The organism is Poseidonibacter ostreae, assembly GCF_009208075.1.
Taxonomy (GTDB): domain Bacteria; phylum Campylobacterota; class Campylobacteria; order Campylobacterales; family Arcobacteraceae; genus Poseidonibacter; species Poseidonibacter ostreae.
Genome location: NZ_WFKJ01000013.1, coordinates 1 through 57,671, shown reverse-complemented (window position 1 = coordinate 57,671; position 57,671 = coordinate 1). Strand labels below are relative to the sequence as shown.

Below are 57,671 nucleotides of genomic sequence, written 5' to 3'. Positions count from 1 at the left end.
TTGGCATTCTCCTTCCATAAGATTCATTTAGTATATGTGCAACTTTATATCCAATATCAATACCAACTGTATCTGCAAGTGTAAAAGGACCCATTGGCATTCCAAAATCTTTGATTACTTTATCAATATGTTTAATATCAGGATTTTTTTCTAAAATAACAGCTGCTTCATTTAAGTAAGGAAGTAAAATTCTATTTACAATAAACCCAGCACAATCTCCTACAATAATTGGAGTTTTACCACAAGATATTAAAAGCTCCATTGTTTTATTTATAGTTTCTTTTGAAGTTTCTTTTGAAGGTATTACTTCAACTAAAGGCATCATATTTACAGGGTTAAAAAAATGAACACCTATGAAGTTTTCTTTATTTTTAAGTTCACTACTTAGAGTATTTATAGATATTGATGAGGTATTTGTAGCAATAATCGCATGTTTATTTAGTTTTTCTTCTAGTTTTGCATAAGTTTCTTTTTTTGCTTTTTCATCTTCAATAATTGCTTCTATTGCAAATTGTGTTGATTTTAGGCCATCAAAGTGTTGTGTATAAGAAATTTTATTTAGTTTTAAATCAACTTCACTTTGAGTCATTTTTCGCTGTTTTGTTAAAAAGTCATATATTTTTGCCACATCTTTTAATATACCTTGAACTTGTTCAACTTTTCGTACCTTTATTCTTACTTCTTTTGCGTATTTTGAGAATAGCCAAATTATTCCTTTTCCCATAACTCCATTTCCTAGGATTGTTACGTTTGAAATTGGATTTGTAGTTTTCTCATAGTTTTTATTTAATTTTTGGAAAGTAAAAAATAGTTTAATCATATTTTTTGACTCTTTAGTAACTGCAAGCTTAGAAAACTCTCTTCGCTCTACTTTTAATCCTTGAGTAAAATCTCTTTTATATGTATCTTTTATAACTTCAAGTGCTACATAAGGAGCTTTAAAATCTTTATTTACTTTTGTTTCCAAAGTTTTATATGTTTTTGAGAAAATTATCTCTCTTAGTGGCCAAGTTTCTAATATAGAAAAAGTACTTCTTTTTCTAATCTTTTTATTTATAACTCTTTGTATAAAAGATTCAAGTTTAAAATCTTTTTGCCCATCATGAAAAACTTCATCAACAAGTTTTATTCTGTATGCTTTTTTAGCATCAATTGTTTTGCCTGATAGTATTAAATCAAGAGCACTTATTAGTCCTACAATTTTAGGAGCTCTTAGAGTTCCTGCAAAACCTGGGAAAATTCCTAGTTTAATTTCTGGAAAGGCTAGTTTAGTTTTAGGACTTGTACTTGCAACCCTATATGTACAAGCTAAGGCTAGTTCTAGTCCTCCACCCATACAAGCACCATTTATATAAGCAATTGAGGGGAAGGGCAAGTTTTCTAGTTTATTAAAAATTTCATGAACTTTCATAAGTAAAGAGTTTACTTCTTTTTCATTATTAAGTTTTTCAATCTCTTCAATATCCGCACCTGCAATAAATACGCTTTTTGCACTTTGTATTAACAATGCTTTAATTGATAAATTATCTTTTATTTCATTTAATCTCTCATCAAGTTCTTCTAAAACTTTTATCGATAATTTATTTACCTTTTCATTTTCTAAATCAAATGTTAATCTTGCAATATTATCATTTATTTCTAGTTTTAAATTACTCATCTTACACCTCCAATAAAAAAGCTGCACCTTGACCACCACCAATACATAGTGTTGCCAAAGCTTTTTTACCCTTTCTTCTTTTTAATTCTTTAAGAGCTGTTAGTACAATTCTAGAACCACTCATTCCAACTGGATGACCAAGAGCAATTGCTCCACCATTTATATTTAAAATGCTTTCATCTATTTCTCCAATGGCTGAAGAGCCAAAAGTTTTTTTACAAAATGAGTCTGATTTAAAGGCTTCTAGATTTGCAATTACTTGAGCTGCAAAGGCTTCATTTAACTCAATTACATCTATCTCTTCTAGTTTAGTTTTAGTTTTATCAAAGAGTTTCTTCGTAGCATAAATAGGACCTAATCCCATTCTATGAGCATCAAGACCAGCATAAGCATAATCACTTATAAATCCAAGTGGTTCAAGATTTAACTCTTTTGCTTTTGACTCAGTTGTAACTATTAGTGAACAAGCCCCATCTGATACTTGTGATGAGTTTCCTGCAGTTACAGTTCCACTTAATCTATCAAATATTGGACGAAGTTTAAAAAGAGCTTCAATTGTTTGATTAAATCTAACTCCATCATCATCAATAATAGATGAATCTTTAGTCATGATTTCGTGAATTTCATCTTTAAATACACCATCTTCTATTGCTTTTTGTGCTTTTAAGTGTGAATTTAAAGCATATTCATCTTGATGCTCTCTGCTAATTTTAAATTCATTTGCTAAGTTCTCAGCTGTAATTCCCATAATTTTCCCAGAAATTGGATCAGTAAGACCAGAAATTAAACCAATTACTGGTTTTAAAAATGAAGGTCTAAAAGATGATAATAGGTGAAGTTTATCTCCTATATTTCTAGAATAGGTGAGTCTTGTTAGAAAATTTCTAAACTTATCATTATGAAGAAGGGGAATATTACTCATAGATTCAACACCTCCAACTAAATATAAATCACCTTGATTTGAGTGTATTTTTTCAATTGCAGATGATATTGATTGCATACCTGAGGCACAGTTTCTATGAACAGTATAAGCAGGTGTACTTTGTGGAAACCCTGCACGAATAGCAATAACTCTTGCTATATTTGCAGCATTTGCAGGTTGTGCAACATTACCAAGTATGACTTCATCAAATAAACTATAATCTAAACCATTTCTTAAAATCAATTCTTTTGTAATAATCGCACCTAAAGTATCAGCACTTACATTGTTTAATTTTCCACTAGCTTTTGCTATTGGACTTCTTAGTCCATCGATTATTGCTATTCTATCTTTCATCACAGTTCTCCTAATACATAGTATTTATAACATCTTCATATTTCTCTTCAATTTTTGCTCTACAGATTTTCATAGAAGGAGTTAATTCTCCATTTTCTACTGAAATATCTTTGGTAATTAATTTAAATTGAACTATTCTCTCCCATTCATTAAGATTAGAGTTTACATTATCTATATGATTTTGTATCTCTTTTTGTATTTTTTCATCTTTATAATATTCTTCAATTGTTAAGCTTTTATTTAGTACTTGTTTTTCTTGATATTTATCTTTATCAACAAAAAGTAGGGTTGTAGTATACTTTCTATTTTGGGCAATTATTACTGCAAATTCAATATATTGGTTTTTTGATAATTCTTGTTCAATTGAGACAGCATTTACATACTCACCTGTTGAAGTTTTAAATATCTCTTTTTTTCTACTTTTAATTGATAAAAATCCCTCATCATCTAAAAAACCAACATCTCCTGTATGAAGCCACCCCTCAGAATCAATAGTTTTTGCTGTTAACTCTGGATGATTTAAATATCCTTTCATTAAAGAAGGTCCTTTTACTAAAATTTCATTTTCATTAGATATTTTAATTTGGGCACTTGGAATTGCTTTTCCACAAGTTCCTACTTTATTTACTCCTGGATAATTTGTAGAAATAACAGGTGAGAATTCTGTTAAACCATAACCTTGATAAATGTTTACATTTATATTTACAAAAAATAGATATATCTGTTTTGAAAGTGGAGCTCCTCCTGAGATTAACTTAGTTAGTTTTGAACCAAAAATATCTCTTAATTTTGAATAAACTATTTTGTCATATATTTTAAATAAGAATGAATTTTTATTAAATTCATCACTTAAAGCATACTCAAATGCGCAAGTAGCAATTGTTCTTCCTATAAAAGATTTTTTATCTATATTTACTTTTATCTTATAAAATATCTTTTCAAGTAATCTTGGAACTGCTGACATAATTGTAGGATAAACTACTTTTAATAAATTTGCAGTATTTTGAATATCATCAACAAAATAAATACTAACACCACGACTAAGATAATAACTCATAACAGTTCGCTCGAAAATATGAGCTAAGGGAAGAAGTGAAAGTGCAATCTCTTCTTTCTCTAAATTAATAAGTTGATTAATATCATGAAGTTGAGAAATTATATTTTTATGTGTAAGCATCACACCTTTTGGAGTTCCAGTGTTTCCACTTGTATATATGATAGAAAAAACTTCATCTTCTTTTGGAATATGAGGTTCAAATCCATAAGCAAAACAGATATCTTGACCAGTTACTAGTACTTCATCATAATTGTAAAAGTTCTCTTCTTTTATACAAAAATTATGAGTTATAAAAATGAGGCTTTTATTTTCATCTTCAATATCTTGAAGTCTTTCTTCTGAGTCAATAAACATATATTTAATATTTGCATCATTGATTTGAAAGTTTAGATTTGTTGTTGAAATATTTGCAAAGATAGGAACTGAAATAGCTCCTATTTGATGAATTGCAAAATCAAAAATCAACCAAAAAGGTGAAGATTTCGCAAAGATTGCTACAGTATCATTTTTCTTCATTCCTAAACTTCTAAGCGCAAGACTTAAGCAAATAACTTTATTTTTGAAGTCTTCACTTGAAATACTTTTATATTTGTCATTATATAAATAGTTTAAAAATTTTGGATTATTGTAGTTTTCTGTAGTATGTAAGAATAGTTCAGAATATGTTTTAAAATTGTAAGGATTCATAATTTATCCTTTTTATTAAAATAATTATTATAGTTTATCAAGATAAATAAAAAAACCAAGAAGATTTTATTCTAGTTTTAATTATTAAGTTTAGTTTAATAAAAGCTATCAGTAATAATTAATATAGTATCCTTACAGAAATTATTATAAAGATTGCCTATGAAATGCCCACATTGTGATGCAAAAGTTAAATTAGATTCAAAGTTATATTTTAAAAGTTTTTTAGGAAGATATACTTGTCCCTCATGTAATAATAAGTTTAAGTTAAAAAGAGGAATAAAATACTATATTTGGGTATTAATAGCTATTGCAGTAGCTTTCTTAGATTCATATTATGTAATGAATTTTGCTCAAACAACAACTTTTTCAGGTGTAATATTTGCTTCTTGGTTAGTTTTATTATTCTTTGCTTTTTGTTATATTGATAGAAAACTTGAAAATAATATGCCAACAATTAAAGTTGACTAGTGCAAGCAAGAAGAGGAAATATATACGGAGTTCTTACTATTCTATTGTATTCATCACTTGCACTTTTTTCAATATTTACTACAGATATTCCAGCATTTGAATTAACTTCAATGTCTTTTGTTGTAGCATCTATTGTTGGACTTATAATATTCAAAAAACAAAAAGTACATGTAAAAGAATTATTTAAAGTTCCTTCAAAAGCTTGGATTATTGGAATAAGTGGTTTATTCGGATATCACTTTTTTTATTTTTTAGCAATTAAAAATGCTCCTGCTGTTGAGGCAAACTTGATAAACTATTTATGGCCATTATTAATAGTTCTTTTTTCATCTTTTTTACCAAATGAAAGGTTAAGATGGTTTCATATCTTAGGAGCATTATTAGGATTATTTGGTGCCTTTCTTTTAGTTTCAAAAGGTGGAAGTTTTTCTTTTGAAACTCAATACATGTGGGGATATATATTTGCAGTAATTGCAGCTTTAATCTGGTCATCATATTCAGTTATCTCTAGAACATTAGCTCATGTTCCTACTTTTGCCGTTACTGGCTTTTGTATAGCAACGGCTGTATTATCTGGTATTTGTCATTTTATATTTGAAACTACGGTTATTCCAGATGCTACAGAACTTTTCGGAATATTATTACTAGGACTTGGACCTGTTGGTGGGGCATTTTACTTATGGGATTATGCGGTTAAAAATGCAGATATAAAACTACTTGGTTCAATATCATATTTTACGCCATTGTTGTCTACTCTTTTACTTGTAGTCTTAGGATATGCACAGTTTACTACGGCTATTACATTAGCTTGTATCTTTATTATTGTAGGTTCTTTTGTAAGTTCAGCCTCATATTTAAAAGCTATAAAGAAGTTCTTTTTTAGATAGTTCTAAAATAAACTTCTTCTGTAATTATATCTTTTGTAGTTTCTACTCTATCAATGAAAACTAAACCTATTAAATGATCATATTCATGTTGAAAGACTCTTGCTATGAAACCTTTGAAAGTTCGTCTTTCTATTTGTCCTTCTCTTGTTTCATATTGAATTTTGATTTTATTAAATCTTGGAACTTTAGCTCTAATTCCAGGAATACTTAAACATCCTTCCCAATCTTTTGTCATAGCCTTAGATGTTTTGATAATCTTTGGATTTATAATCACAGTATCTTCCATATGTGGAGCATGTGGATATCTTGCATTTGGTTTTGATGAAATAATCATAATTTGTTTAGAAATAAATATTTGAGGTGCAGCTAATCCTACGCCATTTGATTTTTTTACGCAAGTTAACATAGCTGATATTAGTTTTTGCGTTTCTATACTTTGAATATCTTTTATTTTCTTTGCTTTCTTCCTAAGAACCGGCTCTCCTAGTTTTGCAATTTTCATATCATTTTTATTAAACATTTTTTTAGCCTTTATTTGAATGATTGAGTATACTCTTTATATTAAACTTTTGTTATAATCCATTCTTATTAAGAAAAAAGGTTTATATAAATTATGCAAGAGATTACAAATATTAAAGATATTAATGACCCACAAATAAAAGAGTTTATCTCTTTACGAAAATCAGCTCATGATGAAAAGTATGTAGTTGTTGAGAGTACAACAGTTTTTAAAAAACTATTTAGTGCAAATATTAAAATACATAAAGTTTTTATAACTCCTGAGCATTTAGATTTTCTACAACAAAATTGTAAAGATATAAACTTCCCAATACTAACAGCATCAACTGAACTAATGAAAGAAATAGTAGGACATAAAATTCATCAAGGAATGTTAGCTCTTATTGATAAACCGCAGTTTATTAGCTTTGATGAGATCAAAGGAAATATAGTAGTTTTAAACGGACTTACATCTCCTGAAAATGTAGGTTCAATAGTACGTTCTTGTGCTGCTTTTGATATTGGGACTTTAATCATTGATGAAAAAACTTGTTCACCATTTATAAGAAGATGTATTAGAGTTTCTACTGGAAATTTATTTAATGTAAACGTTTATAAGTCAAGTGCTTTAAAAGATGATTTGGTAAAACTGAAAGAGCAGGGGTATACTATATCAACAACTGCAAATGCTGAAAATGCAATTAGTTTAAAAGATTATACTTTCCCTACTAAAGCTGGTATTGTTATTGGAAATGAAGGTTTTGGAGTTGATGAAGAGATTTTTGAATTATCAGATAATATACTAAAAATTGATATTCATGAAGAAGTTACAAGCTTAAATGCAGCTATTGCTACATCTATTATTTTGTTTAAAATGAGTAGTTAATATTTAAAAATAGAAAATAGTTTTCTAACCATGATTAGCTCTTAAAATAAAACAAATTATATTAAATAAAAAATTATTAAATAATTTATTTTAAGTTACATAGGACTATACTTTCCTTTAAATAAAGAGTATTAATCAAAATATTTCAGAGGATAGTTTAAATTATGACAAATAAAGTTGATGATAAATATAAGATTATGATTGCAAGTGCTTGGGAGAAGTACAATAAAAAAGACTTTGTAGGTGCTAAAAAGATTTGTATTCAGATTAATAATGACTTTCCAGATAAACTTGGAGCTAACTATCTACTTGGAATAATTTACCTTGATGAAGATAAGTTTATTGATTCTTCAAAAGAGTTGAAAATTGCTCTTACTAAAGATTATGAAAAAAATGCTGGTGGGTTTATAAATTACACCTTAGGAAGAAATTATGGGAAACAAACATATATAGGAAATGAAAACCCACTGTATGATAAAGATCTCTCTCGAAAATACTTTGAGCAAGCATTAGAATATGAAAAGTATCCTGAGAATACTATAACTGAATTACATTATATATATCAAAATAATTACAAAATTATACAATTATTTAAAGATGCAATTAAAAAGTTTCCAGAAAATTTAGATTTTGTAATTACTCTTTCTGATATATATCTTAAGATTGGGGAAGTTGACAATCAGAAGAAAGTTCTTTTGGCTGTAAAAAATAAATTTAATTCGACTCATCTATTATATAAATTATCTAAAATAGAGTTATCAATAAAGAATTTTGAAAAATCACGTGAATTAATTAATCAAGCAAAAGGTATTAATGTCAATCCTAAATCTGAATTTGCATTACAATTAGAATTAGCAAATATTTATTATTCAGAAGGAAATATAAATAAAGCAAAAGAAATTTTCTTTGATAACTTTAATAAAGAGAAAAATACTGATAACTTCTGGTTTGGATTGATTGGAGTATTAATGTGTGTAGATAATAAAGATTATGATGATTTTACAATTCTTCTAAGTAAAATGGAAATTACTAAACAATTTATCATTGATGATTGGTTTGGTGATATGCCAATCTATTTTGATTCTTCAATATGTGTTGGAATATATTTACTTGAAAATGAAAAGGATGTAATTAAAAAATTAAATGTCCTTAAGAAAAGACAAACTGATAAAGATATTTTAGGAAAAATTGAACTATTGAAATATTCTCTTTATAAAAATATTGGAGAAGAAACCTTATGTTTAAATACAATTAAAAAATCAATTAAATATCTCAATACATATCACTATGACTTCTTATTTATTGAGTTAAGGGAGGCATATCATAGTGTATTTTATAATCTTATTGAATCAGATAAAAGTATTGATGATTTAATCATAGACTTAAGTGCAATATTAAAAGAAGAATATTCATTTCGAAAAGTTTTCTTATCAAGTTTAGAGTTTATTATTCAAGAACTTCACAATCAAAAAGAATATGAATTAATTATCGAACTTTATGAGAACTTTTCAACGGAAGAAGTTGATAAACTAGATATTTGGTTTGAGGTTGCTTATGCTTTTAATAAGTTAGAGAAAGTCGATAAAGCTAAATATGCTTATCATAAGAATCTTAGAATAAAAGGAGAATCAAGTGCTCTCTTAAATAATCTTGCAAATCTTTATGAGAAAGAAGATAAATTTGATGAAGCAATAGATATGTACCAAAAAGCATTGTCTTTGGAAAGTGATGATACTTTAATAAAAACTAATTTAGAAAACACTTTAGATAAGCAAAAAAAAATGATAAATCAAACTCATAAGAAAGATGCACTAAATAAGATTTTTTTAAATGCGGTGGAATTATTAAAATCTGAAAATTTCTTTACTTTAGAATCTCTTTATATCTTTCTATTAAATTGTAGAAAAGAGGATGATTTTGACAATTGGAATTTACCAATTCAAAATGAAATGTTTCCTATTTTAATGAGTACTAATGAGAAAAAAGCAATGGAATTAAAGAATAACTGGATTTCTAAAAATTATATTATTAAAGTAGAAGAAACTGATGAATATGATATTCCATATTTCCAAATAAATCCGTATATTGATAGAGAAGTAACTATATTAAGGGATATGGTATCTGAAATAAATCTACCTCAAGAATGGCTAACAGGGTTAAATAATATTTCAATATTTCAATTAAATGAACTTAATTATACAGAAACTTCTAAAAGAATTATTAAAATTAATAAAAAATATCGCCCTTTGATAAGTCGTGATTACAATGAGTTAATCTTTAATTATCTTGTCGGAAATAAAAAATCTACAATTATCTTATCTGGTTCATTTGTTGAATTAATACTTACTTATTATTGTGAAAGAAAAAAAATCAAAAAAGTTGAGTATAAAAATACATCTGGTAAAATTATAAAGAAAAATCTTTATGATTGTGTTCTATTTGATTTAATTTCATTTATTGATGATAAGAAGTATTTTGGTAATGACTTTTTCCCACTTACAAATTTGTCTAGAGTCTATCGAAATTTTATTCACCCAGGTGTAGAATTAAAAAATCATTTAGATAAAACTAAATCTGATTTATGTTTTATAAGTTCAATAGAGATTCTTAGAAAAATTATTTAAAATTTTAAAATTTCTGAGACACTTTACTTATTAGTCAACTAAGTAAAGTGTTATCTTAATTCTCTTTTAAATTCTTAAAAGGCTTTAAATACTTCTATTGTTTTATCTATATCTTCTTGGCTAATATCTCTATGACATACTAATCGTAGTTTATTATAAGAACCACCTACTAAAATGTCATTTTCTTTTAAATATTTTTTTAGTAAATCTTCATTTTTTACTTTTATAAAAATCATATTTGTATGATGAGATAAAACCTCTATATCTTTTAGTTTATTTAATTCTTTTGATAATAAAGAAGCTTTTAGATGATCTTTTTCTAAACCTTGCATATTATATTTTAAAGCATATATTCCAGCAGCGGCTAAAATACCAGCTTGCCTCATACCTCCACCTAACATTTTTCTATATTTTATAGCTTTTTTTATAAATTTTTTAGAACCTAAAAGTATAGAACCAGCAGGAGTGCCTAAACCTTTTGATAAACATATAGAAATAGAATCAAAATGTTCACATATTTCATCTAATTGTAAATCTTCTTCTATTAAAGCATTAAAGATTCTTGCCCCATCTAAATGTAATAAAAGTTTATTTTCTTTAGCAAAAGCTGATACTTCTTTTATATAGTCTAAACTAAGACTTTGTCCATGGTGAGTGTTTTCCAAACATAAAAGTTTTGTTTTTGCAAAATGTGCATCATCGGGTTTTATTTTTTCTTTTATTTTATTGATATCTAAAGTTGCATTTTCTTCAAACTCTATTGGTTGGGGTTGTATACTTCCTACGACTGCTCCACCACCAGCTTCATATTTATATATATGAGCATCTTGTCCACAAATGTATTCATCACCTCTTTTACAATGCGATAATAAGGCTAATAGATTAGATAAAGTACCAGAGCTTACAAATAAAGCAGCTTCTTTTTTAGCCATCTTTTTCATAGTTTTTTCAAGTTTATTTACACTTGGGTCTTCTTTATATACATCATCACCAAGGGGAGCTTTAAACATAAACTTTTTCATTTTTTTAGAAGGTTTTGTTACCGTATCACTTCTAAAATCTATAATATTCTTCATTTTATTTTCCCTATTTTTAATTATATTTATTTTATGGGAAAACTGGAAAAAAAGCAAGTTGTAATTATTTAAAAAGTTATTAAGTAGAAATAATGAAGACCGAAAATTAATTAATATATAAACAAAAGGTTTAAACCTTTTATTTATATTTGATAATCAGTTGGATTATCTTCCCATTCGAAAATAAAACACATTGGTAATTTATTTTTTCTATTTAAAATAAGTGCTGTTATTGTACCTGAAACCATTATTGAAATAATAGCTAAAGCAGATGCAAAAGCAAGTGTTGAAAGACCTGTAAGCCCTTGTCCTACTGTACAACCAATTGATAAAACACCACCTGTTCCCATAAGTGCTCCACCTATCATATTGTATTTTGTTCTATTGATATTTTGAGCTGCTGTACATCCAAAGCTATATTTTTTATTTATAAATGACATTATAAAAGTACCTAGTAAAACACCACATACTAATGCAATAGGAAATGAAAATTCATTTACTTCATAATACATAAATAGCTCAACAGTTTTAGCAGTTGGATAAACAAAAGTTATTCCATCAAGGGCGATCTCTCTTTCCATACTCTCAGCACCTACAACACCTGAGATATACCATGCTAGTGAAATTAAAATACCGACTACAACACCATCCCAAAGAGTGAATATTCTTTTAACTTTTTTGATTATAAATAATAATATAGCTACTAAAACAGCTAAAACTAAGTATATATTCATAGTGATATTTGGTATATAAGAAGATAATTGAATCAAAGTTTCATTATTTATAATAGGTGACATTACACCATATAATAGTCCTTTAGTCGTTGCATAAGCAAAAATACCAATAAAAATAATAGTGATTAAAGAGTTATTATCCCCTTGTGCAAATTTGATTAATTGTCTATTTCCACAACCATCTGCTAACATCATACCAATACCAAATAATATTCCACCAGCAATAATTACAAAGTAGTTAATATTTTCTTTATAGTATTTTGACTCACTTAAATCAAGTTCAAAAATAGAAGACATAATAGCAGTTGCAATAATTGCAACTATCATTGCCATTATTACAGAAGCTCCTCTTTTTGTTGACTTTGTAAGAATATAATCTTTAATAGAACCAGAAAAACAAAATTGTTGTTTTTGTGCAACCATTCCAAAAATAGTACCAAGTACTAATCCTAAGATATTTACGGTTTCAAATATTTCTAATTCAAACATATTATTTATCTATTCTCATTTCTTCTAAAACTTCTAAGATTTCAACTGCATCTTCATCTTTTAAGTTATTACTTTCAATATCTAGAAGTACTTCATCAAAATATAATTTGATATCTTCCATGTATTTTAATTCGTCTTTATCTTCTTTTGTACTTTTTTTACCATCTACTATATCCATTAATTCATCAATATTTTCATCAATTTCAGGTATCACATCTTCTTTTAATAGTTTTTCAAGTTCTGTTATCTTACTCATAAATTTTCCTAATTTTTTTGAAAGTATATCAAAAAAAATTATACTTTTTATCACAATTTTTTATTATACTTTTAATATCAATTTTAAAAGGCTAGTTATGAAGAGTTTATTTATTCTTTTATTTTTTACACTTTCATTATTTTCTTTGAGCTTAGAAGAATCAAAACATTTGTTAAATCGTACTTCTTTTGGCTTTACTAAAGATGAAATAAAATTATTTCAAAAACTTACAAAGGAAGAAGCAGTTGATTTATTACTGCAAAAAGGAAATTCAAAAGATATTTATAAAAAACCAAAAAATATTAAAGATGTTTCAATTATAAACAAAAAAATAAAAGAAATTTCAAAAGAAAAAAGAAAAAAATTAAGAAAACAGAAGAATAAAAAAATGCAAGAGATAAAATCTTGGTGGTATGAAATGATGATTAATCCTAGATTTTCTTTTCGTGAAAAGATGACACTTTTTTGGCATAACCATTTTGTAAGTGAATATAAAGTTGTAAAGTCTCCATACATGATGTTTGAACAAAATATGTTGTTTAGAGAAAATGCACTTGACAGTTTTTCTACTTTACTTCATAAAAGTTCACATGATTTAGCAATGCTAATATATTTAGATAATAATTCAAATAAAAAATCTCATCCAAATGAAAACTTTGCAAGAGAGCTTTTAGAACTATTTACATTAGGTGAGGGGAATTATAGTGAAGATGATGTAAAAGAAGCAGCAAGAGCTTTTACAGGATATAGAGTAAATAAAAGAAAAGCTACTTTTAAAATATTAAAAAAACATCATGATTATGGAGTTAAAACTTTTTTAAATGAAAAGGGTAATTTTAATGGTTCTTCTATTATTGATATAATTTTAAAGCAAAAACAAACTGCTATTTTTATTACTACAAAGCTTTATCAAGAGTTTATTAGTGAAGATATTAATAAAAAAGAGGTTCTAGAATTTGCCAAAAAGTTTAGAGATTCAAATTACGATATTTCAGTATTGATGAGAAATATTTTATTAAGTAAAAGTTTTTGGAGAAATAAATCAAATATGATTAAATCTCCGGTTGAATTAATTGTATCTTTTCTTAAAATTAGTGATATAAAATTAAAACCTAAAGAGTATAACTTGATATTAAAATATGGAAAAGATTTAGATCAAGACTTATTTAATCCTCCAAATGTAAATGGATGGAAAAGTGGAAAAGATTGGATTGATACAACATCTTTAATAATAAGAAAAGAGTTAATCAATAAATTAATAAAAAAGAAACTAAATACAAAACAGCAAAATGAATTACAAGTAAAAAATTTTAAAACCTTAGATTATCAAATAAAATAGGACTTAATATGAAAAGAAGAAACTTTATAAAATTATCAATATCAACAGCTCTTTTTATACTTTCTCCTGTAAAAATAATGGCTAAAAGTACAAATAAAAAGACATTGGTCTTAATAGAATTAGATGGAGGAAATGATGGTTTAAATACGGTGATTCCATATAAAAGTAAAAAATATTATGATTTAAGGCCAACAATAGCTTTGAAAAATGATGATATAAATATAATAGATGAAAATTATGCATTAAATAAAAATCTGCTAAATCTGCATACTTTATATAAAGAAAAAAGTGTAGCTATAATAAATGCATTAGGATATGAAAAACCAAATCTATCTCATTTTAAATCAATACAAATAGTTGAAACAGCTGGAAATGGAAAAAGTTTAGGAAAAGAAGGCTGGATATCATCTCATCTACGAAAGTATAAACTAGATGAAAAAACGCCAGCAAATGCCATGCTGATTGGAAAAAGAAAAAAAGGCTATTTGTATGCTCCTGATTTAACGGTTCTTCAATTAAGAAATATAGATAATTTTATTAAAAAATCTTCAAAATTAAAAAGTAGTAGAAAAATAGGAAAGGTAAATGATAATTTGGACTTCTTATTTAAACAAGAAGAATCTATATTAAATGCTTCAAAAAGTTTAGAAAAATATACAAAAAACATATCTATAAAAACAAGTTTTTCAAGTAATGATTTATCAAAGGATTTTAAAGAAGCTGCTAAAATCATCAAATCACCTTTAGATATTCCAGTAATTAAAATTTCACAAAAAGGTTATGATACCCATTCAAATCAAGTTTTAAGACAAAGTGAATTATTAAAAAACTTAGACCTTAGTCTTGGAAGCTTTATAAAAGAATTAAAGCAATCAGATTTATATAATGATGTTTTAATTATGACTTATAGTGAATTTGGGCGTAGGGTAAAAGAAAATGGTAGTAATGGAACAGATCATGGAACAGCAAGTGTTCAGTTTGTTTTAGGAGGAGCTGTTAAAGGTGGAGTTTATGGAGATGTTAATTTAAATGATTTAAAGAAAAACAACTTGAAATATACGCATGATTATAAAGAATTATATAATACAATTTTGAGTAAATGGTTTAAATCAAAAGATAATAGTTTCAAAGCTTATAAAACTATTAACTTCTTATAAAAGTTTTATAAGAATTAGTTATATTGGTAAAGAATCAAATATTCAAGCCTTTGACTTTTTATTTTTTATCATGTAACATTGTCCTAAAAAAGGACATATAATGAAGAAAATATTAACACTTTTATTTGTAGGATTAATTACATTTTTTACTACATTAAATGCAGAAGAAATAAGTGAAAAGAAAATTCATAAAGTTGTAATACAAGTAAGTACAGATGATTTAAGAACTCAAAAGATTGCATTAAACAATGCTGTTAATTTACAAAAACTTTATGGCCTAGATAATGTAGAAATTGAAATAGTTGCTTTTGGGCCAGGTCTTAATTTATTAACAAGTAAGAGTAATCAAAATAAAAGAGTAGAAAGTCTTGCTTTACAAGATATTTCTTTTTCAGCATGCACAAATTCAATCAAAAAGGTTGAAAAGAAAACAGGTTCAAAAGTTGTTTTATTAGAAGGTGTTCAAAAAGTTACAGCAGGTGTTGCTAGAATTATAGAATTACAAGAAGATGGATATTCATATATAAGGCCATAAAAATTAATAAGTAGATTCTCTACTTATTAAAAACTAAAGTTTAATTACATAGGTACCCTTAAAGTCAACACATATTTCATTATCTTCAATTATTTTAGATTCTATTTTTATAGAAGCACTACCTTTTTTATCTATTTTCTCTTTTAGTATTTGTATTTCCTCTTTTGATGGTTTTTTTGTATAACAGTAGATATCTTTTTTTACAGGTTTTAAATAAGAATTTTCATTTTTTATAACTACGATATTTTTACTGTCAATATTAAGCTCTTTTGAAATCAACCAACATAAACTCCATGAAGAAATGATTGTAATTGTACTTAAGCTTCCACCAAAAGCAGTACCTTTATCATTTATATTTATATCTAAAGGTGCAGATGTAATTAATTCATTCTTATTATATGAATTAATCTTTAGTTTCATTAGTTTTGTTAGAGGAATTTCTTCATGTAATTTATTTTCTAATTCTTTTATCAAAGTAATCCTTCTGATTATTAATATTGAAATTATAATAATAAAAGCTTAAAATTATCTCTTTATCTAAATGACAAAAGTTGTACAATTGTAAAATATATGCATTAAAATAACAATTGAAAATAAAAGTGTGTATAAAAGTAGCTATTTTAATTAACACTTTAAAATAGGCTTATCGCCTAAAAATAGAGATTTTTATATACTTTAATACTTAAGAAATAGATATATTGTAACTTTTATTTACAAAAACAAAAACTTGTACAACTGTTTACAATAATTGTACATACTAATTTTATGCTTTATGCTATAATCTTAACAATAAAATTAAATCAAATAGGAGACAATATATGAGTTTATTAGTAGATTATAAAGCACATGCACAAGAAAGAGCTAGCGAAGGTGGATTACCTCCATTAGCATTAACACCAGAGCAAGTTGCTGATTTAGTAGAATTATTAAAAGCTGATACAGTTGCTGAATCTGAGTATGTATTAGATTTATTCAATAACAAAATCAACCCAGGTGTTGATGACGCTGCTTATGTTAAAGCTGCATTTTTAAATGATATTGTTCAAGGGAATGTTTCATGTTCAGTAATTTCAAAAGTTCAAGCTGTTGAAATTTTAGGAACAATGATGGGTGGATTTAATGTTACTCCATTAATTGATGCACTTAAAATTGATGAAGTAGCTGCTGCTGCTGCAACTGAATTAAAAAATACTATCTTAGTATATGATTCATTTAATGATGTTAAAGATTTAATGGATGCTGGAAACTCTTATGCTAAAGAAGTTATCGAATCTTGGGCAAATGCTGAATGGTTTACTAACAAACCTGCATTAGAAGAAGAAATGACTTTAACTGTATATAAAATTCCTGGTGAAACAAATACAGATGATTTATCTCCTGCTACTGTTGCATTTACTAGATCTGATATTCCATTACATGCAACTGCAATGTTACAATCAAGAATGGAAAACCCACTTGAAACAATGGAAGAATTAAAAGCAAAAGGTCACCCTTTAGCATACGTTGGTGATGTTGTTGGTACTGGTTCATCTAGAAAATCTGGAATTAACTCAGTTCAATGGCACATGGGTAGAGATATTCCTGGTGTTCCTAATAAAAGAACTGGTGGTGTTGTAATTGGTTCTATTATTGCTCCAATTTTCTTCAATACTGCAGAAGATTCAGGATGTTTACCAATTGAAGCTTCTGTTGATGCTTTAGAAACTGGTGATGTTATTACTGTTAAACCATATGCTGGTGTAATTGAGAAAAATGGTTCAGTTGTTTCTGAATTTGATTTAGCTCCTAATACATTAACAGATGAAATGAGAGCTGGTGGAAGAATTCCATTAATTATTGGTAAAGGTCTTACTGTTAAAGCTAGAGAAACTTTAGGATTAGATGCAACTACTGCATTTGTTTCTCCTACTCAACCTGCTGATAACGGTAAAGGATTTACTCAAGCACAAAAAATGGTAGGACGTGCTTGTGGTATTGAAGGTGTTAAACCAGGTATGTATGTTGAGCCAATTGCTACAACTGTTGGGTCTCAAGATACAACTGGACCAATGACTAGAGATGAGATTAAAGAACTTGCTGCACTTTCTTTTGGTGCTGATATGGTTATGCAATCATTCTGTCATACTGCTGCTTACCCAAAACCAGCAGATATTAAATTAAGACATACTTTACCTGAGTTCATTTCATCAAGAGGTGGAGTTACATTAAGACCAGGTGATGGTGTTATTCACTCATGGTTAAATAGATTATGTTTACCTGATACTGTTGGTACTGGTGGAGATTCTCATACTAGATTCCCAATTGGTATTTCATTCCCAGCTGGTTCTGGACTAATTGCATTCGCTGGTGTTACTGGTGCTATGCCTTTAACTATGCCTGAGTCTGTTCTTGTTAAATTCAAAGGTGAAATGCAACCTGGAATTACTTTAAGAGATTTAGTTAATGCTATTCCTTACCAAGCTATTCAAGATGGTTTATTAACTGTTGAGAAAAAAGGTAAAAAGAATGTATTCGCTGGAACAATCATTGAAATCGCTGGTTTACCTGACTTAAAAGTTGAGCAAGCATTCGAATTATCAGATTCTGCAGCAGAGAGATCAGCAGCAGCTTGTTCTGTTCAATTAGATAAAGAACCAATCATTGAGTACTTATCTTCAAATATCGCTTTAATTGAAAAGATGATTGAGGAAGGTTACGAAGATGCTAGAACTTTACAAAGAAGAGCAGATAAAATGAGAGAATGGATTGCAAATCCAGAGTTATTAACTCCAGATGCAGATGCAGAATATGCAGCTACAATTGAAATTGATTTAAATACAATTACTGAACCAATCTTAGCTTGTCCAAATGATCCAGATGATGTTGATACATTAACTAATATTTTAGCTGATGACAAAAGAATTAAGAATATTGATGAAGTATTCGTAGGTTCTTGTATGACTAATATCGGATTATTTAGAGCTTTAGGTGAAGTACTTAAAGGTGAGGGTGAAGTTCCAACTAAACTATGGGTTGCACCACCAACAAAAATGGATAAAGAACAATTAACTGAAGAGGGTTACTACTCAATCTTCGCAGCTGCGGGTGCAAGACTTGAAATCCCTGGATGTTCTTTATGTATGGGTAACCAAGCGTCAGTTTCTGAAGGTGCTGCTGTATTCTCAACATCTACAAGAAACTTTGATAATAGATTAGGAAAAGGTTCTCAAGTTTATCTTGGATCTGCTGAAGTTGCTGCAGTTGCTGCACTTTTAGGAAGACTTCCAACTAAAGCTGAGTACATGGAAATTGTACCTAAGAAAATTACTGAAGATAACAAAGAGGGTGTTTATAAATACTTAAACTTCCACCAAGTTACTGGTGATCAATTAACAAACTTAGTTCACTCTTAAGAACTATATATATTAAGTTGGGATTTCCCAACTTAATATTTCTCTTCTTCTTTATACTCAATCCCATACATTCAATTTTTTAGAATTAAAAGAAAAGCAATAATTCGCTAAAATCTCATTTATTATAAGTACTAAAATTGAGGTTATTATGAGAATTTTACATGCATTAGCACAAAGACCAGGAAAGACTGGAAGTGGTGTCTTTTTACAACAATTATTTAAAACTGGACATGAAAAAAAATATGAACAAGCTGTTTTAGCAGGTGTACCTTTTAGTGAACAAAATCCTGATATTGATAACTTAGATATGAATAATTTTTATCCTGTATTATTTGAAACAAATGAATTAAACTTTCCTGTTGTTGGAATGAGTGATGTAATGCCTTATTCAAGTACTAAGTATAGTGATTTAGATGAAGAAATGTTTAAAGTATACGAAAAAGAGTTTAAAAAAGTTATCAAAAAAGCAGTTGATGAGTTTAAACCTGATGTTGTTATTTGTAATCATATTTGGCTTTTATGTGGTTTTATAAAAGATTTATACCCTAATTTAAAAGTCTTAGTTTTATGTCATGGAACGGACTTACGACAACTAGAACGAGCTGTAAGATTAACTCCAATAGTAAAGAATAAAGTACCAAGCTGTGATTACTTTTTTGCTTTAAATTCAGCACAAGCAGAAGAAATATTTCAATTACATGATATAAAAAAAGAACAAGTTATTACCTCAGGAAGTGGTTATAACCCGGATATGTTTTATCCAATCAAAAAAGAGAAAAATAAAAAAGTAAGAGTTGTATATATTGGAAAAATTTGTAACTATAAAGGTGTTCCAAATCTTTTAAATGCAATTGATAAAACAGATAATTATAAAAATATTGAGTTAAATCTAGTTGGTCATGGAAATGTTGAAGAGAGTGATATCATAATTAAAAGTATAAAAAATAGAAAAACTGAAGTTAATTATTTAGGAGCAATATCACAAGATAAATTAGCTGAGTTTTTAAGAACAACAGATATCTTTATTCTTCCATCATTTTTTGAGGGTTTACCTCTTGTTGTAATAGAATCTTTAGCTTCAGGAGCTAAAGTGATTTGTACTGATTTGCCAGGTCTTGATGATTTTTTAGGTGAAAAATTAAAAAGCTTAAATGCAATAAGATATATAAAAATGCCAAGACTTAAAAATGTTGATACTCCATATGAAGAAGATATAGAAGCTTTTGAAAATAGTATTACTAAAAGTATTGATGAAGCTAGTTTAGAGATAATAAACGAAGATGAATATAAAATTAATGAAGTAATTGATTGCTTAAAAGATAAAACTTGGCATGGATTATTTACACGCTTAGAGAGATTTTTTTAGATATAAAATTAAATATTACTAACTTAAAATAGTTCAAAAGAACTTCTATATAAAAGGATTTTAAAACAGTGTATAAAGAAATACATTTAATTACAAATGAGAATGATGAAGAAGTTCTTAATAAGATAATAGATTATATAAAAGAAAAAGAAAATATTCAAACAAAAGTTTCTCTAAATAAGATTTTTAATGATAAAGAGAATGCTAACACTCTTTTTCTTTTATTCTTAGATGATAAAAATGTTAAAGAGTTTTTTAAAAATCATATTAATTCTAATATAAATATTGGAATCTTACCCCATGAAGAGTGTTCAAATATTCTTAATAATTATGGAATTTGTACAGATATTTTTGAGGCTATTGATGATGCATTGAATCCTGAATTATTAACAAAAATAGATTTATTAAAGTGTAATGATATGATTGCAATTAACCGTGTTTCTATTGGTGATATGCATGGAATGAATAGACTTGATTATAATAAAAATAGTAGGTTTCAAAAGTTTAAAATATTTTATAGAAATTTAAAAGATTTAACTTTTAGAAATTATACTTTAACTACATCAAAAGAACACTCGATTCAAACTGTAGCTTCTGGTATCACAATTCTTGAACACTCAAGTAAATTAAATAAAGACTCAGCAATAAGAGATGAATTATCTATTCATGATGGAAAGCTTAATGCTTATATCTTAGCTCCTACTTCACTTCTTTCTTATATTTGGTATCTAATAGCCATATTTTTTTATCAAAAAATATCTTTAGTTTCTTTACCCAAAAGTTTAGGTTTTATAAAAAGTACAAAACTTTCAATTTCTTCAGATGATAATTTAGATTATAAAATAGATAATAAAGTAGTTTTTCAATCACAAAATATTGAACTTGAGGTATTAAAAGATTCTATAAATATACATGTAGGTAGAGTTTTATTAGATATTGTAAATATTGATAGTAATAATATGGAAGAAAAAGATGTTATTAAAGTAAATTTATTACCAAAAGGTGAATTAAAAAACATTTTGATTAATAATAAGATACCATTATTTAAAAAAGCAAGTGATGATGATTTTAAAGATTTATTAACAGCATTAAAAGATAATGCAAAATTTTCATCTACATATTTAATATTAATGATATTAAGTACTTTACTTGCAACTACAGGACTTTTTGCAAACTCGGCACCTGTAATTATAGGTGCAATGATATTAGCACCTTTAATGGCTCCTATTATTTCACTATCAATGGGTGTTATTAGAACAGACAAGTTTTTATTATTTAAAAGTATTAATACTTTAATAATTGGTATTTTTATGGCTTTATTATTCTCTTGCGTTTATACACTATTTATTCCTTTAGAGCAGATAACAAGTGAAATGCAAGGAAGATTACATCCTAATTTATTGGATTTATTAGTAGCAGTTTTTTCAGGAATTGCAGGAGCTTATGCTACATCTAAAGATGAAATTTCAAAATCACTTGCAGGTGTTGCTATTGCTGTTGCTCTTGTACCTCCTTTAAGTGTTACAGGTATTGGCTTAGGTCTTGGAAATATAGATGTTATTTATGGTTCTTTTCTACTATTTATTACAAACTTAGTTGGTATTACATTAAGTGCAGCTTTAACTTTCATTGTTTTAGGTTTTGCACCTGTTATGAAAGCAAAAAAAGGAGTGTTTTATACATCTATAATAATGGCAATTGTTGCTATTCCTTTATTTTTATCTTTTATAAAAGTTGTAGATAGAAATAAGTATTTTGATGAATTAAATAGTTTAAAAGTTTTAATTTTGAATAATGAAAAAGTTGATTTAAATATAAAAACAATAGATAATAAAAAAGATATGATTTTAGTAAATCTTGAAGTAGTGTCAAGTAAACCTTTAAGTCTTCTAGATTATAATCTTATTAAAAACAAGTTAGAAGATACTTGTGATAAAAAAATTGTTTTAAAAGTTAGTCCTGTAATTTTATTAAATTAGAAAAAAAGGTTTTATTTCCTTTTATTTCTGACATCTTTAATCCATAATATATTTAATATAAATACTGATAAAAAAGCCAAAACAGTAGATGTTATAGCAGTTCCTACGTATAAAGATAATGCTATTTCATTTATATTTTCATTCATGGTTTCAAAACTAAACTCTATGGGGTCTTTTACATTTAGAACTAAATTTCCTAATTCATATTCAAAGTAGTATATAAAAGGCATAGTTAAAGGATTTGAGACCCAAACTAATAAAATTGTAATAGGAAGATTAACATTAAAAATAATAGCTAAAAGAGCTACTAAAAGCATTTGAAAGGGCATTGGAATAAAGGCTACAAAAACTCCAATAAAAACACCACCAAGAACTTTTTTTCTTGATAAGCTCCATATCTCTTTTTTATAAAGTAATTTACCAAAAATTTTTAATATCTTTTGATCTTTTATTTTTTCATGTGTTGGTAAGACTTTTCTTAATCTAGCTCTTGGCATTTTCCCTCTTTTTCGCTTGAGTTTAGTATTATAATATTAAATCTATTAAATTTTATAACTATTTTGATTAATCATCTTTTATTAATCAAAAATGTATTATCATAAGAAAAAATATATTTCTAAGGATTCGTTATTTCTACAGCTAAAGAGAGTAAAAAAAACTCTATAATTGAAAACTCACTTAAATTATTTTCTAAAAAAGGTTTTTATAATACAACAATTCCAGATATTGCAAAAGCAATGAAAATGAGTGTTGGTAATATGTATAACTATTTTTCATCAAAAGAAGAACTTGCAAAATATGCAATAAAGTATTCAACAAATGTTTTAGCTCAAGAGTTAAAATCAGTAAATGAGATGGATATAAGTTCAAAAGAAAAAATTTATCTATTTACAAGAAAATATTTTGAAAATGTGTCAAACTCTCCTGAAGTTGTTGAGTACTTTTTAAGAGTATATTTATCTAATAGAGAGGTATTTAATCAAGGTTGTGAGGGTTTTATTTGTGTAGGAGATTTTGTAACAGAAGTTATGATTCTTTTAGATGAAGGAGCTCAAAATAAAGAGTTTAGAGAACAAGATTTTTTCCCTGCATTTGCAATGATTATGGGATGTCTTGGAGGTTTTGCTTTTTTAAGTGGTGAAAATGTACTTGAAAAAGATTTACTTTCATATTCAGATTCGATTGCTGATAATATATATCGTGCATTAAAGTATGACGAATAAAAATAAACCTACGATTGTATGGTTTCAAGCAATTACATGTAATGGTAATACTCACTCTTTATTAAGTGCTAACTCTGCAAGATTAGAACTATTTTTAAATAGTTTCAATCTTATTTATCATCCTTCTTTAACAATTGATAAAAGTTTAGAAGATATATTAAGTCAAAAAGAAAAAATTGATTATTTATTAGTTGAGGGTGCGATATCTTCAAATAGTGATATTTTTGCATTATCAAATGACAATACAAACAATATATTAAATAAACTAGCTTCAAAATCAAATCACATAATAGCTGTTGGTTCTTGTGCTGCTTATGGTGGTATTCATGCAAAGTTTGAACAACATAAAGATGTATCAGGAATAAAAGATAATATAAAACACAAAACTCTCAAAAATTTAAAGCATGAAATTATAAACTTAAACGGCTGTCCAGTTCATCCAGAATGGATACTTCAAACTCTTTTTACTTTAGAGGCTTATGGAAAAATTCAAATTGATGATGAGGGAAGACCTATTGAATTATATAGTACCTTAGCTCATCATGGTTGTACAAGAAATGAATATTTTGAATGGAAAATAGAGGGTGCTTTTGGAGAAAAAGAAGGATGTCTATTTTACGATCAAGGTTGTCGTGGTCCTATGACAAAAAGCTCTTGTAATAAAATATTATGGAATGATGTAAGTTCAAAAACAAGAGCAGGAATGCCCTGTATTGGATGTACGGAAAGTGACTTTCCAAGAAGTAATATGTTAGAAACAAAAAAGAATATTGGTATTCCACTTGAAGTGCCACTTGGGATTTCAAAGCGTGCATACCTTTCTATTACAGGAATTGCAAAGACTTTTAAAATTGATAGATTAAATAAAAAGCTAATGGATAATAAATGAAAACAATAGACTTAGTTGAAAGAATTGAGGGTGAAGCTAAATTAAGCTGTTCATGGAAAAATGGAATTGTAAATGATGCCTCTATTGATTTTTTAAACTTTAGAGGTTTTGAATTTATTTTAGAAAATAAAGAGCCTCTTGACGCTCTTGTATATACACCTAGAATCTGCGGTATTTGTGGACAAGCACATCTTAAAGCTACAGTTGATGCACTAGAAGATGTATATAAAAATATAAATGAACCTTTAACTATAACTCCTAAAGCTTTACTTTTACGAGAAATTGGTTTAAATATTGAGATTATCGATTCTCATATAAAATGGTTTTATATGTTTATTATGCCAGATATTGTGAAACTTGAAACAAATGACTTAGGAATATATCAACCTTTAAGAGGAAGAAGATGGTTAGAAGCTTCTAAAACTGCAAGTGAAACTATAAAAGCACTAGCTTTAATAGGAGGACAGTGGCCACATACATCGTATATGATTCCAGGTGGTGTTATGAGTGATCCTACACTTTTAGAAATCACTTCAATTCAAAATTATATGGATTATGCAATTAGATTCTTTGAAAACTCAATTTCAGGACTTGATTTTGATAAGTACTTATCTTTTAATAATATTAGTGATTTAGAGTTAGTTAAAGGTGATTTAAAATACTTTAAAGATAACTCCTTTACACACTCACTTGAAAAACTAGGTAAGTCACATGATAGATTTATATCTTTAGGTTCTTCATCTTTATTTGAAACGGGAAAAATTAGACAAAGAACAGTTCACAAACTTGACTTAAATAAAATTAAAGAGAGTAGTGAGCATACTTTTTCAATAAATAAAGAAGAGAATACAAGTAAAAAAACAACTTGGTCAAAGAGTGTAAGTTATGATAACTCATTTTTTGAGACAGGTCCTCTTTCACGTGCATTAATTTCTAATAGAAGTTTTATTAAAGATCTTCATAAAACTTATGATGATTCTTGTATGACTAGAGTATTTGCAAGAATGGATGAATTAGCTCATCTACTAGAAAATACTAAATCTTTATTATCTCAAATTGATATCTCTGAAGAATCTTTTATAAAACCAAAGTATTCTTTAAAAGATGTAGAAAAAGCAAGTGGAACTTCAGTAGTTGAAGCTTGTCGTGGTTCTTTGTATCATAAAGTTGATATAGAAAAAGGAAAAATAAAAAAGTATGATGTAATAACACCAACTGTGTGGAACTTAGGTCCTAGAAAAAAAGATGAAAATGGTATAGCTCAAGAAGCAATAATTGGCTCACCAAGTATTGAAATAGCTAAAATAGTTCTTAGAAGTTTTGATGTTTGTTCAGTTTGTACTACTCACTAATATAAATTATATTACTAAAACTGTATATAAAAGTAACAGTTTATAAAATAAAGTAAAAATATTAAATTTTATAAAACTATATTATTTTATTCATATAAATGAATACTTATTCACTTGAAAACCTAAGCTTAGGTAATCCTTAAAACTATAATCTTACATAATAAATAAATGCTATTTTGATGCTATGAATAGTCATTCATCTTTTAAGTATTGCTTAAGTTTAGACTTGTTAACTTTTCTATAGTAAATGAACATTCATTTTTAAAGGAGAGTTGTATATGATAGATTCTGCAGAAATGGTAAAAAAAGTTTTTACCCAAAAATCAGGAAGAGTTGAAACAAATAAAGGTGATAAATTCTATAACGATTTATTTGATCAAGCAAAAAAGAGATTATCAAGTTTAAGAGCACAAGAACCTCTTAAAGATATTGATATGATGGATGTAATTGAGAGTGAGGGTGTAAATAGAAGAGATTTTATGAAGTGGGTTAGTGCTACAACTGCTACACTTATGCTTCCTCCTATGTTTGCTCCACTTGTTGCAGAAGCTACTGAGCTTATGAATAGAGTTCCAGTTATTTGGATTGAGCTTCAAGATTGTGCGGGTAATTCAGAAGCACTTTTAAGGTCAGCCGCTCCTACAGTTGATGATTTATTATTTGATGTATTAAGTTTAGAGTTTCAAGAAACATTACAAGCAGCAGCAGGTCATGATGCTGACAAGCAACTAGAAGAAGCAGTTCATCACTTTAAAGGAAAATATCTTTTATTTGTTGAGGGTGCTATTCCTATGGCTAATAATGGTCAATATGGAACAATTGGTGCAATGGGTGAAACATTCCATGACCACTTAATTAGAATGGCTAAAGATTCAGCTGCAGTTGTAGCAGTTGGAACATGTGCTACTTTTGGTGGAGTTCCAGCGGCTGCTCCAAATCCAACAGGTGCTGTAGGTGTTATGGATTTAGTAAAAGGTAAGCCTATTGTAAATATTCCAGCATGTCCTGCAAACCCTGCAAATATGGTTGGTGTTATTTTACACTTTGTTTTAACTGGACAAATTCCTGAACTTGATTCATTATTAAGACCAAAGTTTGCCTTTGGTTATAGAATCCATGATAACTGTGAAAGAAGAGCACACTTTGATGCTGGAGAATTTGTAGAAGAGTGGGGTGATGAAGGTGCTAAAAATAACTTCTGTTTATATAAAGTAGGATGTAAAGGTCCTATGACTTTTAATAACTGTTCAATTGTACGATATAACGAGGGTACAAACTGGCCTATTGGTGTAGGACGTGGTTGTATTGGTTGTTCTGAACCAGATTTTTGGGATAAATATGCATATGAAAGACCAATGGCAGATGCAAAAATTAAAGCACCAACTGGTGGAGTTGAAAAAACTGTAGATGAGTTTGGTTTAGGATTATTAACAGCAACTACTGTTGGTATTGGTGTTCATGCAATTGCATCTGCAGTTGCTGGTAAAAAATCAGATGAAGGAGAAGAATAAAAATGGCAAAAAAACACTTAGTAGTTGATCCAATTACAAGAATTGAAGGACACTTAAGAATCGAAGCAATCATTGATGAAAACAATGTTGTTACTGATGCTTATGCTTCTTCTACAATGTTTAGAGGAATTGAAGAGATTTTAAAAGGCAGAGATCCACGAGATTGTGGTTTACTTGCTATGAGAATTTGTGGTGTTTGTACAGGAACTCACTATCAAAGAAGTATTGAAGCTGTTGAACATGCTTTTAATGTAACAATTCCTAAAAATGCAAGATTAGTGCGAAACTTAGTTCAAGGGGCACTATATTTACATGACCATATTGTTCACTTCTATCATTTACATGCACTTGATTGGGTTGACATTACAGAGGCTTTAAAAGCTGACCCAAAAGCAACAGTAAAAGAAGCTCAAAAATGGGCAGGATTATCAGGACAGAGACCTTGGAATGCAAGTGAGGATGTTTATGCAGAAGTTCAATCAAGAGTTACAAGATATGTAAAACAAGGAAGACTTGGAATTTTTGGAAATGCATATTGGGGTTCAAAAGGTTTTAAACTTACTCCTGAGCAAAACTTAATTGGTTTATCTCACTATTTAGATGCCCTTGAAGTTCAAAGAGAACTTGGAAAAATGATGGCTATCTTTGGTGGTAAAAACCCACATCCACAGTCTTTTGTTGTAGGTGGTGTAACTTGTGTGCAAGATATAAAAAATCCTGCAAGAATTGCTGAGTTTAAGCAACTACTTAAAAAAGCTACAAAGTTTTGTAAGCAATCATATTTACCTGATGTTTATATGGCTGGAACTATGTATGCGGATGAAGCTTTAGAAGGAATTGGTGGTGGTTTAGGAAACTATATGTCTTATGGTGGATTTAACCAAGATGATTTACCTTTCTATGAATCTTCAAAATTATTTCCATCAGGAATAGTAATGAATAAAGATTTATCAAAAGTCTTTGAAGTTGACCAAACAAAAATTACAGAAGATGTGACACATGCTTGGTACGAGGGTGAAACGAATTTACATCCTTATGAGGGGAAAACAATACCAAACTATACTGGTTTTGGTAAAAAAGAAGACAATATTGCTTATTTAGATACTGAGAATAAATACTCTTGGATTAAATCACCATTATATGATGATGAAAGAATGGAAGTTGGACCACTTGCAAGGATGATTGTAGGAGTTGCTAAAGGTGATGAAAGAATTACTAAGTATGTAACTACATTCTTAAAGCAAGGTAATTTACCAATTAAAGTATTATTTTCAACTGTAGGAAGAACAGCTGCAAGGGCAGTTGAAACTGAAATGATGGCAGATGTTATGATGGAATGGGTTGATGAATTAGCAGCTAATACTGCAAATGGTGATTTATCAACTTGGACTGAATTTGATTTTGATAATGTATCTGCTAATGCTGAAGGTTTTGGAATGGAAGAAGCTCCAAGAGGTGGATTAGGACATTGGATTAAAATTAAAGATGGAAAAGTAGCTAATTATCAAGCAGTAGTTCCTTCAACATGGAATGCAGCTCCAAGAGATTATAAAGGAAGACTTGGTGCTTATGAATCATCTTTAATTGGTACAAAAGTAGCAAATCCAGACCAACCTTTAGAAATCTTAAGAACCGTTCATAGTTTTGATCCTTGTATTGCTTGTGCTGTACATATTATTGATACTAATGGAAAAGAATTAGGTGTTTACAAAGTAGACCCAATAGGAGGAACTAGCCGTGCCTAATAGAAAAAAGGTTGAGCGAATGACTGCCACTATACGAATTATTCATTGGATGAATGCTTTTTGTATGATTGCTGCAGTTGCAACCGGTTTATATATAGGACATCCTTATTATCAATCTTTTATAGCAGATTCTGCTGTTGATAAGTATGTTATGGCTTGGAATAGATGGGGACATTTTATGGTTGCCATTATTTTTGATGTAACAGCAATATTAATTGGATATTTATACTTTTTCTCAAGATTTGAAAAACCTTATAAAAAGTTAATACCAAATAAACAAAATATTGTTGAATTTTTCGAAGTGTTTTTTAACTTAGTTACATTTAATAGAAGAAAAAAGTTTGATTCTACACATAGTGATTCTTATAATATTGTATTTTTTACAATATTCCATTTATTGCTAGTATTTATGCTTTTAACTGGGTTACAGTTATATGTACATGGTTTAGCATCAGGTTTAAGTTCAATTGGAACTTGGTGGCCTACTATGCTACATTTTACAACAGATTGGACTTTAGTTGTATTTGGTGGAAATATGGGTGTTAGAATGGCTCATCATACTGCAATGTATTTCATTATTGTTTGGGTTATGTGCCATGTTTATTATCAAATTTGGAGAACAATTTACTGGCAAGAGGGTGATATTGCTATTGTAATTAGTGGTAGTAAATTTGCAAAAGAAAAAAAAGACGATAAAGAAGACGAAAAGTAAACATATTGATTGAAGCTTTAAAGCTTCAGTCATTTAGGAGATAAAAATGAAAAAAAATATCATAATTGGTGTGGGAAATATGCTTTTTAAAGATGAGGGTGTAGGTATTTATGCTTCAGAGTTTTTAAAACAAAACTATTCATTTGAAGGTGATATTGAGATTATTGATGGTGGAACATTAGGGTTTAAACTAATGACATACTTTCAAGAGTATGAAAATGTTATTATTTTAGATACTGTGTCTATTGAAGATAAACCAGGAGAAATTTATAGGTTACCATCAGAAGTACTTTTAGGACTTGGTAGTTATAGAAAAACTGCACATGAAGTAGAAATAGTAGAAATGTTAGAAATTGTTTCAGCTTTAAATTCTCATGCAAATATAACTATTTTAGGGATAGTTCCAGAAGATATAATGAGTGTAGGTATTGGTTTGACTAAAATTATGGAAGATAGATTTGAAGAGTTTATTGCTCATGCAGTAAAAGAAATAGAATCCTTAGATATAAAAGCTAAAAAAATTGATAATATCTTGATACCTGACATAGTAAAAAGTATGATAGGTAGTTATAATGGTGAACATTTATCAAGAATCCCAAATGAAGAAGATATCAGATATGCAACTAATTTATAAAATTGAATTTAATACAACTAACCCTTATTTTAAACATATAATAGAAGACTTAATAAAAGAAGCAAATATTAATGCAACATGTAAACAATATCGATCCTGTTTAATCCTAAGATTTGATGCTAAAGCAGAAGCAATAGAGAGCTTTTTTGCCCTTTTAGAAAGCAAACTTCCTGTTTCTATCTTTTTGGGAAAATCTTATGTAATAGAAGAGTTTGATGAAACAATTGAAGAACTTGAAGAAAAAGATGTAAAGCAAAACTTATCTTTACTTACTAATGAATCAATAAGAAATATTATTGAAAATAATGATATAGATTTTTTAAATGATATTGTAAAAATATCAAAAGGTGAGGTTTCTAGATTTGAAACTCATAATGGATTAAAAGATCTATTTCTACCAAATAAAGAGATTAGAAAACGTTTTGAAAAAGATGGTTTTGAAGTAAAACTATTAATTACAAATATAGACAAGTTAACAGACTTATTTGATATAAGTAATAAGGACTTACAACTTTTATGCTCAATTGAAAGACCCTTAGTTAAGTTAAAGTTTAAACTATTACAAAATGCACAAAAAGATTTTTCTTCTACAAACTTTATTTATGCAAAGATTCCAGACGATAAAGAGACAGTTTTATTTTCAAAAGCATTAAAAGAGAATAATATAAATTGGGTTTTATATGTAAATGATGAAGTTTATCAAGATGGTTTAAAAACAACATATTTTAATGATAAAAATATAATCATTCATGGAGATAAAGGATTATTTCCAAAGTTTGATTATACAGCAAATAAAAAGTTTAATTCTTCAAAAGAGTATTTTGATGAAAATGGTGGAGTATATAAAGCTACATTGGCACAGTATGCTAAAAGATTAGTTCCTACAATAGGTGTATACTTTTCTTTAAAAAGTAAGAGTAGTACTATATCTATAAATATGCCCTCAACAGGTTTAAAAGAAGTTATTGTAATTCCTAATATTCATAATAGTATTGAAAACTGTATGGATGAAATAGCTACAATTGATGAACATTGCCAACGATTAGTTACTAATTATACAAATAAATTTTGTGAATATTTATCTAAAGATGTAGATAAAAATACTAATGGCTTTGAATCAATTTTAAATATGTGTGCAAAAGTACTTGGATTAAATGATGCAAAAGAGTTTGAAGATATTGCTTTAAGTGTAAATGTAAAAAGTGGAATACAAATAGATATGAAACTACTGGAGATGGATGGAATTAATTATTTAGATTATAGAAGAACTGTTCAATCTTTGATGTCATATAAGATGGCTGATGTAGATACAGGAACTCTAGCATATTCGTTTTATGAAAGTTTGAGTGAATTTGTATGTAATTATGTAAATGAAATATCTACAAAAACAAAATCAAAGGATGTTGTTCTTTGTGGAGATATGTTTTCTAATGCAATTTTACTTTCAAAAGTAAATAAAACTTTATCTAAAAGCTATAAGCTAATGATTCCTAAAGAGTATCCTTTAGACTATTAGTAAATGTTAAGAATGTGTAATAGGAAGTATTACAGTAAAAATTGCACCTGTATAAGTTTCATCTTCATACTTATAAGTAATATTATCAACTTCTAATGAACCTTTTATATGTCTTGAGATTATCTCTTGAGACATATATAAACCAATACCCGTTCCTTGAGCTTTATGTTTTGTAGTAAAATAAGGCTCAAAAACTCTTTGTATAATATCTTTATCAATTCCTTTTGCATTATCTTTAATTTTTATATAAACTAGCTTATCTTCTTTGTATATGTCTATAAAGATATATCTTTTCATATTAGTTGTAGAAAGCAAAGCATCTTGTGCATTGTTAATAATATTCAATAATATTTGTAATAACTCTCTTTCATAACTATTAATAGTAATATCTTCAATATTTTGAATAATATTTATGTTATTTACTTTTAAATTAGAACCAAGAAGTTTTATTGTTTTTTCAATTGCATTTTTTAATTCAAATGTAACCTTCTCTTTATCTGGTCTAAAAAAGTCTTTAAAATCTTCTATTGTATTAGAGAGATGATTTGCAGAATTAGTAATACTATTTATAGAATTATCTAAGAATTCATCACTAAGAGTATTCATCTCTTTTTGTATTTTTATTCCTGAAGAGGATGTTGTAATAACAGATAAAGGTTGTCTCCACTGATGAGCAATATTTTCAATCATTTCTCCCATTGCTGCAAGTTTCGTCTTTTGTGCTAATAAATCATGTTGTTTTTCATTTTCTTTTATTTTTGCTTCTATACTGCTTTTATAGTTTTTAAATTTTATTTCAATAATAGTTGATAAATAAAAAGATAAAATCAACAAAATTATTGTAATTATTATGGTAAAAATAAGTAAATTTTTTAAGTTTTCATTATATTTTATAGTTATCTCATTTTTTCTTTTATTAATAATTTCTGAAATATCATCTTTATAAAAACCTGTACTAATAACCCAACCCCATTTAGGAATTGTTTTTAGGTATATGATTTTTGAAGAAATATCTTTTGATCCTGGTTTATAAAAATCTAAATATACAAAACCTTTTTTATTATTAATTACATTTTGAATTTTTTCTAAAGATTTTAAATCATTCATATCTTTTAATTTTACTAAAGCATTTTTTCCTATTAGTTCTTTGTTAATATGACTTATATAGTTGTTATTTCTATCTGTAACTATAAAATAGCCATTTTCCCCAAATCTAAATTTGTTAATTTGTGATAAAACTTTATTTTGTATATCTTTTGTAAAATCTTCTACATATTCACCAGTACCTAAAAACCAGTCTAATTCATATATATTTTTTACAAAACCAATTTTTTTAAACTCTGTATTATCACCTTTGATTTTTCTCCAGTGCCACTCTTGATAAGACTCTTTCTTGTTTTTTAATAATTCAAGAGACTCTCTTAATACGTAAATACCTTTTGTATCTTGATAGTTAATAAGGTTTTTACCCTCAAGTTTTGGATTTAATGGATGGATAATGTTAATTGCTTTTTTGTCATATACAAAAAAATAGCCTCTATTGTTATTGAATCTAATATCTTTTAATGATGTTTTAACCATTAAAGCTATCTCTTCTTTAGTATGAGTATCTTTATATTGTGTATTAATATTTGTAATTATTGTATGAGCTTCATGAACTCTTTTTATAAGGGAGTTTTTTAAATTTTGTTCTGTATCTTTTTGTTCTTCAATAATATAGTCATAAATATTTTCAATTTGTTCTTTTATAATGTGTTTTTTATTCTCGATAAACTCTTTTTCTACATTATATTTAATTCTTTCAATATCTGAATTATTCTCAAAATAAAGGAAAGTAGATATGATTATTGATAAAAGTAATATTATTATGGGTACAGCAAATCTTATTACTCTTATTAATTGTTTTTCATTTTTAAAGTTCATAATAATAAGTATACTACATTTGTATGAATTTGGTATAATAATGTAAAAATGTTTTATAAATAAAGAGAGTAAATGCTTACGTTTAAAGTAAAAATAAAAGGTATTGTACAAGGTGTTGGATTTCGTCCTTTTGTTTATAATCTAGCCTTAAAATATAAAATAAATGGCTGGGTAAATAATGACGATAGGGGAGTTAATATTCTTCTATATTCAAGTAGTAAAAACTGTGATTTATTCTTAAAAGAACTAGAAGAAAACCCTCCTGTTTTATCAAAAATAAATAGTATTGAAATAAAAGAAATAACGTCATCAAAAATCTATGAAAACTTTGAAATTATTCAAAGTCAAACTTCAAATAAAAAATCTACAATAATCTCAAGCGATATAGCAATTTGTGATGATTGTATTGATGATATCAATGATAAATCAAATCATAGATACAATTATGCTTTAACAAACTGTACAAATTGTGGACCAAGATATTCTATTATTAAAACAGTTCCTTATGATAGAGTAAATACTTCAATGAAAGAGTTTGATTTATGTCCCACTTGTAAAAAAGAGTATGAAGATCCGACAAATAGAAGATATCATGCACAGCCAGTTTCTTGCTCTAAGTGTGGTCCAAATGTAAGTTTGTATAATAATAAAAATGAAAAACTTGCACGCGATATAGAAGCTATTAAAAGTATAGCTAAATATATCAATAATGGTGCTATTGTAGCTATAAAAGGAATAGGTGGTTTTCATCTGATTTGTGATGCAAAAAACACTAAAACTGTAGAAGAATTAAGAATTAGAAAAAGTAGACCAAGCAAACCATTAGCTGTTATGTTTAAAAATATACAGAGCATTAAAGAGTATACAAATATAACAAAAAAAGAAGAAGAGTTTTTAAACTCAAAAGAAAAGCCAATTGTCTTAGTTAAAAGAAAAGAAAATACAAGTTTAAGTCATTTTGTGGCTCCTGATATTTCAAGACTAGGGTGCTTTATAGCTTATACACCTTTACATAATATTCTTTTTAGATACTTAGATAATCCAATTATTGCAACAAGTGCAAATTTAAAAGATGAACCAATTATTAGATTTAAAGATGAAATTATAGAAAAACTTCCTTTAGTAGTTGAATATATTCTAGACTTTAACAGAGATATTATCAACTCATGTGATGATTCTGTTATACAAGTTGTGAATAATGATATCTTAAGTTTGCGAAATGCAAGAGCTTATGCTCCTACTGCTTTAAAACTAGAAAAGTCTTTTGATAAAAAGATTTTAGCCTTAGGTGCAAATCAAAAATCTACAATCTCAATAGCTTTTGAAAATAATTTAATTTTATCACCTCATATTGCTGATTTAAACTCTATAGAATCTATAGAATATTTTAAAAGAACTATTCAAACTTTTAAAGACTTTTATGACTTTGAACCTGATGTGATTATTTGTGATAAACACCCAAATTATGAAAGTACTAAATTTGCTAAAACTTTTGAAACAAAAACAATAGTTCAAATACAACATCACTATGCACATATTTTAAGTTGTATGGCAGAATATAATCTTAAAAAAGAAGTTATAGGTTTTGCATTTGATGGAACTGGCTATGGTGATGATAAAAATATTTGGGGTGGAGAAGTTTTTGTATGTGATAATAAAAAATACAAAAGAGTTAAGCACTTAAAATATTTTAAACTTTTAGGTGGGGAAGTATCGGTTAAAGAGCCAAAAAGAGTCGCCTTATCTTTATTATTTGATATATATAGTTTAGATGAGATAAAAACACTAGATTTAGAGTGTGTAAAAGCTTTTAAAGCAAGTGAAATATCTATGCTTTATACTATGTGGCAAAAAGGTTTAAACTCACCACTTACAAGCTCAATAGGACGTCTATTTGATGCAGTTGCATCATTAGCTGATATTTGCCAAATACAAAGTTATGAGGGAGAAACTGGTCTCTTAATAGAACAAGAGTATGATTCTTCTATAAAAGATAGTTATTCTTATAATATCAATGATGAAGAAATAGATATTTCCTCTATGATTAAAGAAATAGTAAAAGATAAAAATAAGACTCTTATTTGTTCAAAATTTATAAATACTTTAGTAAATATCATCTTAGAAATTTCAAGTAGTTATAAAGATTTACCTTTAGTTTTAAGTGGGGGAGTCTTTCAAAATAAAACACTTTTTGAATTACTAATCTCAAAATTAGACTCTTTAAATAAAGAGTATTACTACTCAAAAAATATTCCTTTAAATGATGGTGGAATTTCTGTCGGACAAATATATTCACAACTTTAATTACACATCTATAAAAGAAATAGGGGAGGGCTTTGAAGTATTTTCAAAGCTTTTTGTATTTTTAATAAAGTTAATCTAAATAAATCTATTGTTCTAATTTTAAATATTATACATAATGATTACATATAAACTATATATAAAATGATTATAATATGTACATAAATATTCTATAAGACCTATTGTATAGGTTCTATAGAATTAATAATTTTTTGAAATAAAAGTAAATAAATAAATTATTTTAAGTATATCAATTTGATATTAAAAATATACATTATGTATAGTCTTTATTTATATAAAAGCATATACAAAAATAAAATAAAAATTTATAATATTTGTACATAAGATAGATAAAATTAGTATATGGTAAAATTACAAAAACATTTAAGGTAAAGAAAATATGATAAAAACTACTCATGAAATATCAAATGAAGATGGATATATTAAGTATAATTTTTTTGAAATACATCCTGATTTAGAATCAATAATTGCAGATGATTATTTTACTTATGCAAGCAAAGACTTTAAAAAGCAAGAGTTATGTGAATCATTATATAAGAAAAATTTTTATGATAAATATGATGAAGCAAGTTATAAAGAGGTATATGAAAAATATATTAATAATGAAAATTTTAAAGCAAAAGCAATGTTTATTTATTCAGTTGTTGATTTTGATAAATATACAAAATTTGTAGAATCAAATGCTGAAATAGCAAATCCAAATGAACTTACTTTAAACTATAGTGTTTTAGATAGCGCAGGTGTAAAAATAGATATTTATAATTTAAGTATTGTAGATATTTCCTTTGTTTTTTAAAAAACTCTTTTTTTAATATTCTATCCTTTACATCTGTTATGCTATAATGCCGCCTATTAAAAATTAAGGCTTATGTATTATGGAAACAACAGAAGTAAAAACACAAAAATTTATAGTAAAATTTTTCCCAGAAATTATGATAAAAGGTCCATCTGCTAAACGGCAGATGATTAATCAACTTTCAAATAATTTAAAAAAACTTTTAAAACAAATTAATGAAGATATTGAATTACAAAAGTTTTCAGATAAAATTGAAATATTATGCCCAATAGATTTTACTACTGAAACAAGACAAATACTTCTTCAAACGCCAGGTGTTGGTATTGTTCAAGAAGCAATACAATTTAATAAAATTGATACTTTAGATCAAATAAAAGTTTTAGTAAATGATGCAATGCATCATGAAATTATTGGAAAAACTTTTGTAGTTCGTGCTAAACGTACAGGAACTCATGATTTTAAATCTACACAAATTGAACAAACTGTTGGTGGATATATGCTTGCACATAATGATACTAAAGGTGTTGATTTAAGAACTGCAGAAGTTACTATCAATATTGAATTAGTTCATAATCAATTATATATAATTACTTTAAAACATAATGGACTTGGTGGTTTCCCTATTGGATGTCAAGGAGAAATATTATCTTTAATGTCCGGTGGCTTTGATTCAACAGTTGCATCATATCTTACGATGAAAAGAGGTATTAAAACTCACTTTATTTTCTTTAATTTAGGTGGAATAGCTCATGAAATCGGTGTTAAACAAGTAGCTTTATATCTTTGGAGTAAATTTGGCTCTTCTCATAATGTTTCATTTATCTCTGTACCTTTTGACGATGTTGTTACTGAAATCTTTAGATCAACAGCAGAAACATATATGGGTGTAACTTTAAAAAGATTAATGTTAAAAGCTTCAGAAAAAATTGCTGATGAGATGGGGATAGATGCCTTATTAACAGGAGAAAGTGTTGCACAAGTATCTAGTCAAACATTAAGAAATCTTGCTTTAATAGACCAAGTTACAAGTAAACTTATATTAAGACCTCTTTCAACTATGCATAAACAAGATATTATGAATATAGCAAATGATATAGGTACAAGAAGATTTGCTGAAACTATGCCAGAGTATTGTGGAGTTATTTCAAAAAACCCTGTTATTCATGGTTCATATAAAAGAATGGAAGTAGAAGCTAAAAAGTTTGATTATTCAGTTTTAGATACAGCTGTTGAAAATGCTGTTAGTATAAAAGTACATGAAATAGTAAATGATATTTCAGATATTGGTCAAATGGAAACTATAAGTGATATTTCAAGTGGAAAATATACTATTATTGATATTAGACAAAGTGATCATTGTATTGAAACTGCTTGTGAAACTATTAAAATTCCATTCTTTAAACTAAAAAGTGAATTTAAAAAGCTTCCTCAGGATAAAGAGTATTTATTTTATTGTGATAAAGGAATATTAAGTCAACTCCATGCACAATACTTACGTGATGCAGAAAACTATACAAATATAAGAGTTTATAGACCATAAACTCTTATTTTCTAAGCTCTTTTTTAAATACTTGGCTTATCTCTTCTATTGTTATAACAGGAGGAGATGGAAGAGCTGGGTATGATTTTTGAACTATATTTGTTACCCATTGAGGATATATTCTAAAGTTTAGTTTTACTTCTGCTTTAAGTGGATAGTTTAGATTCTCTTTTAGATTATATTTATGAACTCTTCTTTCTTTTGCTTTAATTCTTGTATCACTTAATAAAGTTTTATATTTCCAAAATAGTAACCCAACTTCTTTGCCCTTTTCATCACCAAAAACTTTCATAAAAGGTCTTGCATCAATATCTAGATTTCCATCTTCTTTTAACTTCCCAGATGAAAAGACTATATTACCTTGTAGATCTTTTACTGTTATATCAAGCCATAGCTCTCTAAAATCAGCGACTCCAGTTGGTAAGTGATGTCCAGCTCCTATATTTGTAACTGCAACTTCTAAGGCATTGTTTTTAATATCTATATCTAATTTTGCAGCCGTTCTTAGTAATTGTAAAGTTTGATCTTCATGTTTCTTACTTTTAAGTCCTGAAAGAAAATGATTTGAGCCTGAAAAATAGTGTACTTTAACATCATCTTTTAAAACTCCACCGTTTGTTGATGTTCCTTTAAGTGGTGAGAATTTATCATTTTCTAAATTAGTCATATGACAATCTATACATGATTTATGTTTTGTTTTGTCTGCTAAGTTATTATAAGGTGAGTTTTCCCACTCTTTAAAAGTAGAAACTATTTGTTTTCCAGTAATTGGTGATGTTTCATCGTGACATGAAGCACAGTAAGCACTTTTTTTATAAAGTGGTTTCATATAACTATCTTTGTGTACTTTTGGTTTTGCATTTATAAACTTTTCGCCTAAATATGAACCAAGACTTGATTCATCATCTTCAAAAGGATATTTCTTCCTATTTGTTATATCTAATTTATAAGAAGCATTCCCTTGGCTTGTTGCATCAGATATTCTATGACATGTAAGACATGATACACCTTCTTCTAATCTTGAATTACCATGTTGTTTATAATTATCTCTAAGTGTTTTAGCTTGTTTATCAAATAAGGTATTTGCTAATGAATTTTCGTTCATATAGTGTGAGGATTTTGTAAGTCCTGTTGTAACTCCACTTGGATTATGACATGACATACACCATTGTCTAAACTCTTGTCCTTCAACTTCTCCTGCTAGGTTTTCCATAACCATATAATAAGGATTTGAATCAACCATGTTTTTGTGATTTGAGTCTGCCCATTGATTAAATATTTCAGTATGACAAGATTTACATTTTGTTGAATTTGTCCAATCTTCACTATGATACATAGTTTTTCCATCTTCAAGTTCAAAGCCAACTAGTTTTGTTTCATACGAGTATGAATTTGTAGGATTTAATATACTTAATAATACAAAAATACTAGCCATTGATTTAAGTGCATTTTTATGAGGATTTTTAGTGTGATATAGTAAAAAAGCTATTAAAATAAAAGAACTATATAAGTGAATATTAAAAGAGTAAACTCCTAATATATCCCCACCTGTATTTCCTATAAAGAAAAGATAAAAGCCACTTAAAATACAAAGAAGTAAAATAAAACCTAAAGTCCATCCTATTTTACTATTAACTCTTTTTACTACTATATATTTATAAGCGTGTTTATTTACAAAAGGAATGATATAAAATATAGATAATACAATTGAAGCAAAAGCATGGACTATAGATATAGTTGTAAGGTACTTCCATGATATATTTAAAATATCAATTTGTAAAATACCTGTTAAAAATATTATTAGAATTAATACTTTTATATTTAATAGTTTCATCATTTTAGCTCTCCTTTCTCATTTGTATAATCTACAATATCACCTTCAAGTGTTTTTAGAAAAGCTACAATATCATCAATCTGTACATTTGTAAGGTTTATTCCTAATTGATGTCTTCCCATAATCTCAACTGCTTTTCTTATTTTGTCAACTGAACCATTATGAAAATAAGGAGATGTTTTAGTAACGTTTCTTAAAATAGGAACTCTAAAAAAACTAGTTCCTGCTCGTCCCATATATTCACCTTTGTTTTCAAAAGGAAAAGTATTATCAATAATCTTAAATTCAGGTGGTGGTCCTAGATTTGGTCTTAAGTCATGTATTCCTGCAAAATTTCTCAAAGGAAATCTTTGTACACTTTGTCCTCCTACACTCATACCCGTATGACAACCACTACATCCAAAATTCATAAAGTTTACTAATCCTTGTTTTGCATTAGCATTAATAGCATGGTTATCACCTTCTAAGAATCTATCAAAACTACTTCTTGTTAAAAGTGTTTTAATATATACTTCAAGCGAATTTATGATTTCTTCATAATCTTTATCAAACCTTTTTCCTATTTCTTCTTTATTCATATTTAATTTATATGGTGCTTGAATAGATTGTTTTATATGCTCTTTTAAAGTTCTAACTTCACCACTCCATGTTAAAAACTTTGCTAAAGATGAGTTTAAAATAGTCATAGTATTTAAGTGATGTGGATTTAAACTGTTTCCATCGCCAATTGATGAGCTTAGTCTATCTGTGCCACTTTCATCTTTTAAATGACACCTAACACAGTTATTGGTATCCATTAGTTCTTTCTCTTCTTTTGAAGTTGTTTCATTTTTACTAATAGAGTGACAAGTAGCACATGAAGTATTTTTATTTAATGAAAGATTAGGGTTGAAAAATAGCTCTTTTCCTAAAGCTATTTTTTCTTTATTTATTGGATTGTCTTTTGAATCAGATATTTCTAAAAGTTCTTCATATGTATTAGGAATTGCTTTTAAACCCTTAGCTATTGCAGTTGCTCTTAACTGTTCATCTGAATATTTTTTAAAATCTCTATCTTTTAATATTGAGGGAAGTGATAATAAAATAGATATAAATATAAAGGCAAGAATTATACTTTGGACTAATGTGTTCATTTTTATTTTAACTCTCTTTTATCTTTAATTTTTTGTCTTTTATAGTCCAAATGTCTGTTTAACTTTGTTTTCAAAATCTTCATCACTTAGTTCTTTTCTCATTGGAACAAAAGTTTGGGCTTCACCTCCAACAGCAATTGCAATATCTGAATTCTCATCTTCAATTATATTTTGAACAGCATTTGAAATAGGCTCTGGACTTGGACCTTCATTTATAGCTTTTGCAACAATTGGTACAAAATGTGCAACTAAGTCTTTATAAGGTGAATCTTCACTAGTTGTTTGAGCATTTGCTACTAAACCTTTTTTTACAAAGTTAGTACCAAATAAACCAGATTGAATAGAGTGAACTCTGATATTAAAAGGTGCTACTTCAAATCTTAATGAATCCACTATTCCTTCAACAGCGTATTTTGAAGCATTATAATGAGAAAGTAATGGCAATCCCATTTTTCCTAAAAATGAGCTAATATTTATAATAACACCACTTTTTGCTTTTCTCATAAAAGGTAGAACTTCTCTAGTAGTTTTAATAAGTCCAAAAACATTTACATCAAATTGATTAAAGATTTCTTCATCTGTTCCTTCTTCAAGTGTTGCTAATAATCCATATCCAGCATTATTCACAAGAACATCAATTTTCCCTTCATTTTGAATGATAATAGAAACTGCATCTTTTATTGATTGTGTTTTTGTTACATCTAAATAGATATTGTTAATATTTTCTATATTTGATGTAGTATTTTCTATATCTCTAGTTCCTGCATATACAATATAACCTTCACGTGCAAGGTTCTTTGCTGTTAATTCACCCATTCCTGATGTTGCACCTGTTATTAAAACTACTTTAGACATGATATTTCCTTCAAATTTTTTATAAGTATATCAATCCATCTCCTAGGTTTTCAAGAAGCTTTTAGCAATAAAGGAAATAAATTTTAGCAATAAAAGATTTTTTTAATTTTTTAATAAATCTTTTGGATATATACCATAAGTTTCAAAGAACAGTTTTGAAAAGTGACCTTGATGTTTATATCCAACATCTCTTGCTATTTCACCAATATTAAGAACTCTATCTTTTAAAAGTAAGTTTGCTTTTTCTAAGCGTAGTTTTTGAATATAGTTATAAATAGTCATCTTATAAACTTTTTTAAATATCTTTTTTAGTTTAGATTCATTTGTAGCACAAAGATGAGCTAGTATATTTATAGTAGGAGCTTGGACAAAATTTTTAAGAAGATGTTCTTTTGCCCTTTTTGCAATTTGAAGTTCTTCTTCATTTATATTCTCATCAGACATATCAAGAAGAGTAAATCTATGAATAATAAACTCTATTATATTATGTTCATATCTTATACTATTCATATTAGGATATTGTTTTGAATTTATGATTTTATCAATAATATAAAGACTAAAAGCATCAAGAGGTTGTGAATTTATTTGCTCTAAAGATATATCTTCTTGTATTTTCTCATATAAAAAATCAATAGGTTCTGTTTTACTAAAACTTAAATATCTTTTTAAAAAAAAGTCTGCAATAAATAGAATAAATATTTTTGATTCTTTTGATTCTTTTATATTAAGAATAAAATTTTGTTTTGAAGAACAATAAATATTTATATCATCTTTTTTAGAAGAAAAATCTTTATTTTTAACATTATCATGAATTGAAAATTCTCCATCTTGAATTACAGAGATTACAAGCATTCTATCAAGGTTTTTTACAGGAAACTTCATATCTTTATTATTAGTCAAGTTTATATCAAAAAATACAATAGAGTTAGATATATCTACTCTTGTAATATACTCTGTTTTTTTTTCAAAAAGTTTTGTAGTTTTGTATTTTGTATCTGTTAGATTAAAAAAGAAACTATCCATGCTTAACCTAAGTTATCTATTTGGTAATACTCTTTAACCCGTCTTTCAAAGTCTTCATCACTTAACTCTTTTTTCATAGGTAAAAACTTCTTTGCCTTTTCTCCAATAGTAGCCCTTGCTTTAAAGTTTTTATTTTCTATAATTTCTAAGATCATTAAAGCTACTTCTTTTGGGTCATTTCCTTTGTTTATTTGTTCAACTATCATAGGTGCTAAATTTGATACCATTTTTTTATAAGGTGAGTGTTCATCAAAAGTATTCAGATTTGTTACTAAGTTTTCTTTTGCAAATTGTGTATTAAAAAAGCCTGGCATGATTGAGTGAACTCTTATATTAAAAGGAGCTAATTCATATCTTAATGAATCAGTAACTCCTTCAACTGCATATTTACTTGAGTTGTATAAAGTTAGTAGTGGAAGACCAATCTTTCCTAGAAAAGAGGAAATATTTATAATAATACCACTATTTTGTTTTCTCATAAGAGGTATAATTTCTTTTGTTAATCTAAGAAGTCCAAATACATTTATATTAAATTGATTAAACATTTCATCTTCATTAAAATCTTCAATAGTTGATACCAAACCATATCCAGCGTTATTTATTAAAATATCAACACTTGTATGTTCTTTTTTTATTTGCTCTATTGCTGTTTTAATATTTGATTGTTTTGTTATATCTAGGTTTATTGGGATTAAGTTTGTATTCTTGATATCATTTAGTTTCTCAGGAGTTCTTGATCCTGCATAAACAATAAAACCATTCTTTTCTAAAAAAATAGCAGTTTCTCGTCCCATTCCAGCACTAGCACCGCTTATTAAAACTACTTTTTTTGAATTCATTTTTAAACCTATCTTTTATTATGATTTATAATATCAAAAAATATAGATTTAAAAATTGTAAAGAATCAAGTTTTTATTTAGAATAAAAATAAAAATAGGTAAATACATACTCCCATTAGTGAGCTAATAGATAGTCCAAAGAATACTAATTCTCCAATTTGTTTATGATTTGAGTTTATAATAGTATTTATGTTGTTTGCTTTGTAAGCTTTAAAAGAAGAGAAGAATAAATAAATCCAAGCCATTAAAGATATAACAGCAATAACTATATGAATAGTTAGAAAAACAAGCATAAAGTTATATGAAATATCACTTCCCTTTGCATACTCAGTAAATCCCCCAGAAATTCTAAGACCAATTTCAAAGATTATAATTATGATTGAAGTTACAGCTAAAAGAACTGCTTGAGAGATAAAATGATGTTTATATTTTCTTTTTATTGCTAAAAATACACTAAACCCCATTAATAAAGGAAAAACTGTGAAAAAAATCGTTATAAAATCCATATAAAATGGTGCAGATGTTCCTAAAAAACCGGGTTCAAATAACATATTTAGTCTTTATTCTGTTTTTTTATTGCATTTTCAATAATAATAAAACCAAATGGAATTAATGAATATACAAATAATTGAAAGCCAAGACCTTTATCCCATTTGCATTTACTCATTACATGAAATAAAGCCATACAAAACAGTATAAATAATACACCATGACCCATTCCTACGATTTTTACAGGATAAGGGTTATCTCCTAAATATTTTATAGGCATTGCTACAAAAACTAATAATAAATATGAAAGACCTTCTATTATTGAAATAAGTCTAAATCTTCCAAATGCTGTTTTTAACATTTTATTCCTTTTAATTAAAGTCTTGATTATATGAAAATATACTTAATGATTGAATAAATATTTTGCTTTAAATGATATAATTGTAATAAAAGAGTTAATATGGATACAAGTAAGATTGTTTTAGCCTTGTTAGTATTGTATATACTAGCAGATATGGCTAAAACTTATTTTTTTTAAAAAAGAAGAATTAATCTTCTTTTTTATCTAAGTCACACTGTTTTGAAATAATACAAGCTGGACAGAAATTAGCAATTCCTGCAATTAAAGGAATAACACCTAAATAAAACCATGGATTACTAGTAAAGAATCCAACAGCAATTAATACAATACCTAATACAATTCTAAATGGTCTACAAAAAGCTCTCATTTTTTCAAAAAAATTCATAAGTTTTCCTTATTATATAAAGTTTATTTTTATAATTATATCTTATGAAACTTACACTCCATTTAAACTTTAAGACTGTTTATTATTTATTCATACTTTTCTTAAAACTTAAGTTCTTATATACTATAATAATTAATCTAAAACTTTAAAAGTAAATTCATGAAAAAACACTTTCTCGAACAATCAATAATCTTCTTTTCAGTTAGTAAATGGCTTATAATATCAACAGTTATAGGAATAACAATAGGTGCTATAGTAACCTTTTTTGTAAATATTCTAGAGTATGCAGAAGACTCAAGAGACTTACTTGGCTTTAAATATTATTATTTACTTCCTTTTGCCTTGGTATTTACAGTTTGGCTTACTAAAACCTTTGCACCAAATGCAAAGGGTCATGGTACTGAAAAAGTAATTGAAGCAATTCATAAAAAACATGGAAAAATTGATATTTTGGTAATGCCTGTAAAATTAATAGCTACAGTAATTACTATTTTTGCAGGTGGATCTGTAGGAAAAGAAGGTCCAGCTGCACAAATAGGTGCTGGAGCTGCATCTTTTATTGCAGATTTATTTAGATTTTCAAAAGAGCATAGAAAAAAGATAGTGATTTGTGGGATTTCAGCAGGTTTTGCTGCTGTATTTGGAACACCAATTTCAGGTGCTATCTTTGGAGTTGAGGTTTTAATTGTTGGAATTATTATGTATGATGTTTTACTTCCATCTTTTATAGCTGGATTTGCAGCTTTTACAACTGCCCAGTTTTTAGGTTTAAACTATACATATTTTGATATGAGATTTTCACAAGCTATTCCTTTAGATATCACTCTTATTGGACAAGTAGTACTTGCTGGAATATTTTTTGGAATTATTGCAGACTTTTTTATCACCTTTTTAAAAAGATCAGAATTATCAATTAAGTCAATAAAGATGAATGTTTATTTAAAAGCTTTTTTAGGAGGAGCTTTTTTAGTTGCTTTATCTTTTATTTTTGGAGATGCTTATTTTGGTTTAGGATTAGATATGGTTAATGATAGTTTCTTTTCAGATCAAAGTCTTTCCTCAGATATTCCTTGGTATGCATTTCTTTTAAAAACTATATTTACTTCTGTTACTTTAGGAGCTGGTGGAAGTGGAGGAGTTTTAACACCTCTATTTTTTGTGGGGGCTACTAGTGGTAATTTATTTGGTACTTTAATGGGAGATCATATAGCTTTCTTTTCTGCGATTGGATTTGTTAGTTTACTAGCAGGTGCAACAAATGCACCAATTGCAGCTATTATTATGGCTGTAGAGTTATTTGGTTTAGAGATTGCTCCTTATGCTGCTGTATCTGTTGTAATTACCTTTTTAATAACAGGACATAGAAGTGTTTTCCCATCACAAATATTAAATATGAAAAAAAGTGAAATGCTAGATATTAGTATGGGAGAAGATATAGATCACTCATCTATAAATGTAAGAGAACAAGATAAACAAAAGTTTAAAGATTTAAAACAAAGACTTAGATCTAAAAATAAAATAGCCCATAGAAGAGTTCATAAAGATAAAGAAAAAGAAGAGGATTCTAATGTATAATAAATCTAAAAGGAAATTCTAATGGAAAATAATACAGCTAAGATTTTATGGACAAGTGATAATAAAGAAACTGCAATGAACATGATATGTCTATATGCACATAATGCAAAACTATTAGGATGGATGGAAAATGTAACTATTCTTATTTGGGGTGCATCTCAAAAGCTAATTAGTGAAGATGAAGAACTGCAAGAAAAAATAAGACAGATGGTAAAAGATGGTGTAGAAGTAATTGCATGTAAAAAGTGTGCACAAAATCTAGATGTTGTTGATGCTATGGAATCTTGTGATTTACAACTTTATTTTACAGGTGAGCTTTTAAGTTCATGGGTAAAAGAGGGTAATAGTATTATAAGTGTATAAAATAGAAGAAGATACTTCTATTTTATTTTTATATAAAGCAATGAAAAAACTATAATAACGAATAAAGAAATACCTATAGTAAAGAAGAAGCTTTGAACTCCTAAAAAAGAAACAAGAGGATGAAATACTATAGGTGAACTAAACTGACCTAAGAAAATAGCTGAAGTAAAATACCCTGATGTTTTAACTCTTTTTTTAATACTAGTCTTACTTAACATCCAAGCAGTTATATTTGTCATCATAATACCACCACCAAAACCTAAAAGTGGACTAGTTATAAAAAATAGATATGTTTCTTTTATTAGTCCAACTCCTGCAAAGCCAATAGCTATTATAAAAAGTCCAATTAAGTATATAGTGGAATAAGAATATCTATTTTTAATCTTTGAAAATGTTATAGCACCAAGCGCATTAAAAGCAAAGGCAATTGCTATAATCGTACCTGCAAAACTTCCACTAGCTTTAAATTTCTCAATAAGTAAAAAAGGTATTTGAGTTGGAAGAATAAAAAAGATTATCATATAAAAAAATGCAAGAAAATAAATAAAGTACATATTAGAATCTACTTCTATTTCCTCACTACTATCTTCTGTTACAATCACTTCTTTAATTTGAGTTATTACAAAAGGAAGAAGAATAAAACCAATTAAATAAATACTAAAAGAGTAACGCCAGTTAATATCAGATAAAACTCCTCCACCAACTACAAATACAACTCCACCTAAAGCCATAAAAGCACTTTGATATCCCATAAACTTATGTCTATGCTCAAGCTTAAAATAATCCCCAATAAGTGAAGTTGATACAATCATAAGTGTAGCAACTGCAATACCAAAAATAGCTCGTGAGAAAAGAAGCATTTCAAGTGTTTGTAAATATAAACCAGCACTTCCTGAAATAGAAAAAACTATAAGTGCGATAATAACTGATTTCTTTTTTCCATATTTAAATATAATGTGTCCTAAAATAGGAGCAAGTAAAGCAATAACAAAAGAAGGAAGTGTAAGCATAAGCCGTGAGTAAAATTCAATATTTGATACATTTGTAAAATGATCTTTTAGATGAGGTAAAGCTGTTACTATTGCTACGTTTGACATACTAGTAGTCATTGCAAGAAGTAAAAGTGTAAAGATTGTAAGTTTTTTAATATTATTCATTTGCGAAGTATATAGAAGTGTTGTTTAAATCTTTGACTAAATCTAGTCAAAGATTTTTTTATAAACGTGGCAGTATGGAGTTTTGCCTGTTCTTAAGTAATAGTTTTGATGATACCCTTCAGCTGCATAAAAAGGACTATGAGGTTTAAGTGTAGTCGCCACATCGTAACCTTTAATTCTAAGAATATCTATTAGTTTTTCACTTGTTTTTTTCTCTTCTTCATTTCCATAAAAGATTACAGATAAGTATTGACTACCAATATCTGGTCCTTGCCCATCCTTTTGAGTTGGGTCATGAATTTCAAAAAATAGTTTTGTTAAACTTTCATATGATATTTCTTCAGGATTATAAATAACTTCTACAGTTTCAACATGACCTGTATCACCTTTTATTACGCCATAATAGTTAGGGTTTTCTACAGTTCCACCCATATATCCACTAATTACATCTTTTACACCTTTTTGCTTTTCAAGTAAGTATTCCACACCCCAAAAACAACCACCTGCAAAATAAGCTTTTTTAGTATTTGTATAATCGATATTTTTATTTTTTGGTACTACAATCTCTTTGCTAAAATTTGTAGAGATAAAAGCTAATAATCCAACAGCTACTATTACAATATATTTGTTCATGTTTTATCCTTTTGATTGTTTTATTATATATCAATTGTGTGTAGAGAGTGTTTATTTAAAATAGAATGACCCCTTAAATTTTGACACAAAGTTTAATACTTTTTTCATATCTTATATCTTTTCTAAAATCTCACTTTGTTCCTCTTTAGTATAATTAAACCTAAACTCAGCCTCTTTTAAATAATAAAAAAAATGCTCTTCTTTCACACCCTTATACTTTTTCAAGTTCTCTTCTAGTGATATCCAAAACTCATATAGTTTTGTTTGGTGTGATTGTTTTGAGTGAAGTTTATGCCATTTTAGGTATTTTTCGAAACTATCATTTTCATCTAGTGTTTTTTGTATTAGTTTTGGCATGAGAAGTGTATATACTTTTTCATTTGAGTAAAAACCCATAATATTTATAGCTTTGTAAAGAGATTTTTTCTTTTTGTTTTTTTGCCTTTGATTAAAGTAATAGTACTCTTCATATTCACTATTATCTTTTATACTTTTATTATATTCTTCTTCTAAAAATAGGGCTATTTTATATCTGTATTCATCATATCTATCTTTTATTGTTCTATAGTTTACTTTTAAACTCTTTGAGCTTTCTAAAGCTGTAAGGTTTTGAATGAAAGTATTTCTTATTTCTTGCTCTTTTTGTATCTTTTTTAATGAGTATTTTTTTGCACACTTTTTGCACTTTATATACTCATTTTGTAGTTTATAAAAAGTTGTATTGTTACAATTTTGACATTTCATGTTCTAAATATACATAAGAGTAAATAAAAATTAGTTTAACTTTATACTTTTTATATATACTGACTAAAATTGAATACTCATTCACAAGGTGGATAATATGGAATCTATAGGTTTATTATTGATTTTTTGGTATGGAATACTTCATGCATTTGGTCCAGATCACTTGACTGCAATTGCTGATTTTTCTATTGGTAAAAATAAAAGAAAAACTATGCTTATTACAACAATGTTTGCATTTGGGCATGGTATATCGCTATTTATTTTTGCAAAGATATTAGAAACATATACTATATCTGCAGAAATCTTAGCTTATGGTGATGTACTATCAGCATCAGTTATTTTAGGAATGGGTATATATTTACTATTTTTAGTATTTACAAATAGAATAAACTTAAATAAACATATACATGATGGTGTAGAGCATATTCATATCTATTTTGGGCGTGAACATTCTCACTCAAATAAAGATGTTGCTTCAGCTTTTACAATAGGAACACTTATGGGAATAGGTGGTGTAAGAGGTATGCTTGTAACTTTAGGATTAGTTCAAAGTGCAAGTGTTGATTTTACTTTAGTACTTAGTTTTACTCTTGGAGTAATGGTGATTTTCTTAGGTTTTGGTGTTTGTATATTATATATAAATAAAAATCTATTAAACTCAAAACAAAATATAAGAAGAGTATTTACAACAGCTGGTATTATATCAGTAGTAGTTGGAACAAATATACTTCTTGGATAAAAAAGGATTAAAATATGTGTAAAGATTGCGGATGTAGTATAACAGACCACGACCACGGACATTCTCATGACCATGAACACTCACACGAGCATTCACATGGAAATGAAAGTGCAAGTCATCAAGCTGCACATGAGACACTTCATCATAACCCACAGTTAAATGATAAAAAAACAATCTCTGTTATCAAAAAGATTTTAGATAAAAATGACCATGAAGCTTCTCATAATAGGGCACATTTTGATAATCATGGAGTATTAGGTATTAATCTTATGTCTAGTCCAGGAAGTGGAAAAACTACTTTACTTGAAAATATGGCTGATATGGTTGATTTTAAATTTGCAGTAGTTGAGGGTGATTTAGAAACATCAAGAGACGCTGATAGACTTAAGAGCAAAGGAATTGAAGCTGTACAGATTCAAACAGGAAGCGCATGTCATTTGGATGCTTTTATGGTTCATAAAGGTTTACATGATATTGCTTTAGATGAATTAGATGTATGTTTTGTAGAAAATGTAGGAAATTTAGTATGTCCAGCTTCTTATGATGTAGGAACTCATTTAAATATTGTACTAGTAAGTGTACCTGAGGGTGAAGATAAAATTATAAAATATCCAGTTATGTTTAGAACTGCTGATTTAATACTTATTACAAAAACAGATTTACTTCCTTATTTTGATTATGATGTTGAAAAAGAGAAAACAGAAGCTAGAAAACTAAAACCAAACGTGGATATTTTAGAAGTAAATATTAATGATATTGATTCTTTACAAAGAGTTATTGACTGGATAGAATTTAAAAGAAAGTTGAGATAAGAATATGTGTTTATCAATACCCTCAAAAATTAAAAGCATAGATGAAGAAATGAATACTTGTATAGTTGATACTATGGGAGTTGAGCGTGGAGCATCTTTGGACTTAATAGACCAAGATGTAGTTGTAGGAGATTATGTACTTATTCATATAGGTTTTGCAATGAATAAAATAGATGAATATGATGCCCTAGAATCTTTAAAAGTCTACCAAGAAATCATAGACAAAATGGAAGAAAATGATAGATTAGCTGCTATAAAAGAATCTGATAACTGTCCAAGTAATGGCTAGATTATGAAGAATGAATTAGAATTAAAAGATTTATATGATGGTTTTAGAGATGCAAAGACTATAAAAGCTTATGCCCAAATTATAAAAGAAGATGCTTTAAAATTAGGACGAGATATAAATATTATGGAAGTATGTGGTGGACATACTCATACTATTATGAAGTATGGAATACCACAACTTCTTCCTTCAAATATTAAGTTTATTCATGGTCCTGGTTGTCCTGTTTGTATTATGCCAAAAGAGAGAATTGATAATGCTTATATCTTAAGTATGCAAGAAAATGTAATACTTGTAACTTTAGGAGATATGATAAAAGTACCAGGAAGTAAAGCATCACTGCAAGATGCACGTGCAAAAGGTGCTGATGTAAGATTTGTATACTCTCCAATGGATTGTATTAAAATAGCAAATGAAAATCCAGATAAAAGAGTAGTATTTTTTGCTATTGGTTTTGAAACAACAACTCCAATGACAGCAGCACTTTTGCAAACTATTATAAAACAAGATATTAAAAATATCTGTTTACATATAAACCATGTAACAGTTCCCGAAGTAATGAGAGAGTTAATAGATAGTAGAGATGAACATGTGGATTCATACAATCACAAAATTGATGCTTTCTTAGGACCTTCTCATGTAAGTGTTATAAGTGGAAGTAAAATATATGAAGAGTTTCCAAAACATTATAAAAAACCAGTAGTAGTTGCAGGTTTTGAACCAGTTGATGTTATGCAAGCAATTTCAATGATAGTAAAACAATTTGTTGAAAATAGATGTGAATTAGAGATTGAATATAAAAGACTAGTTTCATATGATGGAAATATTAAAGCTCAGGATTTAATGTCTAAGTATTTTACAAAAGAGATGTTTAAATGGAGAGGTTTAGGGAATATTCCTGAAAGTGGATTAGAACTTAAATCAGAGTTTTCTAAATATAATGCAAAAGTAATATATAAAGAAGTATTACCATTAGAAGAAAAAGAAGACCATAAACTTTGTATTTGTGGGGATATCTTAAGAGGAATTGCTTCTCCACCAGATTGTACAATCTTTGGAACTGCTTGTAAACCAACAAAACCAGTAGGTTCTTGTATGGTGAGTAGTGAGGGGGCTTGTGCGGCATATTATAAGTATGGAAATTTAATTTAGTATTTAAAATAAAATACTTTTAATATGTAATTAACATCATCAATGTTAATATACTAAAAGTATTAAAAAATAGATACCAAAGGTAAAAGCGATGAAATCACCATTTCCTTATGAAACCATAGCAAATAGTTCTACTTTTTATGGAAGAGATAAAGAGATAGAAGAGATAAAGAAGTTCTTTAAAACATCAAATAATATACTTATTCATTCAAAAAGAAGAATGGGTAAAAGCACTCTTATCCAAGAACTTTTTAGAAGAGTAGAAGAAGAGTATATTTGTATATATTGTGATATTTTTGATATTACTTCTAAAGAGGATTTTGCAAAGTTATTATTAAAAGCTATATCGAATGTAGAACAAAATGATTTTAAAGATATGTTCAAAAAATTTAGCGATATATTCAAGCGTGTTAGAGTAGAACCATCATTTGATCCAAATAGTTCAAAGTTTTCTTTAAAACCAGTAGTTAGTACTCTTACTTTTGAAGAGATGATGGAAGATTTTTTTAGAGCTTTAGAAGAGTTACAAAAAGAAAAAAAGATTATATTTGCAATAGATGAGTTTCAACAAATATCTTCAATAAATGATGTTAAATTAGATGCATTTTTAAGAAAAGAGATACAAAAAGGCAGTGATATTTCTTGGATATTTTTAGGTTCTAAAAGACATCTTTTAACTTCACTATTTGAGTATAAAGCTCCATTATATGAAATGGCAACACACAAAGAGTTACAAGCCTTATCTTTAGATGATGTATATGCTTATACAAAGCAGTATATAAACATTGATAAAGAGCTAATGACTTATATATATGAACGTACAGATAGTGAAACAAAACTATTACAAAATATCTGTCATATTTTATGGTTAGAAAAAAAAGATGAGCAGATAACAAAAGAGTATATAGATGAAGTCTTACTTCAAATAATAAATTCAAAAGATTCAAGCTTTAGACTAATATACGATATGTTAAACAATAATCAAAAGATAGCACTGAAAATCTTATCAAAATATAAAAGTAAAATATATACGCAAGAAGTATTAAATGAATTTAATATCAAAAAACAAACACTACAGTCAGCTATAAAAGCATTATATGAAAAAGAGATTTGTGATAAAAATGGTGATGTTATATATATACCAGATAGAACACTTGAGCTTTGGTTACAAAAAAGCTTTTCAAATAATATATAGATTTAAAGAATAAGGAAAGAGTATGAAAAAGATAGGTTTTATAGGCGCTGGAGTTATGGGAAAATCAATGATTTTAAATCTAATTAAAAAAGGGTTTGAAGTAGATGTTTATGCAAGAGATAAAGATAAGATTCAAGATATATTAAAAGAGGGAGCAGTATTTTCTAAAGATATTAAATCTTGTGTAAAAGATAAAGATGTAGTTATAACAATCGTAGCATATCCAAAAGATGTAGAAGATGTATATTTATCAAAAGATGCAATTTTACATAGCGCTAAAAGTGGAACTTATTTAATAGATATGACAACAACAACTCCAAACTTAATCATTGATATATATAACAAAGCAAAAGAAAAAGGATTGAAGTTTTTAGATGCTCCTGTTTCAGGTGGAGATATTGGTGCAAAAAATGGAACTTTATCTATTATGGTAGGTGGAGATGAAGAGGATTTTAATTCTTGTAAAGATATTTTTGATAGCTTGGGTACAACTGTGATTTATGAAGGTAAATCAGGAAGTGGACAACATACTAAAATGGCAAACCAAATTGCAATTGCTGGAATAATGGCAGGAATTAGTGAAGCTATTGCTTATGGAAAAGATAAAGATTTAAATATTGATACCATGTTAAAAAGTATTAGTAATGGCGCAGCTTCAAGTTGGCACATGAGTAATAATGCACCTAAAATGATAGAAAGAGATTTTAAAGCTGGTTTTTATATAAAACATATTGTAAAAGATTTAAAAATAGCCTCAGATGAAGCACCACAACTAAAAGTACTAAAAGATGTTTTAGAGATGTATGAAACTTTAGAAAAAAATGGTGATGGGGATTTAGGAACTCAAGCTATTTGTAAATTTTATGAGTAAAAAATAGAACACACAATCCAAATATTTTAATACTAGGAAAACAAATGAGTAAAACAATAACACTAGCACATGGAAATGGTGGTGCTGAAAACAATGAACTTATATCAAAAGTTTTTTATAAAGCTTTTAAAAATGATATCTTAGTAAAAAGCGAAGATGCTGCTGTTATTCATAATGGAGAATTAGCTTTTTCAACTGATTCCTTTACAGTAAGCCCACTTTTTTTTAATGGAGCTGATATTGGAAAACTTGCTATTTGTGGAACTTGTAATGATTTGAGCATGATGGGTGCAAAACCTAAGTACTTAACATGTTCAGTGATAATAGAAGAGGGCTTTGAAATAAGAAGCTTAGAAAAAATAGTACGTAGTATGAAAGAAGAGTTAGCAAAAAATGGTGCTATTGTTGTAAGTGGTGATACAAAAGTAGTGCCAAAAGGTAGTGTTGATAAGATATTTATAAATACTACAGGAATTGGAGAGATACAATATAAAGGTATTAGCTCAAATAATATCACAGAAGATGACTTGATTTTAGTTAGTCGTGATATAGGAGCACATGGAGCTACGATTTTTGCAGCACGTGAGGGAATGGATTTAGAAACATCTTTAAAAAGTGATTGTACTTCTTTATATCCTCAAGTTGAAGCTTTAATAAATGCAGGTATTAAAATTACAGCTTTAAGAGATGCTACAAGAGGTGGAGTAAGTGCTGTGTTAAATGAATGGGCAAAACAATCAAATATATGTATAGAAGTAGAAGAAGATAAAATACCTATATGTGATGAAGTAAAAGGTATTTGTGAGATGCTAGGGTTTGAAGCTATGAGTCTAGCAAATGAGGGTACTTTTGTTTTAGCAATTCCAAAAGAGGATGCCCAAAAAGCTATAGAGGTACTACATACTTTTGAAGAGGCACAAAATGCAAGTGTTATAGGAAAAGTAACACAACAGTATGAACAAAAAGTAATACTATATTCACCATGGGGAACAAAAAGATTTTTAGATACACCAACTGGTGAGTTATTACCAAGAATTTGTTAGATAGAAACACTCAAGTATATATATGAAAATACTACTTCTTATCTCATCTTTTAATAACTTATCTCAAAGTGTATATTGTAAACTAGTAGAGTTAAACTATAGTGTATATATAAAGTTTGCAATATCAGAAGAGTTGACTAAACAAGCAGTAGAAGAAATAAATCCTGATTTAATCTTTTGTCCTTATTTAAAAGAGTATATAAGTAAAGATATATATATAAACACGCCTACATTTATTCTTCATCCAGGACCAATAGGAGATAGAGGACCGCAATCTTTAGATAATGCTATAAATAATGAAGTAAAGCAATGGGGAGTTGTAATACTTCAAGCAAATGAAGAACTTGATGGTGGAGATATATATGCTAGTAGTAATTTTACTATGAGAAATACCTCAAAAGCATCTATATATAGAAACGAAGTAAATAAAGCAACACTAAAAGCCTTAGATGAATTTTTGACTAACTATAAGAATGAAGATTTTATTCCTAGAAAACAAATACTAAATCCTATACATACAAAACTAACACAAGAGAATAGAAAAATAAATTGGGATAAAGATACAAATAAAGAGATTTTAAGAAAGATAAATATGTCTGATTCCTATCCTGGTGTTAAAGATGAGCTATTAGGAAGTAAATGTTATTTATATAGTGCATATATAGAAGATACACTAAAAGGTAAACCCAAAGAGGTAATAGCAAAAAGAGATGGAGCTATATGTATAGGAACATGTGATGGTTCAATATGGATATCTCAAATAAGAGAAGAGAACTCTTTTAAACTTCCTGCAACATATGTACTAAAAGAGAAGATAAAAGGTATACAGGAAAAAAGAATAGCTCTTGTATTAGAAGAAGAAATAAATACCTTTTATGAACTTCGTGTAAATAGAAAAGATGAGGTAGCGTATCTTTTCTTTAATTTTCACAATGGAGCAATGACATCTGCACAGTGTATAAAACTTAAGTACGCAATAGAGTATTTAAAAGAGACTTGTAAAGTTTTAGTTTTATGTGGAGGAGATGACTTCTTTTGTAATGGAATACATTTAAATATTTTAGAAGATAGTAAAAAGCAAGGAGAAGATGGTTGGAGTAATATAAATGCAATGAATGAAGCTGTTCAAGCTGTGATTAATTGTGATGAAATTTTAACTATTGCATCTTTTTGTAAAAACTCTGGAGCAGGTGGAGTTTTTTTAGGTCTAGCTTGTGATTATGCTCTTGCATGTGAAGATGTAGTTTTTAATCCTCATTATAAAACTCTAGGTCTTAGTGGCAGTGAATATCATACCTTTACACTTCCAAAAAGAGTAGGAGAACTTAAAGCAAAAGAACTATTAGAAAAATGCCTACCTATAAACTCAACCCAAGCTTTAAAGATAAATATGATTGATGAGGTATTTGATTTTTCAAATTATGATTTAAAACTTGATGCTTTTACAAAAACTTTATATGAAGATGAAGAAAAATATGAAGAATTGATAGATAAGAAAAAAGATTTTCTATTTGAAAATTATGAAGTAATGGAAAATTGTAAAAATGAAGAACTGAAAATTATGTATGATGAGTTTTGGGATAAGAATAGTTCTTTTCATAAACTTAGATTTAACTTTGTACATAAAACTAAACCTCTTAGTACCCCAAAAAGATT

At 27.6% G+C, this 57,671-nt stretch carries 52 protein-coding genes (1 of these 52 running past the window's edge); 31 read left to right on the top strand and 21 right to left on the bottom strand.

Going from position 1 to position 57,671, the window contains the following annotated elements; all coding sequences use genetic code 11:
* The 3 genes in view from GBG18_RS06065 to GBG18_RS06055 are tightly spaced (at most 10 nt apart) and all read right to left on the bottom strand, a layout consistent with a single transcriptional unit that may run on beyond the window.
* Window positions 1–1,657 carry the 5' portion of a 3-hydroxyacyl-CoA dehydrogenase NAD-binding domain-containing protein gene (locus tag GBG18_RS06065; protein ID WP_152189342.1) on the bottom strand. It extends 449 nt beyond the left edge of the window, so only the first 1,657 of its 2,106 coding nucleotides appear in the window; its start codon is at window positions 1,655–1,657; its stop codon lies beyond the left edge, outside the window.
* A gap of 1 nt (window position 1,658) precedes the next feature.
* A complete protein-coding gene (locus tag GBG18_RS06060; RefSeq protein WP_152189340.1) occupies window positions 1,659–2,933 on the bottom strand; it encodes a thiolase family protein in 1,275 nt (424 codons plus the stop codon).
* Window positions 2,934–2,943: 10 nt separating this feature from the next.
* Entirely contained in the window at window positions 2,944–4,677 is a 1,734-nt protein-coding gene (locus GBG18_RS06055) for an AMP-dependent synthetase/ligase (RefSeq protein ID WP_152189339.1), read from the bottom strand.
* A gap of 159 nt (window positions 4,678–4,836) precedes the next feature.
* Between GBG18_RS06055 and GBG18_RS06050 the strand changes: the two genes are divergently transcribed.
* Window positions 4,837–5,145 (top strand): hypothetical protein, encoded by a 309-nt coding sequence (locus GBG18_RS06050; protein ID WP_152189337.1) that lies wholly within the window; start codon window positions 4,837–4,839, stop codon window positions 5,143–5,145.
* Window positions 5,145–6,032 carry an aromatic amino acid exporter YddG gene (gene yddG, locus GBG18_RS06045; protein WP_152189335.1) on the top strand — a complete coding sequence of 296 codons (888 nt, stop codon included), beginning with the start codon at window positions 5,145–5,147 and terminating at the stop codon, window positions 6,030–6,032. The genes GBG18_RS06050 and yddG overlap by 1 nt, the downstream gene beginning before the upstream one ends.
* Here the strand turns inward: yddG and def are convergent.
* Window positions 6,025–6,552 carry a peptide deformylase gene (def, locus tag GBG18_RS06040; RefSeq protein WP_152189333.1) on the bottom strand — a complete coding sequence of 176 codons (528 nt, stop codon included), beginning with the start codon at window positions 6,550–6,552 and terminating at the stop codon, window positions 6,025–6,027. The genes yddG and def overlap by 8 nt on opposite strands.
* A 93-nt stretch (window positions 6,553–6,645) precedes the next feature.
* On the opposite strand from def, the gene GBG18_RS06035 reads away from it, so the two are divergent.
* Window positions 6,646–7,416, top strand: coding sequence for a TrmH family RNA methyltransferase (locus tag GBG18_RS06035; protein ID WP_152189331.1), 771 nt, complete (start codon window positions 6,646–6,648; stop codon window positions 7,414–7,416).
* A 164-nt stretch (window positions 7,417–7,580) separates the two neighbouring features.
* Window positions 7,581–10,040: a tetratricopeptide repeat protein gene (locus GBG18_RS06030; protein ID WP_152189330.1), complete on the top strand. Its 2,460-nt coding sequence runs from the start codon at window positions 7,581–7,583 to the stop codon at window positions 10,038–10,040.
* 74 nt (window positions 10,041–10,114) lie between these two features.
* Here GBG18_RS06030 and ltaE read toward each other — a convergent pair whose 3' ends face one another.
* From ltaE to GBG18_RS15310, 3 genes are all read right to left on the bottom strand, one after another.
* Window positions 10,115–11,116 (bottom strand): low-specificity L-threonine aldolase, encoded by a 1,002-nt coding sequence (gene ltaE / locus GBG18_RS06025; protein ID WP_193311084.1) that lies wholly within the window; start codon window positions 11,114–11,116, stop codon window positions 10,115–10,117.
* A gap of 143 nt (window positions 11,117–11,259) precedes the next feature.
* A complete protein-coding gene (locus GBG18_RS06020) occupies window positions 11,260–12,339 on the bottom strand; it encodes a YeeE/YedE family protein (protein WP_152189328.1) in 1,080 nt (359 codons plus the stop codon).
* Window position 12,340: 1 nt separating this feature from the next.
* Window positions 12,341–12,595 (bottom strand): hypothetical protein, encoded by a 255-nt coding sequence (locus tag GBG18_RS15310; RefSeq protein ID WP_152279886.1) that lies wholly within the window; start codon window positions 12,593–12,595, stop codon window positions 12,341–12,343.
* 97 nt (window positions 12,596–12,692) lie between these two features.
* Here GBG18_RS15310 and GBG18_RS06015 point away from each other — a divergent pair, with 97 nt between their 5' ends.
* The 3 genes from GBG18_RS06015 (at window position 12,693) to GBG18_RS06005 (ending at window position 15,626) form a co-directional block, all read left to right on the top strand.
* Window positions 12,693–13,934 (top strand): DUF1800 domain-containing protein, encoded by a 1,242-nt coding sequence (locus GBG18_RS06015; RefSeq protein WP_193311083.1) that lies wholly within the window; start codon window positions 12,693–12,695, stop codon window positions 13,932–13,934.
* A gap of 8 nt (window positions 13,935–13,942) precedes the next feature.
* Window positions 13,943–15,091 (top strand): DUF1501 domain-containing protein, encoded by a 1,149-nt coding sequence (locus tag GBG18_RS06010; RefSeq protein WP_152189324.1) that lies wholly within the window; start codon window positions 13,943–13,945, stop codon window positions 15,089–15,091.
* A 100-nt stretch (window positions 15,092–15,191) separates the two neighbouring features.
* Window positions 15,192–15,626 (top strand): DsrE family protein, encoded by a 435-nt coding sequence (locus GBG18_RS06005; RefSeq protein WP_152189322.1) that lies wholly within the window; start codon window positions 15,192–15,194, stop codon window positions 15,624–15,626.
* 33 nt (window positions 15,627–15,659) lie between these two features.
* Here GBG18_RS06005 and GBG18_RS06000 read toward each other — a convergent pair whose 3' ends face one another.
* Window positions 15,660–16,100: a YiiD C-terminal domain-containing protein gene (locus GBG18_RS06000; protein ID WP_152189320.1), complete on the bottom strand. Its 441-nt coding sequence runs from the start codon at window positions 16,098–16,100 to the stop codon at window positions 15,660–15,662.
* A 344-nt stretch (window positions 16,101–16,444) separates the two neighbouring features.
* Here GBG18_RS06000 and GBG18_RS05995 point away from each other — a divergent pair, with 344 nt between their 5' ends.
* From GBG18_RS05995 to GBG18_RS05985, 3 genes are all read left to right on the top strand, one after another.
* Window positions 16,445–19,018: a bifunctional aconitate hydratase 2/2-methylisocitrate dehydratase gene (locus tag GBG18_RS05995; protein ID WP_152189318.1), complete on the top strand. Its 2,574-nt coding sequence runs from the start codon at window positions 16,445–16,447 to the stop codon at window positions 19,016–19,018.
* 148 nt (window positions 19,019–19,166) lie between these two features.
* On the top strand, window positions 19,167–20,384 hold the full coding sequence (locus tag GBG18_RS05990; RefSeq protein ID WP_152189316.1) for a glycosyltransferase family 4 protein: 1,218 nt from the start codon (window positions 19,167–19,169) through the stop codon (window positions 20,382–20,384).
* Between the two features lie 68 nt (window positions 20,385–20,452).
* Window positions 20,453–22,363, top strand: a complete 1,911-nt coding sequence (locus GBG18_RS05985; protein WP_152189315.1) for a TIGR00341 family protein — start codon at window positions 20,453–20,455, stop codon at window positions 22,361–22,363.
* Between the two features lie 11 nt (window positions 22,364–22,374).
* On the opposite strand, the gene GBG18_RS05980 is transcribed toward GBG18_RS05985, so the two are convergent.
* Complete coding sequence (locus GBG18_RS05980) at window positions 22,375–22,860, bottom strand: DUF2062 domain-containing protein (protein WP_152189313.1); 486 nt, start codon at window positions 22,858–22,860, stop codon at window positions 22,375–22,377.
* Between the two features lie 132 nt (window positions 22,861–22,992).
* Here GBG18_RS05980 and GBG18_RS05975 point away from each other — a divergent pair, with 132 nt between their 5' ends.
* The 8 genes from GBG18_RS05975 (at window position 22,993) to GBG18_RS05940 (ending at window position 31,945) form a co-directional block, all read left to right on the top strand.
* On the top strand, window positions 22,993–23,586 hold the full coding sequence (locus GBG18_RS05975) for a TetR/AcrR family transcriptional regulator (RefSeq protein WP_152189311.1): 594 nt from the start codon (window positions 22,993–22,995) through the stop codon (window positions 23,584–23,586).
* Window positions 23,576–24,475, top strand: coding sequence for an NADH-quinone oxidoreductase subunit B family protein (locus GBG18_RS05970; RefSeq protein WP_152189309.1), 900 nt, complete (start codon window positions 23,576–23,578; stop codon window positions 24,473–24,475). Before GBG18_RS05975 ends, GBG18_RS05970 begins: the two co-directional genes overlap by 11 nt.
* Window positions 24,472–25,827, top strand: a complete 1,356-nt coding sequence (locus tag GBG18_RS05965) for a nickel-dependent hydrogenase large subunit (protein WP_152189307.1) — start codon at window positions 24,472–24,474, stop codon at window positions 25,825–25,827. Before GBG18_RS05970 ends, GBG18_RS05965 begins: the two co-directional genes overlap by 4 nt.
* A gap of 278 nt (window positions 25,828–26,105) precedes the next feature.
* Window positions 26,106–27,338 (top strand): hydrogenase small subunit, encoded by a 1,233-nt coding sequence (locus GBG18_RS05960; RefSeq protein WP_152189305.1) that lies wholly within the window; start codon window positions 26,106–26,108, stop codon window positions 27,336–27,338.
* Window positions 27,339–27,340: 2 nt separating this feature from the next.
* A complete protein-coding gene (locus tag GBG18_RS05955) occupies window positions 27,341–29,083 on the top strand; it encodes a nickel-dependent hydrogenase large subunit (RefSeq protein ID WP_152189303.1) in 1,743 nt (580 codons plus the stop codon).
* 19 nt (window positions 29,084–29,102) lie between these two features.
* Complete coding sequence (locus tag GBG18_RS05950) at window positions 29,103–29,795, top strand: cytochrome b/b6 domain-containing protein (RefSeq protein WP_152189351.1); 693 nt, start codon at window positions 29,103–29,105, stop codon at window positions 29,793–29,795.
* A gap of 46 nt (window positions 29,796–29,841) precedes the next feature.
* Complete coding sequence (locus tag GBG18_RS05945; protein WP_152189301.1) at window positions 29,842–30,429, top strand: HyaD/HybD family hydrogenase maturation endopeptidase; 588 nt, start codon at window positions 29,842–29,844, stop codon at window positions 30,427–30,429.
* Window positions 30,395–31,945, top strand: coding sequence for a Kae1-like domain-containing protein (locus GBG18_RS05940; RefSeq protein ID WP_226896424.1), 1,551 nt, complete (start codon window positions 30,395–30,397; stop codon window positions 31,943–31,945). Before GBG18_RS05945 ends, GBG18_RS05940 begins: the two co-directional genes overlap by 35 nt.
* Before the next feature lie 6 nt (window positions 31,946–31,951).
* Here GBG18_RS05940 and GBG18_RS05935 read toward each other — a convergent pair whose 3' ends face one another.
* Window positions 31,952–33,868, bottom strand: coding sequence for a sensor histidine kinase (locus tag GBG18_RS05935; protein ID WP_152189299.1), 1,917 nt, complete (start codon window positions 33,866–33,868; stop codon window positions 31,952–31,954).
* A gap of 72 nt (window positions 33,869–33,940) precedes the next feature.
* Here GBG18_RS05935 and hypF point away from each other — a divergent pair, with 72 nt between their 5' ends.
* From hypF to thiI, 3 genes are all read left to right on the top strand, one after another.
* The gene (gene hypF / locus GBG18_RS05930; protein WP_152189297.1) at window positions 33,941–36,172 is read left to right on the top strand and encodes a carbamoyltransferase HypF; all 2,232 of its coding nucleotides are present in this window, start codon (window positions 33,941–33,943) and stop codon (window positions 36,170–36,172) included.
* A 397-nt stretch (window positions 36,173–36,569) separates the two neighbouring features.
* The gene (locus GBG18_RS05925; RefSeq protein ID WP_152189296.1) at window positions 36,570–36,986 is read left to right on the top strand and encodes a hypothetical protein; all 417 of its coding nucleotides are present in this window, start codon (window positions 36,570–36,572) and stop codon (window positions 36,984–36,986) included.
* Window positions 36,987–37,065: 79 nt separating this feature from the next.
* A complete protein-coding gene (gene thiI, locus GBG18_RS05920; RefSeq protein WP_152189294.1) occupies window positions 37,066–38,526 on the top strand; it encodes a tRNA uracil 4-sulfurtransferase ThiI in 1,461 nt (486 codons plus the stop codon).
* Between the two features lie 4 nt (window positions 38,527–38,530).
* On the opposite strand, the gene GBG18_RS05915 is transcribed toward thiI, so the two are convergent.
* The 8 genes from GBG18_RS05915 to GBG18_RS05880 all read right to left on the bottom strand — a co-directional run bounded on the left by GBG18_RS05915 (window position 38,531) and on the right by GBG18_RS05880 (window position 45,445).
* Window positions 38,531–40,363, bottom strand: coding sequence for a multiheme c-type cytochrome (locus tag GBG18_RS05915; protein WP_226896423.1), 1,833 nt, complete (start codon window positions 40,361–40,363; stop codon window positions 38,531–38,533).
* Window positions 40,360–41,493 carry a cytochrome-c peroxidase gene (locus tag GBG18_RS05910; RefSeq protein ID WP_152189292.1) on the bottom strand — a complete coding sequence of 378 codons (1,134 nt, stop codon included), beginning with the start codon at window positions 41,491–41,493 and terminating at the stop codon, window positions 40,360–40,362. Before GBG18_RS05910 ends, GBG18_RS05915 begins: the two co-directional genes overlap by 4 nt.
* A gap of 39 nt (window positions 41,494–41,532) precedes the next feature.
* Complete coding sequence (locus GBG18_RS05905) at window positions 41,533–42,348, bottom strand: SDR family oxidoreductase (protein ID WP_152189290.1); 816 nt, start codon at window positions 42,346–42,348, stop codon at window positions 41,533–41,535.
* A gap of 102 nt (window positions 42,349–42,450) precedes the next feature.
* Window positions 42,451–43,371 carry a helix-turn-helix transcriptional regulator gene (locus GBG18_RS05900; protein ID WP_152189288.1) on the bottom strand — a complete coding sequence of 307 codons (921 nt, stop codon included), beginning with the start codon at window positions 43,369–43,371 and terminating at the stop codon, window positions 42,451–42,453.
* A 2-nt stretch (window positions 43,372–43,373) separates the two neighbouring features.
* The gene (locus tag GBG18_RS05895) at window positions 43,374–44,210 is read right to left on the bottom strand and encodes an SDR family oxidoreductase (protein WP_152189286.1); all 837 of its coding nucleotides are present in this window, start codon (window positions 44,208–44,210) and stop codon (window positions 43,374–43,376) included.
* Window positions 44,211–44,287: 77 nt separating this feature from the next.
* Window positions 44,288–44,761 carry a DUF420 domain-containing protein gene (locus GBG18_RS05890; RefSeq protein ID WP_152189284.1) on the bottom strand — a complete coding sequence of 158 codons (474 nt, stop codon included), beginning with the start codon at window positions 44,759–44,761 and terminating at the stop codon, window positions 44,288–44,290.
* A gap of 2 nt (window positions 44,762–44,763) precedes the next feature.
* On the bottom strand, window positions 44,764–45,060 hold the full coding sequence (locus GBG18_RS05885) for a DUF3817 domain-containing protein (protein WP_152189282.1): 297 nt from the start codon (window positions 45,058–45,060) through the stop codon (window positions 44,764–44,766).
* Between the two features lie 187 nt (window positions 45,061–45,247).
* Window positions 45,248–45,445: a YgaP family membrane protein gene (locus tag GBG18_RS05880; protein WP_152189280.1), complete on the bottom strand. Its 198-nt coding sequence runs from the start codon at window positions 45,443–45,445 to the stop codon at window positions 45,248–45,250.
* Window positions 45,446–45,604: 159 nt separating this feature from the next.
* Here GBG18_RS05880 and GBG18_RS05875 point away from each other — a divergent pair, with 159 nt between their 5' ends.
* Both GBG18_RS05875 and GBG18_RS05870 read left to right on the top strand, forming a co-directional pair.
* On the top strand, window positions 45,605–47,020 hold the full coding sequence (locus GBG18_RS05875) for a chloride channel protein (RefSeq protein ID WP_152189278.1): 1,416 nt from the start codon (window positions 45,605–45,607) through the stop codon (window positions 47,018–47,020).
* A 21-nt stretch (window positions 47,021–47,041) separates the two neighbouring features.
* Window positions 47,042–47,383: a DsrE family protein gene (locus tag GBG18_RS05870; protein ID WP_152189276.1), complete on the top strand. Its 342-nt coding sequence runs from the start codon at window positions 47,042–47,044 to the stop codon at window positions 47,381–47,383.
* 17 nt (window positions 47,384–47,400) lie between these two features.
* Here the strand turns inward: GBG18_RS05870 and GBG18_RS05865 are convergent, their stop codons facing one another.
* The 3 genes from GBG18_RS05865 to GBG18_RS05855 form a co-directional block, all read right to left on the bottom strand.
* Complete coding sequence (locus tag GBG18_RS05865) at window positions 47,401–48,540, bottom strand: MFS transporter (RefSeq protein WP_152189275.1); 1,140 nt, start codon at window positions 48,538–48,540, stop codon at window positions 47,401–47,403.
* A 42-nt stretch (window positions 48,541–48,582) separates the two neighbouring features.
* Window positions 48,583–49,173 (bottom strand): peptide-methionine (S)-S-oxide reductase MsrA, encoded by a 591-nt coding sequence (msrA, locus tag GBG18_RS05860; protein WP_152189273.1) that lies wholly within the window; start codon window positions 49,171–49,173, stop codon window positions 48,583–48,585.
* A gap of 111 nt (window positions 49,174–49,284) precedes the next feature.
* The gene (locus tag GBG18_RS05855) at window positions 49,285–49,917 is read right to left on the bottom strand and encodes a hypothetical protein (RefSeq protein ID WP_152189271.1); all 633 of its coding nucleotides are present in this window, start codon (window positions 49,915–49,917) and stop codon (window positions 49,285–49,287) included.
* 97 nt (window positions 49,918–50,014) lie between these two features.
* Between GBG18_RS05855 and GBG18_RS05850 the strand changes: the two genes are divergently transcribed.
* From GBG18_RS05850 to GBG18_RS05815, 8 genes are all read left to right on the top strand, one after another.
* Window positions 50,015–50,656: a hypothetical protein gene (locus GBG18_RS05850; protein ID WP_152189269.1), complete on the top strand. Its 642-nt coding sequence runs from the start codon at window positions 50,015–50,017 to the stop codon at window positions 50,654–50,656.
* A 14-nt stretch (window positions 50,657–50,670) separates the two neighbouring features.
* Entirely contained in the window at window positions 50,671–51,468 is a 798-nt protein-coding gene (gene hypB / locus GBG18_RS05845) for a hydrogenase nickel incorporation protein HypB (RefSeq protein ID WP_152189267.1), read from the top strand.
* 4 nt (window positions 51,469–51,472) lie between these two features.
* Window positions 51,473–51,757 carry a HypC/HybG/HupF family hydrogenase formation chaperone gene (locus GBG18_RS05840; protein WP_152189265.1) on the top strand — a complete coding sequence of 95 codons (285 nt, stop codon included), beginning with the start codon at window positions 51,473–51,475 and terminating at the stop codon, window positions 51,755–51,757.
* A 3-nt stretch (window positions 51,758–51,760) separates the two neighbouring features.
* On the top strand, window positions 51,761–52,906 hold the full coding sequence (gene hypD / locus GBG18_RS05835; protein ID WP_152189263.1) for a hydrogenase formation protein HypD: 1,146 nt from the start codon (window positions 51,761–51,763) through the stop codon (window positions 52,904–52,906).
* A gap of 91 nt (window positions 52,907–52,997) precedes the next feature.
* Window positions 52,998–54,101, top strand: coding sequence for an AAA family ATPase (locus tag GBG18_RS05830; protein ID WP_152189261.1), 1,104 nt, complete (start codon window positions 52,998–53,000; stop codon window positions 54,099–54,101).
* Window positions 54,102–54,123: 22 nt separating this feature from the next.
* Window positions 54,124–54,972: an NAD(P)-dependent oxidoreductase gene (locus GBG18_RS05825; protein ID WP_152189259.1), complete on the top strand. Its 849-nt coding sequence runs from the start codon at window positions 54,124–54,126 to the stop codon at window positions 54,970–54,972.
* 44 nt (window positions 54,973–55,016) lie between these two features.
* Window positions 55,017–56,015, top strand: a complete 999-nt coding sequence (hypE, locus tag GBG18_RS05820) for a hydrogenase expression/formation protein HypE (RefSeq protein WP_152189257.1) — start codon at window positions 55,017–55,019, stop codon at window positions 56,013–56,015.
* A 22-nt stretch (window positions 56,016–56,037) separates the two neighbouring features.
* Window positions 56,038–57,671 (top strand): enoyl-CoA hydratase-related protein (locus GBG18_RS05815; protein WP_152189255.1); only part of this gene is annotated, 1,634 nt, incomplete at its 3' end.

Bases quoted from the DNA above. Each gene is read 5' to 3' on its own strand.
- def (WP_152189333.1), bottom strand. From the start codon at position 6,552: ATGTTTAATAAAAATGATATGAAAATTGCAAAACTAGGAGAGCCGGTT.
- hypD (WP_152189263.1), top strand. From the start codon at position 51,761: ATGAAGAATGAATTAGAATTAAAAGATTTATATGATGGTTTTAGAGAT.
- GBG18_RS05925 (WP_152189296.1), top strand. From the start codon at position 36,570: ATGATAAAAACTACTCATGAAATATCAAATGAAGATGGATATATTAAG.
- GBG18_RS06015 (WP_193311083.1), top strand. From the start codon at position 12,693: ATGAAGAGTTTATTTATTCTTTTATTTTTTACACTTTCATTATTTTCT.
- GBG18_RS06055 (WP_152189339.1), bottom strand. From the start codon at position 4,677: ATGAATCCTTACAATTTTAAAACATATTCTGAACTATTCTTACATACT.
- thiI (WP_152189294.1), top strand. From the start codon at position 37,066: ATGGAAACAACAGAAGTAAAAACACAAAAATTTATAGTAAAATTTTTC.
- GBG18_RS06010 (WP_152189324.1), top strand. From the start codon at position 13,943: ATGAAAAGAAGAAACTTTATAAAATTATCAATATCAACAGCTCTTTTT.
- GBG18_RS05865 (WP_152189275.1), bottom strand. From the start codon at position 48,540: ATGAATAATATTAAAAAACTTACAATCTTTACACTTTTACTTCTTGCA.
- ltaE (WP_193311084.1), bottom strand. From the start codon at position 11,116: ATGAAGAATATTATAGATTTTAGAAGTGATACGGTAACAAAACCTTCT.
- GBG18_RS06005 (WP_152189322.1), top strand. From the start codon at position 15,192: ATGAAGAAAATATTAACACTTTTATTTGTAGGATTAATTACATTTTTT.
- hypF (WP_152189297.1), top strand. From the start codon at position 33,941: ATGCTTACGTTTAAAGTAAAAATAAAAGGTATTGTACAAGGTGTTGGA.
- GBG18_RS05895 (WP_152189286.1), bottom strand. From the start codon at position 44,210: ATGAATTCAAAAAAAGTAGTTTTAATAAGCGGTGCTAGTGCTGGAATG.
- msrA (WP_152189273.1), bottom strand. From the start codon at position 49,173: ATGAACAAATATATTGTAATAGTAGCTGTTGGATTATTAGCTTTTATC.
- hypB (WP_152189267.1), top strand. From the start codon at position 50,671: ATGTGTAAAGATTGCGGATGTAGTATAACAGACCACGACCACGGACAT.
- GBG18_RS05995 (WP_152189318.1), top strand. From the start codon at position 16,445: ATGAGTTTATTAGTAGATTATAAAGCACATGCACAAGAAAGAGCTAGC.
- GBG18_RS05850 (WP_152189269.1), top strand. From the start codon at position 50,015: ATGGAATCTATAGGTTTATTATTGATTTTTTGGTATGGAATACTTCAT.
- GBG18_RS05935 (WP_152189299.1), bottom strand. From the start codon at position 33,868: ATGAACTTTAAAAATGAAAAACAATTAATAAGAGTAATAAGATTTGCT.
- GBG18_RS05980 (WP_152189313.1), bottom strand. From the start codon at position 22,860: ATGCCAAGAGCTAGATTAAGAAAAGTCTTACCAACACATGAAAAAATA.
- GBG18_RS05830 (WP_152189261.1), top strand. From the start codon at position 52,998: ATGAAATCACCATTTCCTTATGAAACCATAGCAAATAGTTCTACTTTT.
- GBG18_RS05885 (WP_152189282.1), bottom strand. From the start codon at position 45,060: ATGTTAAAAACAGCATTTGGAAGATTTAGACTTATTTCAATAATAGAA.
- GBG18_RS06050 (WP_152189337.1), top strand. From the start codon at position 4,837: ATGAAATGCCCACATTGTGATGCAAAAGTTAAATTAGATTCAAAGTTA.
- GBG18_RS05880 (WP_152189280.1), bottom strand. From the start codon at position 45,445: ATGAATTTTTTTGAAAAAATGAGAGCTTTTTGTAGACCATTTAGAATT.
- GBG18_RS05945 (WP_152189301.1), top strand. From the start codon at position 29,842: ATGAAAAAAAATATCATAATTGGTGTGGGAAATATGCTTTTTAAAGAT.
- GBG18_RS05915 (WP_226896423.1), bottom strand. From the start codon at position 40,363: ATGATGAAACTATTAAATATAAAAGTATTAATTCTAATAATATTTTTA.
- GBG18_RS05950 (WP_152189351.1), top strand. From the start codon at position 29,103: ATGACTGCCACTATACGAATTATTCATTGGATGAATGCTTTTTGTATG.
- GBG18_RS05900 (WP_152189288.1), bottom strand. From the start codon at position 43,371: ATGGATAGTTTCTTTTTTAATCTAACAGATACAAAATACAAAACTACA.
- GBG18_RS06035 (WP_152189331.1), top strand. From the start codon at position 6,646: ATGCAAGAGATTACAAATATTAAAGATATTAATGACCCACAAATAAAA.
- GBG18_RS06020 (WP_152189328.1), bottom strand. From the start codon at position 12,339: ATGTTTGAATTAGAAATATTTGAAACCGTAAATATCTTAGGATTAGTA.
- GBG18_RS05955 (WP_152189303.1), top strand. From the start codon at position 27,341: ATGGCAAAAAAACACTTAGTAGTTGATCCAATTACAAGAATTGAAGGA.
- GBG18_RS05970 (WP_152189309.1), top strand. From the start codon at position 23,576: ATGACGAATAAAAATAAACCTACGATTGTATGGTTTCAAGCAATTACA.
- GBG18_RS05890 (WP_152189284.1), bottom strand. From the start codon at position 44,761: ATGTTATTTGAACCCGGTTTTTTAGGAACATCTGCACCATTTTATATG.
- GBG18_RS05990 (WP_152189316.1), top strand. From the start codon at position 19,167: ATGAGAATTTTACATGCATTAGCACAAAGACCAGGAAAGACTGGAAGT.
- GBG18_RS05910 (WP_152189292.1), bottom strand. From the start codon at position 41,493: ATGAACACATTAGTCCAAAGTATAATTCTTGCCTTTATATTTATATCT.
- GBG18_RS05940 (WP_226896424.1), top strand. From the start codon at position 30,395: ATGAAGAAGATATCAGATATGCAACTAATTTATAAAATTGAATTTAAT.
- GBG18_RS05965 (WP_152189307.1), top strand. From the start codon at position 24,472: ATGAAAACAATAGACTTAGTTGAAAGAATTGAGGGTGAAGCTAAATTA.
- GBG18_RS05855 (WP_152189271.1), bottom strand. From the start codon at position 49,917: ATGAAATGTCAAAATTGTAACAATACAACTTTTTATAAACTACAAAAT.
- GBG18_RS06060 (WP_152189340.1), bottom strand. From the start codon at position 2,933: ATGAAAGATAGAATAGCAATAATCGATGGACTAAGAAGTCCAATAGCA.
- GBG18_RS05960 (WP_152189305.1), top strand. From the start codon at position 26,106: ATGATAGATTCTGCAGAAATGGTAAAAAAAGTTTTTACCCAAAAATCA.
- GBG18_RS06030 (WP_152189330.1), top strand. From the start codon at position 7,581: ATGACAAATAAAGTTGATGATAAATATAAGATTATGATTGCAAGTGCT.
- GBG18_RS05905 (WP_152189290.1), bottom strand. From the start codon at position 42,348: ATGTCTAAAGTAGTTTTAATAACAGGTGCAACATCAGGAATGGGTGAA.
- GBG18_RS05870 (WP_152189276.1), top strand. From the start codon at position 47,042: ATGGAAAATAATACAGCTAAGATTTTATGGACAAGTGATAATAAAGAA.
- hypE (WP_152189257.1), top strand. From the start codon at position 55,017: ATGAGTAAAACAATAACACTAGCACATGGAAATGGTGGTGCTGAAAAC.
- GBG18_RS05825 (WP_152189259.1), top strand. From the start codon at position 54,124: ATGAAAAAGATAGGTTTTATAGGCGCTGGAGTTATGGGAAAATCAATG.
- GBG18_RS15310 (WP_152279886.1), bottom strand. From the start codon at position 12,595: ATGAGTAAGATAACAGAACTTGAAAAACTATTAAAAGAAGATGTGATA.
- GBG18_RS05875 (WP_152189278.1), top strand. From the start codon at position 45,605: ATGAAAAAACACTTTCTCGAACAATCAATAATCTTCTTTTCAGTTAGT.
- GBG18_RS05840 (WP_152189265.1), top strand. From the start codon at position 51,473: ATGTGTTTATCAATACCCTCAAAAATTAAAAGCATAGATGAAGAAATG.